Raw genomic sequence first — 57,671 nt, forward strand, 5'->3', positions numbered from 1 at the left:
GCAGTCCGGTATCGGCCGCGAGACCCACCTGATGATGCTCGAGCACTACCAGCAGACCAAGAACCTGCTGGTCGGCTACGCGCAGAACGCCAAGGGCTTCTTCTGATCCTGACGGCAGGCACGTCGACGCCGCCACGCAACCTTTTTCAGGTTGTGTGGCGGCGTTCGTCGTGTGCAACGCGCCTGCAACAGAACAGCGACTACTCTGTGGTTCAGATCACAGTGAGAGGTAAACGATGAGCAGTACAGAATCAACCCCGTCGACGTCGGCCTCAGCGGCCGCGGACGGAGCGGTGCCTGATCGTGTGATCGCCACAGACGCCGCCGTGCAGCTCCTGACCAAGTTGTCGGAGCTGCACGGCGGGCTCATGATTCACCAGTCCGGCGGATGCTGCGACGGTTCGGCGCCGATGTGTTACCCCGTCGGTGACTATCGGGTCGGCCAGCGCGACGTCCTCGTCGGAACCATCGAACTGCCCGAGCCCCTGCCCGACGTGCGGGTCTGGATCAACGGCGACCAGTTCGAGTTGTGGAAGCACACCCAGTTGATCCTCGACGTCGTGAAGGGTCGCGGCGCCGGATTCAGTCTCGAGGCGCCGGAAGGGGTTCGATTCCTCTCTCGTGCAAGGGCTTTCAGTGATGAGGAAAATGCCGTTCTCGCGGCGAACCCACCGCTGACCGGCGCCGCGGTCGGCGTCTGACAGCGGTCTGTTCTTCGGCGAGGGCAGCTGTCCGAGTCGCCCGAAGGGTCCGAACTGCGAGGTCACTGTGAGTGTTGGTCATTTGATCTGCTAGCTTTCTCACGTCGTCATCGGCGATGTGGTCGGGGACACAAAGCTAGAACAGAGGATTTACAAGAATGAACCGCAAGATCAGTTGTGCAGTTGCCATCGCGGCCGCGGCCGGAGCCGTCTCGTTCGCACTGCCGGGTACGGCATCGGCCGCACCGGCGTTCAACTGCGCCAAGGTCGCCACCCCGTCGAACTCGAACGGTTGGGGCAACACCGTGCCCGACGAAAGAGGTCAGGCAGGCAAGATCACCGCTGGAGTGGCCTCCGACAACGACGGCTCGCTGGAGTTCGCGACCTCGGCATCGACCAAGCGCCAGGCGTCGTACCACTCGGCGGGCCAACTGCCGCTCGCCGATCTCAACGGCAGCGCGCTCACCTTCCAGAAGTCGAACGGCAATGCCAACTGGCAGATCCGCATCACGGGCGCGAACACCGGCACGTCGAGCGGATTCGCCACGCTCGTGTGGGGAGCTCCTGTCGGAGCGGGCAAGGCCGACGCGACGTCGTCGGACCAGTGGTGGGCGACCCGCAAGCTGGGCAACATCCCGGCCGCGCAGAACGCATCGCTGTCCGCCCTCATCGCCGCCGCGAACTCGGACGGCAAGAAGGCTGTCGTCGACCTGTACGGAATCTCCAGCCAGCCCGGTGGCACGGCTGATGCGAAGGTCAACGTCGACGAGGTGACGTTCAAGGGCTGCACGACCAACTTCAAGGTCTCCGGCGGAAACGGCTCGATCGAGTTCCCGAGCTTCGGTTCGTAACCACGCCGTTTCGCAACGTCAGTGATTCCTCGACCGGGGTGGCCGCAAGCAGGCCGCCCCGGTCGAGTTGTCAGAGCTGCGACATGTCGCCGGTGGCCGGCACGCCGTCGGCGAGTTCGTAGCGCAGGAACACCGTGCCACTCGGACTCGCGACGGGAGGGTCGACGAGTCTGAGATTCGCGGGCACCGTCCCGGTATCGAAGATGCGTTTGCCGCTGCCCAGGAGAATCGGGTGGACCCAGAGGTCGAGGCGGTCGAAGAGTCGCTCGGACAAGAGGGTTTGGACCAGATCGAGGCTGCCGACGACGGTGACGTGCTGGTGTCGGTCACGGATCTCGCCGATCGCCGACGGAAGGTCGGGGCCGAGTTGTGTTGAGCCATCCCATGTCAGAGCGGCCGAACCGCGCGAGGCAACGTACTTCGGAATCCTGTTGAACAAGGCGCCGAACTCGTCGTCCTGATGTGGCCAGTAGTCGGCGAAGATGTCGTAGGTCCGTCGGCCCAGAAGCAGAGCGTCGGTGTCGGCGTACGCGGCGACGACCTGAGCGCCCGACGTTTCGTTGAGCAGCGGCACCTGCCAGCCGCCGAAGTCGAATCCGTCGGGATCCTCGTCGGGACCGCCGGGAGACTGTCCGACGAGGTCGAGTGTGGTGAACAGTTCGATCTGAATGATCCCCATGGCGTGCTCCTGATGTTGGCGGGTCGACGGAGGGCAGACCCGACGTCGTCCGGAAAGTCATCGGAGGGGCATGACTTTCGGCGAGCTCCGGTCTCCGCATCCGCCGATCGGTGGATGCGCTCATCACCCGGCCAATCGGCCTTGCGGTGGATGTGAGCCCGCGGGAATCAGGCCGAAACTCATTGGTGTCGAAAGAAAAACACCAGATCGGCCGCGAGACCGGGAAATCGAGAAGTAGCCATGTTCACCACAACACAGGACCCCAGCATCGGCGCCACCGGCAGTGCAGCCACTGCCTCTGCTCCCAAGCGCAAGAACGTGATCGTCGGCGTGATCGCCGGACTCGCACTGATCATCGCGGCCATCGGAATCGGCCTCGGGGTGACGGCAATGGGCCACAGCGGCACCTCGCATGCCGCGACGTCGCCCTACAGCAACTCGTCGACGAGTGGCGGTGGCTCGCAGTCGGACGGCGCCGGCACGGTGTCTCCCGCTGTGCCATCGCAGCCGGGTAACGACGTTTCGCCCGCTGTCCCGTCGCAGCCGGGTAACAACGTGTCACCTGCCGTGCCGTCGCAGCCGGGCAACAACGTCTCACCTGCTGTGCCGTCGACTCCGACCAACAATGTCTCGCCTGCTGTGCCGTCGCAGCCGGGTAACAATGTGTCGCCCGCCCAACCGTCGACGCCGGGCAACAACGTGACCCCTGCTCAGCCGTCGACGCCCACGGGCAGCATCTCGCCTGCTCAGCCGTCGACCCCGACCGGAAGCGGCATCATCACACCAGCGAGCCACGCGGCTGCGTGACCTGCTCCCACACGACCTACTCAAGCACGACGAGGTCCGCGACCACACCGGTCGCGGGCCTCGTCGTCGTTGCTGATCCGGCCGTCTTCCCGACTGCTCGCCGGTAGGCTCACTCCATCGACACGGTGTGCGCCCGGCCGAGGGCACTGAGATGACCTGGTTCCACAGATCGATCGTGGAGACCGGTCGTCTTCCCCTGTTCTTGTTCTTGATCGCATTCATAGCGACGTTCATCTTCATCCGGATCAGCGTTCGCCTGATTCGTGCGGAAGTGCGCTGGTGGCCAGGCAATGTCGCGCCGGGCGGACTCCACCTTCACCACGAGTTCTTCGGCGTGATCGTCATGGTGTTGTCGGGATTCGGGCTGGTCGCGGTCTCTCGCTTCGACACTCCTATCGCAGACTGCGTGCTCGCGGCCCTGTTCGGAATCGGCTGTGCCCTCGTGCTCGATGAATTCGCGCTCATCCTGCATCTGCGAGACGTGTACTGGGAGAAGGAGGGTCGGGCGTCGGTCGACGCGGTGTTCGTCGCCATCGCGATCGGCGCGTTGTTCCTGATGGGCTTTCGGCCACTCGACCTGACGTCTGCGGCCGACGAGTTCCGCGATGATCCGAACGTGACGGCGCGGATCGTTGTCGTGCTCGGCATCGTGGTGAATGTCGTGTTGGCGGCGATCACTCTCGCCAAGGGAAAGCTGTGGACCGGACTGGTCGGTATGTTCTTTCCGGTTCTCCTTGTTGTCGGCGCCATTCGCATCGCGCGACCGGCGTCACCGTGGGCGCGTTGGTTCTACCGCAGCCGAGAAGGCAAGTACGACAAAGCGGTCCGACGTGAACAGCGGCTTCGGGAGCCGCTCATTCGGTGGAAGATCGTGGTGCAGGAAGCACTCGCGGGCCGATTCGGTGTCCCAGACCTGCCGCCCGACCCGGTGCCCGAGGTTGTTGCGGCGGTTCCGGGTGGCCTCGCACTTCCGAGTAGAGCCGCGACAGCCGTGCGTTGGCGTCGGGTGCGACATCGGCTTCGTGTGGTCCCCACCTGGCGACTGCCGGTGATCCTCGTGTTGCTCGCGATCGTCGCGGCGCTGCTGTGCATCACGATCGACGAGAACCTCGGTCTCGACGTCGACTCCGGGACCTTGGCGACCGTGCTCGGCGTGATCGCCGGGGCCACAGCCACTTTGACGGGCCTCGTTTTCACCGCGGTGACGCTCGCGATGCAGTTCGGGGCGTCACAGATCTCGGTCCGCGTCATCCCCATGCTGCAGCGCGAGCCGGTGATGCGCTGGTCTGTCGGCTTCTTCCTTGCCACATTCGTGTTCAGCGTGATGGTGGCGATGGATCTCGCATTGACCGGCCCCGATGACGGGACTCCGGGTGCCTCGACGGCAATCGCGGCCTTCCTGACGGTGGTGTCGGCGATCCTGTTCGTCGCGCTGGTCAGCAAGGTCGGCGCGGTACTCAACGTTGCGCAGTTGATGCGATGGATCGCTGCGGACGGTCGTGCGTCGATCCGTCGGCTGTACCCGGAGGAGTCGGTCGAGACCCAGGTGCCGAACGTGGCGCCCACGCCCGACGCCGCACTCGACGAAGAGCCACGTCACGTGATCATGTTGCGCGAGATAGGTTCTCGGGGTCGAGTGTTGCTCGCGGTCAACGTGCCGATGTTGGAACGCTATGCGGCGGCATGGGGTGTGCGTTTCGATCTGCTGGTGATGGTCGGCGACAACGTGCCGCACAACGTCGGCGTGATCGCAGTGGTCGGCGCGCCGCGAGGCGGACCGGTGCCCGAGCACAAAGTGTTGCGGTGCTTGCTCTTCGGCGATATGCACCAGCCGTCGGTGAGTCCTGTCGCTGCGCTGCAAGCTATTTCAGACATTGCACTCAAGGCGATCTCGACCGCGGGCAATGACCCGAGCACCGTGGTGTTGGCGCTCGACCACATCGAGGACATGCTGCTGATGCTTGCGCCTCGTGTTCACGCGGACGCGGTTCGACGCTCGCCTGCGGTGCGCGGCTATCGACGTACATGGGCGGACTATGTCGCGATCGGCACCGACGAGATCCGCAGGCACAGCCACGGCCAGGCGCAGGTGCATCGACGACTACGTGCGCTCTACGAGACCGTCGCGGCACAGTGCAGCGCGGATCAACAGCCGCCGATCGTCGAACGTCTTGCGGCACTGGACGAACAGGTCGCGCTCGATTGGCCGATAGGCCTCGACCGTCGGCTCGCGGAGCGTCCGGACCGGCAGGGCTACGGCTCCGAGCGCGGGTCGACGTTCGACTGAGCACGCGCTCCGGCGTCGGCCACCGGGACCTCGGCGATCGCGGCCGTCCCACCGCCGGGACGTCGGGTGACGGTCAATGAGCCGCCCTGCTGCTCGAGGCGTACCCGACGTGAGACAAGTCCGATGTGTCCCTCGGCGACGCGACGATCGAGGGCCGACTCGTCGACGCCGCGCCCGTCGTCGACAACAACCACACGGGCTGTGCCGTCGTCGAATTCGACTGACAGTTCGACAGCGTGGGCGTCGGCATGCTTGACCACGTTGGTCAGCAGCTCGCGTGCGGTTGCGAACAGCATGGGATCGGACGTGGTGCGCAGATCGCTCGGCCAGCCGACGGTGTCGACCGAGATCGTCAGCGGGGAGCGCTGTTCGACCGAGGCCGCGAGGTCGGTGACCGCAGCGGCGAGTCCTCCCTGTTCGAGTACGGCGGGATGGAGTTCACCCAGCGTCGAGCGCAGTAGCCTCGAAGCCTCCCGAAGCGCTGTGTCGACCCGTCCGAGAGCGTCGGGATCTGTGCCGTCGCGCGCCGCATCGAGTTCCTGCCGCGCGCCGAGCACGTACTGCAACGCGCCGTCGTGGAGGTGCTCGGCGAGGTCGCGACGTTCGCGTTCCTCGATGCGGACGGTCTCGTCGAGAAGCCGAGCACGTTGTGCCGCAAGAGATCCGATCGTCGACACCCGTGAACGCTGAACGGTCGAGAGCATCACACTGCCCAATGCGAGGATCGCGACGACAAGCGTGCGCATGGCGATCAACGACCACGGTTCGCCGTTGGGGACACGGGCCAGAGCGCTCGCGAGGAAGTAGACGACGACGGTCGGGATCACCACGAGCGCACAAACTCTGGGCCGCAGTTGCGTCGCGGCGATCATCGGAATGGCGACGAATCCGTTGACGAGTACATCCGAGGTCCAACTGACCTGATCGGAACGGCTCGCCACGACGATCAGCACGACGAGGACCGCGAGGTCGACAAACAAAGCGAGCCAAGCAAATCGGATCATGCCCACCCGTATTCGGGAGGCCGCCAGCACACCCGCGAGACACCAGACGGCGTAGAGCACCGCGACCACGATGCAGAACGCGGCGCCGTCGGCCGGCGGATCGAGGAGCACTGTCGCCAGCACGAAGATCGCGAGCAGCATGCGCAGCACGACCTGCACTCGGACGCCGAGAAGTGCGTGATCGATCAGGATCTCGGAGATGCGCGGCTCGTCGATCAGCTCAGTCAGGCCGAGCTGCGGTGCCTGGCCATCCGGGTTGCCCGAGCGCCCATAGCCCAGACGCCCATAGCCCAGCCGCCGCGGCCATGAGGGTCGAGTCATTCGAGGAGTCCGCGACGCATCGCCTCGGCGACGGCGGCAGCGCGGTCGGACACGCCGAGCTTCTCGTACAAGTGCTGTGCATGTGTTTTGACGGTCGACGCCCCGATGAAGAGCTCGCCTGCGACCTGCGGGATCGACAGGCCGCGGGCGAAGCCTTCGAGCACCTGGCGTTCACGCTCACTGAGCGCTGGGCCGTCGTTGCGCGCATGCGACCTGATCTCACCGACGAGCCCTGCGGCCAACTCCGCGGGGACCACCGTCTCGCCCTTGGCAACCCGCGTGACGGCTCCGACGATCTCGTCGCGGCTCGATTCCTTGCTCAGGTACCCCGCCGCACCCTTCTCCAGCGCAGCGAAGACGATGGGCGCGTCGGTGACAGCGGAGAGAATAAGGACCCGCGTCCGCAGTCCGTCCCTGGTCACCGCGTGCGCGACGTCGACTCCGGTCAGTCCCGGCATCTGATAGTCGACGACGGCCACGTCCGGCAGGTCAGCACGAATGAGTTCGAGGCCCGAGGTGCCGTCGCCTGCCTCGCCCACCACACGGACGCGGCCACTCTGGGTGAGTCCGCGAGAGATGCCATCCCGGAAGAACGGATGGTCGTCGATCACCACAGCAGTCACCAGCGATTCCACCGACTCAGGATAGGCGTTCGACGTCCCGTTTGTTGCACGTAACCTGCGCAATCAGCGGCGATGTGGTAGCCGGATTTCAATACTGGGTACTCCCCGTGAGAAAATATTCGACAATGCTCATGAAGCAGTGGGGTGTCAGCGCGATCTCAGGGTCGGCGCACCCCCGCCAGCAACGGCGCTGGCACGAGGCAGCCACCGAGTGATCACAGGATCAGCCCAGGTCAGCCCACGATGAGGGTGGATTCTGTTGGCTCGGAAGGACTGCTGTCAACGACGAAACGGGTGACAGCTCTGCGCAACGTCGCGCACCTAGTGAGGCGAATACATGAAGCACGCTCCAGGCCCCATTGGGCTCTATGACCCGGCCAACGAACACGACGCGTGCGGTGTTGCGTTTGTAGTCGATATGCATGGTCGTCGCAGCCGCGACATCGTGGACAAGGCGATCACCGCGCTGATCAACCTGGAGCACCGTGGTGCTGCGGGCGCAGAGCCGAACACCGGCGACGGTGCCGGAATCATGATCCAGGTCCCCGACCGCTTCCTGCGTGAAGTTGTCGACTTCGAACTGCCCGCCGAGGGCAGCTACGCGACCGGTATCGCCTTCCTGCCGCAGGGCTCGAACGACGCCGCGACCGCCGCCGAGGGCGTCGAGAAGATCATCGAGTCCGAGGGTCTGACCGTGCTCGGCTGGCGCGAGGTACCCACCAACGAGAACGGACTCGGTGCCCTCGCGCGCGACGCGATGCCGACCTTCCGTCAGGTGTTCCTCGCCGGTGCGTCGGGCATGGAGCTCGAGCGCAAGGCATTCGTCGTGCGCAAGCGTGTTCAGCACGAACTCGGCAACAAGGGTGCCGGTGCCGACGGCCCGGGCCGCGAGACCGTGTACTTCCCGAGTCTGTCGGGCACGACCTTCGTCTACAAGGGCATGCTCACCACCCCGCAGCTGCGGGAGTTCTACCTCGACCTGCAGGACTCGGCGGTGGAGAGCGCGCTCGGCCTCGTGCACTCGCGCTTCTCGACCAACACCTTCCCGTCGTGGCCGCTCGCGCATCCGTTCCGCCGGGTCGCGCACAACGGTGAGATCAACACCGTCACCGGCAACGAGAACTGGATGCGTGCCCGTGAGGCGCTGATCGACACGTCGCTGTTCGGCGACGGCGCAGCGCAGAAGATCTTCCCGGTGTGTACTCCCGGAGCGTCGGACACCGCGCGCTTCGACGAGGTGCTCGAGATGCTGCACCTCGGTGGGCGCAGCCTGCCGCACGCGGTCCTGATGATGATCCCCGAGGCGTGGGAACGCCAAGAGGCGATGAAGCCGGAGCACCGCGCGTTCTACGAGTACCACGCGTCACTCATGGAGCCGTGGGACGGACCGGCATCGGTCTGCTTCACCGACGGCACCGTCGTCGGCGCCGTGCTCGACCGAAATGGCCTGCGCCCCAGCCGAATCTGGGTTACCAAGGACGGCCTCGTCGTGATGGCCTCCGAGGTCGGCGTGCTCGATATCGACCAGGCCGACGTCGTGCAGAAGCTTCGCCTGCAGCCGGGCCGCATGTTCCTCGTCGACACCGAGGCGGGCCGCATCGTCGACGACGAGGAGATCAAGGACGAGCTCGCCGCCGAGCATCCGTACGCGGAGTGGCTCGAAAAGGGTCTCGTCCACATCGACCACGTCAAAGCATTGCCGCACGAGCACATGTCCCATCACCGGGTCACGTTGCGGCAGTTGGTGTTCGGTTACACCACCGAGGAGCTCAACCTGCTGGTCGCGCCGATGGCGAAGACCGGAGCCGAGGCAATCGGCTCGATGGGTACCGATACCCCGATCGCGGTGTTGTCGGCGCGTCCGCGGATGCTGTTCGACTACTTCCAGCAGCTCTTCGCGCAGGTGACCAACCCGCCGCTCGACGCGATCCGCGAGGAGATCGTCACCAGCATCGGCGGAACCATCGGGTCCGAAGCCGATCTGCTGCATCCGGGTCCGGAGTCGTGCCGCCAGATCTCGCTTCCCTCACCGGTGATCGACAACGACACCCTCGCCAAGTTGGTCCGGATCAACGAGGACGACGCGCTTCCCGACTTCCGCAGCATCCAGATCCACGGGCTCTACCCGGTGTCCGAGGGTGGTGCCGGGCTGCGCAAGGCGCTCGACGAGATCCGCGCCAAGGTCAGTGCTGCCATCGACGACGGCGTGAGCCTCGTCGTGCTCAGCGACAGGGAATCCGACGAGACGCTCGCACCGATTCCGTCGTTGCTGCTGACAGCCGCGGTTCACCACCACCTGGTCCGCGAGCGCAAGCGCACCCGTGTCGGCCTGATCGTCGAATCGGGTGATTGCCGCGAGGTCCACCACGTCGCCACGTTGGTGGGATTCGGTGCGGCAGCGGTCAATCCGTACATGGCCTTCGAATCGATCGAGGACATGGTCGAGCGCGGAGTGCTCGGCGACATCGAATTCGAGACCGCCCGCAACAACTACATCAAGGCCGCGGGCAAGGGCGTGCTCAAGGTGATGAGCAAGATGGGCATCTCCACGGTCGCCTCGTACACCGGCGCCCAGCTCTTCCAGGTGATCGGTCTCGACCAGGACACCGTCGACGAGTTCTTCAGTGGAATGAACAGCCAGCTCGGAGGTGTCGGACTCGACGAGATCGCCGCCGACGTCGCAACGCGACATGCTTTGGCATTCAACGACCGTCCGTCCGAGCGCGCACACCGCGAGCTCCCGGTCGGCGGCGAGTACCAGTGGCGGCGCGAGGGTGAATACCACCTGTTCAACCCGGACACCGTGTTCAAGCTTCAGCACGCCACGCGCACCGGTCAGTACAAGGTGTTCAAGGAATACACCAAGATGGTCGACGATCAGTCGGCCCGAATGGCAACTCTTCGTGGACTGTTCGACTTCAACTTCGGCGATCGTGATCCGATCCCGATCGACAAGGTCGAACCCGCGAGTGAGATCGTCAAGCGTTTCTCGACCGGCGCGATGAGCTTCGGTTCGATCTCGGCCGAGGCGCACGAGACCTTGGCCATCGCCATGAACCGACTCGGCGGACGGTCGAATTCCGGTGAGGGCGGCGAGGATCCGCGTCGTTTCCATCACGACGAGAACGGTGACTGGCGTCGCAGTGCGATCAAGCAGGTCGCGTCGGGACGCTTCGGTGTCACCTCGCACTACCTGAGCAACTGCACCGACATCCAGATCAAGATGGCGCAGGGCGCGAAACCCGGTGAGGGCGGCCAGCTTCCGCCGCACAAGGTGTATCCGTGGGTCGCCGAGGTTCGTGGTTCGACGCCGGGCGTCGGCCTCATCTCGCCGCCACCGCATCACGACATCTACTCGATCGAGGATCTCGCCCAGCTGATCCACGATCTGAAGAATGCCAATCCGCAAGCGCGCGTACACGTCAAGCTCGTCAGTGAGCTCGGCGTCGGAACGGTCGCCGCGGGTGTGTCGAAGGCACACGCCGACGTCGTGCTGATCTCCGGCCACGACGGCGGTACCGGTGCATCGCCGCTGACATCCTTGAAGCATGCGGGTGCCCCCTGGGAGATCGGTCTCGCCGAGACGCAGCAGACCTTGCTGCTCAACGGACTTCGCGACCGCATCTCGGTGCAGGTCGACGGCCAGCTCAAGACCGGACGCGACGTGGTCATCGGTGCACTGCTCGGAGCCGAGGAATTCGGCTTCGCGACGGCGCCTCTCGTCGTCTCGGGTTGCGTCATGATGCGCGTCTGCCATCTCGACACCTGCCCCGTCGGCGTCGCCACCCAGAATCCGCTGCTGCGTGAGCGTTTCACCGGCAAGCCGGAGTTCGTCGAGAACTTCTTCATGTTCATCGCCGAAGAGGTACGCGAACTGCTCGCTCGCCTCGGGTTCCGCACCCTGCAGGAGGCTGTGGGCCACGTCGAGGCGCTCGACACGACAAAGGCGCTCGCACACTGGAAGTCGTCGAAGGCGGGCAAGCTCGACCTGTCGCCGATCTTGTCGACGCCCGAATCGCCGTTCATGAACCAGGACCTGTACTGCTCCGGCGTGCAGGACCACGGGTTGGAGAAGGCGCTCGACCAGCAACTCATCGCGCAGAGTCGTGAGGCGATCGATCACGGCACCAGGGTGTCGTTCACGTCGAAGATCACCAACGTGAACCGCACCGTCGGAACGATGCTCGGCCATGAGGTCACCAAGACGCATGGCGCACAGGGTCTTCCCGAGGGCACGATCATCATCGACTTCGAGGGTTCTGCAGGCAACAGCTTCGGTGCCTTCGTGCCGAAGGGCATCACGCTTCGACTCGAGGGCGACGCCAACGACTTCGTGGGCAAGGGTCTCTCGGGTGGACGCATCGTGGTGCGCCCGCCGGCGGGTACGCCGGAAGGCTTTGTCGCAGAAGACAACATCATCGCCGGAAACGTGATCGGCTTCGGCGCCACCAAGGGAAAGATCTTCCTGCGGGGCGTCGTCGGAGAGCGTTTCTGCGTGCGCAACTCGGGTGCCACCGCGGTGGTCGAGGGCGTCGGCGATCACGGCTGCGAGTACATGACCGGCGGACGCGTGGTGGTGCTCGGCGACACCGGGCGCAACTTCGCGGCCGGTATGTCGGGCGGCATCGCCTACGTGTACGACCCGGAGAACAAGCTGGGCACCAACCTGAACCCCGAACTCGTCGACCTCGAACCACTCGACGACGAAGACATCGAGTTCTTGTCCGGCATCATCGGTGAGCATCGTGGCGAGACGGCGTCGCCGGTCGCCGCAGCGATTCTCGCCGATTGGGAGAACACCCAGCAGGCGTTCGCCAAGGTCATGCCGCGCGATTTCAAGCGTGTGCTTGCCGCGATCGACGCCGCAGAGAAGTCCGGACGAGACGTGAACGAAGCGATCATGGAGGCCGCACGTGGCTGACCCCAGAGGATTCCTCAAGCACACCGAGCGTGAACTGCCCGAGCGGCGTCCGGTCGACCTGCGGTTGATGGACTGGAAAGAGGTCTACAACGACTTCGACAAGTCGGAGCTGCAGACCCAGGCCAGCCGCTGCATGGACTGCGGTATCCCGTTCTGCCACAACGGTTGTCCGCTGGGCAATCTGATCCCGGAGTGGAACGACCTCGTCTACCGGGATCAGTGGAAAGAAGGCATCGAGCGCCTGCATGCGACCAACAACTTCCCGGAGTTCACGGGTCGTCTGTGCCCGGCGCCGTGCGAGGCGTCGTGCGTGCTCGGTATCAACCAGCCCGCGGTGACCATCAAGCAGGTCGAGGTGGAGTTGATCGACAACGCCTTCGACAGCGGCTGGGTGCAGCCTGTGCTGCCGACTGAGCGCACGGGCAAATCGGTTGCGGTCGTCGGTTCGGGTCCCGCGGGACTCGCTGCGGCGCAACAGCTCACGCGCGCGGGCCACACGGTCTACGTGTACGAGCGCGCCGACCGCATCGGCGGACTGCTGCGCTACGGCATCCCCGAGTTCAAGATGGAGAAGCGCCACATCGACCGTCGTCTCGAGCAGATGCGGGCCGAGGGCACCGTCTTCCGTGCCGGCGTCAACGTGGGCGTCGACATCACCGTCGCACAGCTTCGCGAGGACTTCGACGCCGTCGTGCTCGCGATGGGTTCGACGATCGGTCGCGATCTGCCGATCCCCGGACGTGAGCTCGACGGTATCCACCAGGCAATGGAGTTCCTGCCGCAGGCCAACCGGATTCAGCTCGGCGACACCGTCGACGGGCAGATCAGCGCCAAGGGCAAGAAGGTCGTCATCATCGGCGGTGGCGACACCGGCGCCGACTGCCTCGGCACGTCGCTGCGTCAGGGTGCCGAGGTTGTGCACCAGTTCGAGATCATGCCCAAGCCGCCGACCGAGCGCGCCGAGCAGACCCCGTGGCCGACGTACCCGCTGATGTACCGCGTGTCCTCTGCCCACGAAGAGGGCGGCGAGCGCGTGTTCTCGGTCAACACCGAGCAGTTCACCGGCGAGAACGGCAAGGTCACCGCGCTCAAGGCCCACGAGGTTGCGATGCGTGACGGTCGATTCGAGAAGGTCGAGGGCTCAGACTTCGAGCTCGAATGCGATCTCGTGCTGCTGGCCATGGGCTTCGTCGGCCCCGAGCGTGCCGACCTGCTCGACAAGCTGGGCGTCGAATACGACCAGCGCGGCAACATCAAGCGCGACAACGACTTCGCTGCCATCGGGCAGGAGGGCGTGTACGTCGCGGGCGATGCCGGGCGCGGACAGTCGCTGATCGTGTGGGCCATCGCGGAGGGTCGCTCGGCGGCCGCCGCAGCGGACCGATACCTCGCGGGGGCGTCGGATCTTCCCGCACCGATCGTGCCGACACAGGTCGCGCAGCGCTGACCCGCTGCCGCTGGGGTGGTCTCGACAAGCTCGACCAGCGGGGGCAGCTCGACCAGCGGGGACAGTTCGACCGGCGGGGACAGTTCGGCCGGCGGGGTGGTCTCGACAGGCTCGACCAGCGAGAGGGTGCTCGACCGGCGGGTGGGGCGCTCGGCCGGCGGGTGGTCTCGACAGGCTCGACCAGCGACGGAGGGCGCTCGACCGGCGGGGTGGTCTCGACAAGCTCGACCGGCGGGTGGGGCGGTCAGAGCTTCTCGAGCACGCTCGTCATCTGGGTGGGCACCGAGTCGGCGAGGCGGCCGAAGATGAAGCCGAAGAGCGGTTCGCCGATCAGCTTGAAGCGGTGGAAGTCGACGAGCGCTCGGTAGGTGACGCTCGTCGTTCCGTCGCCGAGATCGGTGAACGAGAGGTCGTCAGACGTCGTCGCGGTCTTGTTCGAGCCGGAGAACACGACGTGGTCCGGGTCGTCGCGGGTCAGCTCGTAGGTCAGCTCCGTCGAGATCCCGTACAGCTTCGACTTGTTGTGCCAACGGGTGCCGAGTGCGATCGGGGCGTCGTCTTCCTGCGTGCATTCGACGGTCCCCGGGTCCCACTGCTCCGCGTGGGAGAAGTCGCGCAGATAGGCGACGATAACCTCCCGTGGCTGTCGGACAGTGAAAGTGCGCGAGACGTCGACCACCGTGGCCTCCTTCATGTGGCGGGTAGCTCTGTTCCGTAGACAAAGGTTCTATGAGAGTTCGGTGAGACGACGCTGCCGGATGGGTGGATCCCTGCCTACACTCTCTTGGTCGGGCCGCGGCTGATTCGCCGTGGACACGTGGTTGCGGAGGTACAGGTCGGTGCGCAGGCTTCTCGGGATGGCAGTGGCGGTGGTGTTGGCGGCGTGTGGCGTCGTTGTCGCAACGGCGGGTTCGGCGTCGGCGGCGCCGGGACCGTGCCCCAAGGTGTATGTGCTGGCGATCCCCGGCACGTGGTCTGACGGCCCGGGTCTGCTCGGTGCGGTCACGTCGAATCTCGGGTCCGACACCAAGGTCTCCTATGTCGGCTACGACGCCACGGCGTTTCCATGGGAGAGCGCCATCTACGGAAAGTCGAAGGCGCAGGCCGTAGCCAATACCAAGGGGCTCGCCCTGGACATGCTCAAGCGGTGTCCCGGCACCAAGATCGCGCTCACCGGGTACAGCCAGGGAGCCGACGCCGCGGGCGATGTCGCGTCGGAGATCGGTACCGGCCGCGAGAAGATCCGTCCGCAGCAGGTCGCAGGCGTTGTCCTGATCGCAGACCCCCGCCGCTCGTCGAAGGACAATCTGGTCGGTCCGCCCCTCACCGGACAGGGGAGCGGAGGGCCGCGCCTCCACGGCATGGGCTACGTACTGCCGCGCGCCTTCACCATCTGCGCGCCCAAAGACCTCTACTGCAACGTGCCACGTGATTACTACGTGACGCGCGTGATCGGCTACCTCGCAGAGACCAGTGATCCAACGCCGAGCCAGGTCGGTCAGTACCAGGCAGAGGCGGGCGCGATCGTCAACGAGTTGCTCACCAGGGGCGGGCCGGGGAACGTCGTCAACGAGCTCAGCAACGCTCGCGCACGGCAGCAGATCATCGAGTTCAACCGATTCCTGCAGTCCGGTTCACACGGCGACTACGGGAGTTTCCAGGTCAAGCCGGGCGTGACTGCCGTGGCTTGGGCGCATCAGTTCCTCGCCGGATTGGGCTGAACGGCGCGTCGGTCTCTGGCTGGTAACGAATCCTGTGTGACGATCGATACGTAAGGGTGAGTTGCGCCGACGAAGTCGGCAATACAAGATAGTAAAGATCGTATCCATTCTGACGCAGGAAACGTATCGTCATGAAGCTGGCAGCAACGTTCCAAACACCCCGTCGACACTCGATGCTGAGTGCCATCTCCGGCGGCCGACTCGGCCGCAGTCGGGAACCTCAGCGATTCCCCGCGGAGGCCGAGCGCCTCGTCACCCCGGCGGAACTCAAGCGACTGACTGCGTGAGCAGGCCGCTGGTCACTCAACCGTGACCCGCGCCGATGCATCACCCAGAGAGATCACGTCGCCGACGGCCAACTGCCTACCTCGTCGTGTTTCCACATCTCCGTTGACGGTGACGAGACCGTCGGAGATGACCTCCTTGGCCTCGGCCCCGGACTCGATGAGATTGGCCAGTTTCAGGAACTGACCGAGCCGGATTCCGTCTTCCCGGACTGGCACATCGAACGCGTCGTCGTCCATGTCTGAGATACTGCCTGACCGGCGAACAGTACGCACCGTTGAACCGCCGGTGAACTACCTTTGATCCATGGCGGTCGAGTCCCCATCTCACGTACACCCGGGTGCCCCCACAGATCCCGACGTCGCGGTGCAGCGGTCGGAACGCGCAGAGGCGGATCGCCGGTCGGCCGATCTACTCGAGCGCATCCGCCACCCTCGCGGATTCGGAAGCCACGCGCCACAGATCGCAGGGCTCGTCGTCGGGATCATGGCGACCATCGCGTTGCTGTCGAGCATCTTCCCGTTCTTCCGGCACTGGATTCACGTACCGCGCGACTACGTGGACGACTTCATCATCTCGATGCCCGACACGAGCTTCGCGTGGTCGTTCGTGTTGGCGCTCGTCGCCATCGCACTGACAGCCCGCAAACGCATCGCGTGGTGGATCTGCGTCATCTACCTGCTGCTGTTCATGGCAGGAAACGCGCTGCTCCTGTGGCAGCCGGTCGCCGACGACTTCGACGTCGACGACACCGAACGGATGAACATCGTGATCGGCCTCGGTATCGATCTCGCTGCGCTGGTCTTCCTGCTTGTCACGTATCGGCAGTTCTATACGCGGGTTCGACGTGGCGCCCTGCTGCGCGCGCTCGTGGTGCTCGTGGTCGGACTTGCGGTGGCAACCGGTATCGGGTTCGCGTTGGTGTGGCTGTTCCCGGGCAGCCTCGAACGCTCCGAACGTCTGCCCTACGCATTCAACCGGGTCGTCGCGTTCGCCGCGATCGACCAGCGGACCTTCGACGGCCACCACACCTATCCGCCGGTCAATGGTGCTCTGGGACTATTCGGCGCACTCGCGCTGATCGTCGCGGCGTCGGTGCTGTTCCGATCGCAGCGGCTCAAGTCGCTGATGACCGCGACCGACGAACGGCTGATCCGGGCGCTGATTACGAGATTCAACGACGACGACTCGCTGGCCTACTTCTCGACGCGACGCGACAAAGCGGTCGTCTTCTCGCGCGACGGCCGCGCGGCGATCACCTACCGCGTCGAGCTGGGTGTCGGGATTGCCGGTGGTGATCCGATCGGCGACCCCGAGTCCTGGCCCGACGCGATCGCAGAGTTCCTGGTGCTGTGCGAGCGCTACGGGTGGCACCCCGCGGCGATGGGTTCCAGCGAACGGGGCGCGGCGGCATTCGAGGCCGCGGGATTCACGTCGCTGAACATCGGCGACGAGGCGATCCTGCACACACGGCAGTACACGATCAGCGGCCCGACGATGAAGGGCGTGCGCCAGGCGGTCACACGAACCCGACGTGCAGGCGTCACCACCCGCATCCGCAGGCATCGCGACATTCCGCCGACCGAGATGGTCGACGTGGTCGCGCGAGCCGACGCCTGGCGCGACACCGAGGAGGAGCGCGGCTTCGCGATGGCGCTCTCCCGCATCGGCGATCCCGCAGACGGCGACTGCCTGCTGGTGGAGGCGGTCCTGAATGAGGGTGAGCCCGACGAGAAGGTCGTCGGGATGCTGTCATTTGTTCCGTGGGGTCGGCGCGGGGTCTCGCTCGACCTGATGCGCCGCGACCGCAGCGGCATCAACGGTGTCGTCGAGACAATGGTCAGCGACCTGTGCCGCGACTCGGAGAACTTCGGGATCACCGACATCTCCCTGAACTTCGCGACGTTCCGCGCAGTGTTCGAGAAGGGCCAGGAGATCGGCGCGGGCCCCGTCATGCGCGGGAGCTATGCCGTGCTGATGTTCGGCTCCAAGTTCTTCCAGATGGAGTCGCTCTACCGGTCAAACGCGAAATACCTTCCCGACTGGCAGCCGCGATTCCTGTGCTTCGAGGACACCCGCATCCTCGCGCGAGCCGGTCTGGCGGCCGTCGTCACCGAGGGCTTCGTCAGGCTCCCCAGGTTCGGTCGCAAGCAGCAGTACACCGCGGGACAGTCGTCGATTCCCACAGGCATCGATGTCGACGCGTTGATCGCTGAACTCGACGCCGAGGCGGAGGCGCAGAACGCGGTCGCGGCGCATCGTCCGGAACAGGTCAGGGTGCGGCTTGCCAAGCTGGACAGGATGATCGACGACGGCGTCGACCCGTATCCGCCGGCCGATCCGCCGTCGCACTCGATCGCGGAGGCCGTCGCCGCGCCTGCGGGTACGCCGGTGTCGATTGCCGGCCGCATCACGCGGCTGCGTGACTTCGGCAAGGTGGTCTTCGCCGACGTCCATGACTGGTCGGGGCAGGTGCAGATCCTGGTCGAGGCATCGCGACTCGATTCCGGCTCAAGGGATTTCGCGTCCGACGTCGACCTCGGTGATCTGGTCGAGGTGCACGGTGAGATGGGCACGAGCCGCAAGGGCGAGGTGTCGGTGCTCGTGGACCGCTGGGCGATGATAGGAAAGTCGCTGCGTCCGCTGCCCGACAAGTGGGCGGGCCTGACAGATCCGGAAGCCCGTGTGCGGCAACGATACGTCGACCTCGCGATCAATCCGCGTTCGCGGCAGTTGCTCGCCACGCGGAGCGTCGTGGTCAAGGCGCTGCGCGACTTCCTCTCTGCCCGTGGCTATCTCGAAGTCGAAACCCCGATTCTGCAGCAGATCCACGGTGGCGCGAACGCGACGCCGTTCACGACTCACATCAACGCCTACAACCTCGACCTCTACCTGCGGATCGCGCCGGAGTTGTATCTCAAGCGGTTGTGCGTCGGCGGCGTGGAGAAGGTGTTCGAGATCGGCAGGAACTTCCGCAACGAGGGCGTCGACTTCAGTCACAATCCGGAGTTCACGAGCCTCGAAGCCTATGAGGCGCACAGTGATTACCTGAAGATGCTCGATCTCACGCGCGAGATGATCCAGTTCGCGGCCATCGCCGCCTACGGTGAGCCGGTGATCGTGCGCTTCGACGACGAGGGCAACGAGCAGCGAATCGACATCTCCGGACAGTGGCCGGTGAAGACCGTCTACGGGGTGGTGTCCGACGGTGCCGGCGAGGAGATCACGCCGGAGACGTCGGTGGAGCATCTGCGGGAGGTCTGCAAGCGCCTCGACATCGCGTTCCGTCCGGACTGGGACGCGGGCGCGATCGTGCAGGAACTCTACGAGCATCTCGGCGAAGACCGCACCACCTTCCCGACGTTCTACACCGATTTCCCGACGTCGGTCTCGCCGCTCACGCGGGCGCATCGCAGCGAGCCGGGGGTCGCCGAGCGGTGGGATCTGGTGGCGTGGGGCGTCGAACTCGGTACCGCGTACACGGAGCTGACCGATCCCGTGGAACAGCGCAAAAGGCTTACCGCGCAATCGGTTCTGGCTGCCGACGGTGATCCGGAGGCAATGGAGCTCGACGAGGACTTCCTGCAGGCACTCGAATACGCGATGCCGCCGACCGGTGGTCTCGGCGTCGGCGTCGACCGTGTGGTCATGTTGATCACGGGTCAGTCGATACGCGAATCGTTGGCATTCCCGCTGGCCAAACCACAGGAGAACTGAGCAGTGGACGACGGTCGGCGCGAGGTCGATCGGCCGCCGCCGGGGCAGATCGTCGACGTCGACGGCCAACGCATCCACGTCGTCGACGAAGGGTCGGGTCGGCCGCTGTTGCTCATGGCTGCGATGGGAAGCAACTGGTTCGATCTCGACCATCTCGCCGCACGACTCGTCGAGCGTGGTTGGCGGGTGGTCCGGTTCGACCGCCCGGGATATGGGCTGTCCGAACAGCTTCCGCGTGGCCGCGTGCTGACCCTGTCGCTCGAAGTCTCGTGGATGGCGGGCGTCCTGGATGCGCTGCGGATAGCGGAGCCCGTGACCGTCGTCGGACACTCGGTTGCCTCGCTGTATGTCGAGGCGTTTGCGCGGGTACACCCGACGCGCACTGCGGGAGTTGTGATGCTCGACGGTTCTTACGTGCTACTGCCGTGGCGGGTGGTGCCGCTCGGTGTGCGAATCGACAACGCGCACAGGATGATCGACACGGGTAGGAGGGTGACGCAGCGGTTTCGGCTTCCGCGGCGTGGATTCTCACGGGTGCGGACCGTCGTGCTGCCGAGGCCACCGGAGGGCTTCTACGATCACGAGCACTACTGGGCTGCGAAGGTTTTCGGCAACTGGCCGATGCTGCTCGCCACGATGGTGGAGAACGCTGCCTTCCCCGCGATCAACGCGTCGCTGCGTCGCATGCGCAAGAATCATCCGATGCCACCGGTTCCGGTGATCGTGGTGGCCGCGCTTTCTGGTCCGAAGCCGTGGCAGCGTTTCTGGCTGTGGAAGCAGGCCCGCTATGCGCGGATGCTCGGTGGTCGGCTCATCCCGGTCGCCGCGCGCCATTTCGTCGTGCTGGAGATTCCCGACGACGTCGCGGACGCGATCGATCAGGTGCGCTGATGGGCAGCGCGTTTCTTACCGCCCGGTAACCTGAGGTACCCATGACCGCGCGTCACACCTATGCTGTACGTCATGGCAGAGCTGACTTTCACCCCCACGGCCGACCTCGTCGACGAGATCGGTGCCGATGTCCGTAGCTGTGATCTCCAGTTCACCCAGTACGGCGGGGTCCGTGAGTTCGTCGGAACGGTGACAACGGTCCGCTGCTTCCAGGACAACGCGCTGCTCAAGTCGATCCTCGGCGAGTCGAATCCCGGTGGAGTGCTGGTGATCGACGGTGATGCCTCGGTGCACACGGCGCTGGTCGGCGACATCATCGCGGAGCTGGGCCGGTCTAACGGCTGGGTCGGGATCATCGCGAACGGTGCGATCCGCGACGCCAAGACCATCGGCGGGATGGAGATCGGCGTGAAGGCGCTCGGCACCAACCCCCGTAAATCCACCAAGACCGGAGAAGGTGAGCGCGACGTACCGCTGACGCTCGGTGGAGTCACCTTCACGCCCGGCGACACCGTGTACTCCGACGACGACGGCATCGTCCTCGTCGCGCCCTGACCTTTCTCGGCCTATCGACACTCTCTCGATCACTTTCACGCAGCAGGAGGCTCCGATGCCCAAGCCAACACCCGACTACTTCGAACGACTCGGCGCATTGGTCGCGATCGACAACGCTGCCGCGCGCCCGACCCGATCGATTCTCGAAGCGTTCAGCGGCGTCGAAATGGCGACCATCCCTGTCGGCACCGCCGAGGATCTCGAGACCGCGGTGTCGCGGGCGCGTGCCGCTCAGCAGGGGTGGGCCAAGCAGTCACCCGCGGAGCGCGCGAAGGTGCTCAAGAAGTTCTCCGAGCTGGTGTTTGCCAACGCGGCGTCGTTGATGGATATAGCGCAGGCCGAGACGGGCAAGGCTCGCTCGTACGCACAGGAAGAGGTTGTCGACGTCGCGCTGACTGCGCGGTACTACGCGACGCACGGCCCGAAGATGCTCGCCGAGCGCAAGGTGCAGGGCATGCTGCCCGGTGCCACCAAGGTGCGGGTGCGGTATCAGCCCAAGGGCGTCGTCGGAGTGATCAGCCCGTGGAATTACCCACTGACACTTGCTGTTTCGGATGCGGTCGCGGCCCTGCTCGCCGGCAACGGCGTGGTGATCAAGCCCGACAGCCAGACCCCCTACTGCGCGCTGGCGCTGGCCGAGCTGCTCTACGAGGCAGGTCTGCCGCCCGCGCTGTTCGCGGTGGTCCCGGGCCCGGGAAGCGTTGTGGGACAGGCCATCATGGCGACCTGTGACTACGTGATGTTCACCGGATCGTCGGAGACCGGAGCCTCGCTCGCCGAGCAGGCGGGGCGTCGACTCATCGGTTTCTCCGCAGAACTCGGTGGCAAGAACCCGATGATCGTGACGGCCAACGCCAAGATCGACCACGCCGTCGAAGGTGCTGCGCGAGCGTGCTATTCGAACTCCGGTCAGTTGTGCATCTCGATCGAGCGGCTGTACGTCGACAAGGCGATCGCCGACGAGTTCACCGAGAAGTTCGGCACCTTCGTCCGCAACATGAAGCTCGGAGCCAACTACGACTTCAACGTCGACATGGGGTCGCTGGCTTCGGCTGCGCAGGTCGAGACCGCAGAAGCGCACGTCGACGATGCGGTGTCGAAGGGGGCAACGGTGGTCGCGGGCGGCAAGCGCCGCGCCGACCTCGGCCCCTTCTTCTTCGAGCCGACGGTCCTGTCAGGCGTGACCGACGAGATGACCTGCTTCCGCAACGAGACATTCGGCCCGGTGGTGTCGGTGTATCCGGTCGACTCAACGGACGAAGCGATCAAGCTCGCCAACGACACCGACTACGGTCTCAACGCGAGTGTCTTCGCGGGCAGCAGCGACGAGGCGCAGGCGATCGCGGAGCAGTTGCGTGCCGGCACCGTCAACATCAACGAGGGCTACGCGGCAGCGTGGGCGTCGACCGCGGCTCCGATGGGCGGCATGGGAATCTCGGGCGTCGGCCGCAGGCACGGCGAAGAGGGGCTGCTCAAGTACACCGAGCCGCAGACGATCGCGGAGCAGCGCTTCATCGGCATCGACAAGGCTCCCGGAGTTCCGAAGAGTGTCTACCGCGCCGTCACCCCGCTCGCTGTGCGATCGCTGAAGTTCCTGCCGGGCCGGTAAAGGTCGGGATCTCCCGCTAAGGGCGATTCGTCGGGTTCTCGACCCCGGACGCATGTGAGCCGTTACGGTTGGCGACATGTCGCCGCAGCGCAGCGTACTCAAAACCGGTGTGATCTCGTGTGTGGTCGCGGCTGGTGTCGCAGGAACCGTGGCGGGTGCCCCGTCAGCCGAGGCCGCGCCGCGCCTTGCGGTCAGTTCGATCGCGACCGGGCTGAGTCACCCCTGGGATATCGTCACCGCGCCGGACGGCACGGCCCTCGTCACCGAGCGTGCCGGCCGTTTCGTGGCCATCAGGCCAGGGCAGGCGCCGAAGACCGTCCGGGCCGACCTGAGCGCGCTCTGGGTGCACCGCGAAGCCGGACTCATGGGTCTCGCGGTTGATCCGGGATTCGCGCAGAATCGTCGAATCTATTCGTGTCAGGCCGAGAAGGCCGGCACCGGATCGTCGGTCGCGCAGGGCGCCAAGATTCCTCAGGGTGTCGGAAGCGTGCCGCTGCCGTGGCCGAACACCGGGCAGCAGGTCACGGTGGCATCGTGGCGGGTGTCGCAGGACTGGTCGAGTATGCAGCGCGAACGGACGGTGCTGGCGGGTATCCCGTTGAACGCGGGCGGCAGGCATGCGGGATGCGGATTGGCGGCGGCGTCGGACGGGACACTGTGGATCGGCACCGGCGACAATGCGACGGCTGGGAATCCGCAGAGCCGAAAGTCGTTGGGCGGAAAGGTCTTACACGTCAATGCCGCAACCGGTCGGCCCGCTGCCGGTAACCCCGACCCCGCAAGTCCGATAGCGACGCTCGGCCACCGCAACGTGCAGGGCATCGCGCTGCAACCGGGTAGCGGACGGGTCTACTCGATCGAGCAGGGCACGAGCGCCGACGACGAGCTCAACCTCATCCGACCGGGCGCCAACTATGGCTACCGGCCCGACCGCGCGCCGGTGATCTACGACGAATCGGTGCCGATGACCGACCCCACGCGGGTACCGGGTGCGGTCGGTCCGATCTGGAAATCGGGCGCGCCGACGATTGCGACGCCCGCACTCCAGTTCTTGCCGACCACCGGCTGGGGCGAGTGGAACGGGGCGGTCGTCATCGCTGCCCAGAAGGCCAAGAAGTTGGTCGTGGTGAAGCTCGACGACAGCGGGACGCGGGTCGTCGACGTCGAAGAGGCGCTGTCGGATCGGTACGGGCGACTGCGCGCACTGGCCGTCGACAGAGACGGCTCGCTGCTCGTCGGCACAGACACCGGTAAGGATCAGATCCTACGAATCCGTCCGGGAGCCTAGGTGTTGTGTGCGCCGTCGGTGACGGCACTTATGTGTGACGGCCAGCGTGTGTGACGACGACGTGGTGCGGCACGCGCACGAGGAAGCCAGACGGGTCAGTCGTCGAACCGCGTTGCGGATGACCGCAGCGGCCGGTGTTGCGGCCGCCGGGGTCGGTGCTGCTTCGCGACCCGCGCGCGCGTCCGCGCAACCCGGCGCGACCCGGGTCGTGGATCTGACCCACCGACTCGGACCGGGTTTTCCGATGTGGCCCGGCAACCCGCCGGTCGTCAGCGTCCAGACGTCCCGAGTAGGGCCCGGCAACTCGGGCTTCGCCACCAGGTGGATGTCGTTCGCAGAGCACTCGGGAACCCACGTCGACGCCCCTGCGCACAAGATCGCAGGTGGACGAACCATCGACGCAATACCGGCGCGCGATCTCGTGGTGCCGCTGGTGGTGATCAGCATCGCGTCCACTGCGCGCGGTAATCGGCGGGCGGTTCTGACCGAACGCGACGTCGAGGAGTACGAACGAGTTCACGGCCGCATTCCGGCACGTGCGTTGGTGGCACTGCACTCGGGGTGGCAACCCGCGACGGGCGGAGCCGATGCGCCCGGCTTCGATCCCACTGCGGCGCAGATGCTGGTGACCGAACGGGGAGTGTCGGCGCTCGGGACCGACACCTTGAGCGTCGACATCAAGGGAGCAGTCGGTGCGCACACAGCGATTCTCGGTGCCGGGCGGTACGCCGTCGAGGCGCTGGCCAACCTGACGGACGTCCCGCCCGCAGGCGCGCGCGTCGTCGTGGGTGCGCCTCGGTTCGCGGGCGGAACGGGTGGTCCGGCGAGGGTGCTCGCACTCGTCGACTGACGGACGCCCGCGTTCACAGACTTCTCCCAGCGAGGGTCCAGGGTCGCGGTAGCGGGGTCTCGGAATCTGGTAGACGAACCCAACCGAGACTTCTGCCTCACACCAAGATTCTGGAGGAATGATGACCGCAGTTCTGGAGCGGCGCGACGTTTCGCCGCCCGCCGACGATTCACCACCGACGCCCAGGCGTCGCCGATTGGCCGGGCGTCCGGTGTGGTGGAGTCCGTTTGCGCTTGCAGGACTCCTCGTGGCGACCGCGGTGCTCTACCTGTGGAATCTGTCGGCCAGCGGATACGGCAACACCTTCTACGCGGCTGCCGCGTGGGCGGGCTCGCAGAGCTGGAAGGCGTGGTTCTTCGGAGCACTCGACCCGTCGAACTTCATCACCGTGGACAAGCCCCCGGCGTCGCTCTGGGTGACGGGACTTTCGGTGCGCGTCTTCGGGATGAACAGTTGGGCCGTGCTGGTGCCGCAGGCGCTGATGGGCGTCGCGGCGGTGGCGCTGATGTACGCGACGATGCGTCGAGTGATCACCGATCCGCGGCAGGGGACCGCTGCGGGACTGATCGCGGGCGCGGTGCTCGCATTCACCCCTGCAGCCGCGTTGATGTTCCGCTTCAACAACCCCGACGCACTGCTGGTGCTCTTGATGGTTGCCGCGGGGTACTGCCTGGCACGGGCGATCGCGACGAACTCCGGCCGATGGCTGGCACTGGTGGGTGTCGCGCTCGGCTTCGCCTTCCTGACGAAGATGCTGCAGGGGCTGCTGGTGCTGCCCGCGTTCGGTCTCGCCTACCTGCTGTTCGCAAACAACGGTTGGCTCAAGCGAATTGGGCAACTCGTCGGCGCGGCTATCGCTCTCATGGTGTCGGCCGGATGGTTCGTGGTGGCGACGATCCTGACGCCTGCCAGCTCACGTCCCTACATCGGCGGCTCGACGAACAACACGTTCATGGATCTCGTCTGGGGCTACAACGGCGTCGGACGCATCAGCGGCGGTTCGGGGGGAGGCCCTGGCGGCGGTGGCGGCGGCGCAGGAGGTTCGTTCGGCGGATCGACGGGCCTGAGTCGACTCTTCAGCTCGGAGATGGGCAATGAGATCTCGTGGCTGCTTCCCGTCGCGCTCTTCGCCATTGCCTTCTGCGTGTACCTGATGATCCGCAGCTTCCCGATCTTCAACTATCGCAACGGGATTCACCGCACCGAGGCTGGCGCGGTTGTCGCCTGGGGTGGCTGGTTGCTGATCACCGCGATGATCTTCAGCTACATGAGCGGCATCATCCATCCCTACTACACGGTGGCGCTGGCGCCTGCTGTCGCCGCGATGGTTGCGCTCGGTGGCGTATTCGCGTGGCGACGTCGCGCCAACTGGGACGGACGAATCGCGTTGAGCGCCATGATCGGTCTAGCAGCATGGTGGTCGATCGTCCTGCTCAACCGCAACGAATGGGGTCCGGTCTGGTGCCGGTGGATCATCGGCGCTGTGGCCGTGCTCGCAGTGATCGGTGTGTTCGTGGGAGGTGCGCTCGGACTCAAGAAGGTGTTCGTGGCTTCGGTGATCGCGGGAGCGATCGCGGGATTCGCAGGGACAGCTGCATTCTCGATCGCCACGGCCGCGACGGCACACCACGGGTCGATCCCGACAGCAGTACAGACGAGCGGCGTTCAGGGTGGCATGGGCGGACCGGGCGGAGGTGGTCCGAGCGGCTCGCGAGGCGGTAGCGCACAGAACGGCGGCGCACAGAACGGCGGCGCGCAGAATGGCACAGCGCAGAACAGCACCGCGCAGTCGGGTTCGGGACAGCCGGGAATGGGTCAGCCTCCCAACGGAACTCGGTCGACCAGCGGAACGCAGTCCGACGGCGGAACCCAGAGCACGCGCTCGTTCGGTGGCGGCATGGGTACGGGCGGTCCGGGCGGCGAGTCGTCGACCAATGCCGAACTGGTGAAGCTGCTCCAAAACACCAACAGCACCTGGGCGGCGGCGACCAACGGCTCGCAGTCGGCGGCGAACATCGAGATCGCGACGGGTAAGTCCGTCATGGCGATCGGCGGGTGGAGCGGCGATCCCGCACCGACGCTCGACGAGTTCAAGCAATACGTGAAGGAAGGCAAGATCGCTTACTACATCGGCGGTGGTCAGGGTGGCCCCGGAGGCAACTCCGCGATCTCCACCTGGGTGACCCAGAACTTCACTGCCACAACGGTCGGAGGCACCACGGTGTACAAGCTGACGTGACGCACCACGAGTTGACGTAGGGTCAAAGCACCATCGGCGGCCCACCTTTCGCGCCGAGCGCGGGGTGGGCCGCCGATGTCGTCAGGCGGTGCGCACGCGCACCGGGCAGTATCCGACCGCACAGTATCCGACCGAGCATTTGGAGAGCCATGGCCGAGAAGATCACCGAGTTCAGCCGAGACGGATGGACCTTCGACGTCGTCGATTCCGGTCCGATACCCGGTGCGGCGTCGGACATTCCGGTGATACTGCTGCACGGCTTTCCGGAACGGGCGTCGTGTTGGGAGGACGTGACACCGCTGCTCAATGAGCGCGGATTGCGTACCGTCGCACCCGATCAGCGTGGCTATTCGCCTGGCGCGCGGCCACAGTCGGTGCGCGACTACAGAATTGACGAACTCGTCGACGACGTCATCGCGTTGGCGGATGCGCTCGACGCGCCACGTTTCCACCTTGTCGGGCACGACTGGGGCGCGGCGGTCTCGTATGCGGTCGCAACCCGTCATCCTGATCGGGTGGCCACGTTGACGACGTTGGCCGTTCCACACACCGGTGCCTTCTTGCGCGCAATGCCCCGCGGCCAGGCGTTGAAATCGTGGTACATGGGGTTCTTCCAACTGCCCAAGGTGCCCGAGAAGTTGATTGCGTACGGCGCGAAGCACGGCGGCGGCGCGGGTGGGCGACTGGAGATGTATCCCGGCTTCTCCGAACGACTCTCACGCGAGATCGTCGACTACGGTGCCCTCACCGGAGGGATCAACTGGTATCGCGCGATGCGGTTCTCGTCGATCGACTCGTTGGCAGGAGGCAAGGTGCGGGTGCCCACCACCTACCTCTACGGCGACAAGGATCGCTTCCTGAGTAGAGCGGGGGCGCGCGGGTGCTCTGAATTCATCGACGCCCCATACGAATTCGTGGTCTTGCCAGGCGTCGACCATTGGATGCCGCAGCGTGCTCCCGAGGCGATCGCCGACGCCATTACCGCGCGGGCGGAGTCCCTGCAGGACTGAGACTTTGCTGACGGACTGAGAAGCTACTGACGGTGCCGTCGCCAGCGCAGCACGATCAGTAGTGCGATCGCGAGCGCCGCGAGCGCTCCGCTGATCGCCCCGAACGCGATCGGCATCGCCGGGTTCGTCGCGGGAACCTCTGTCCGCCCCGAGCTGATGCGCGCGAAACCCGCTCTCGCGGCGTCGGATTCGGCAACGGGATCGGTTGTTGTCGGTGCCGCGGGCGCAGTCGGTGTCGCAGGCGCTGTTGATGCCGCAGGCGCTGGGGCCGGCGCAGACTCCTGGACACCCGTCGGCTCGGAAGCCGGAGTCGATTGCGCATCCGCCTCGAACAAGGTCGGTTCGTCCGCCGCAGCAGCCGCGGGAGGAGTTGTCTTCGGGGGAGCCTTCTTCTCCGCGGCCTTGGTCGGCGGTGCCTTCTTTGCTGCGTTCTTTGCCGCAGACGGAGTCGCGGCGCCCTTCGCCGGGGCGCTCTTCTTTGCCGCGGTGGTCTTCTTCGCTGTGGTCGCCTTTTTGACCGGCGCGCTCTTCTTGGCTGCAGGCGCCTTCTTCGCAGGAGTGCTCTTCTTGGCGGGCGCTGCCTTCTTCGCCGCGGGAGAGGTCGGAGAGGACTCATCAGCAGGGGACTTCTCGGCAGGAGACGTATCCGCAGTCGACTTCTCGGCGGGCGACGCTTGCGCGGGCGCGGCCTTCTTGGCGGCGTCGTTCGTCTCGTCGGCGGCGGGTGTGCGCGACGCGTCGTCGGACGGTGTTTCGCCGGAAGTCGGGTCTGTCATGTCGGGACGCCCCCTGGGATCGGTCTGGATGGTCCTCATCGTAAGCGCGGCGTCGAAGCAGGTGGAGATGTTCGAGCCGTTGGTGATGTTCGACGCCGCGCGAGGGTTGCGTGCGGTGTTGCTACGTGCGGACGCCGAGTCGGGCCATGATGTCGGCGTCGATGGCGCTCAACTCGTTCTCGACCGCCCTGTGCGCGGTCTTGCGCTGCTGCGCCGGCATCGGCTCGGCAGCGTCGACGGCGATGGCGAGATTGTCGAGGCGAGCGGTCATGGCGTCGACGAACTGCTTGGTGTCCGACGACGTGTCCTGCGCGGATACCTTCTGCAGTGACGTGCGGAGGGCCTCGATGCGGGCCAGTAGGGGCGCGCCGCTGCCCGAGTACTTGACCAACTGTGCCGGCGACACGCCGATGCGCTTGGCCTGGAGTTCGGTGATCTTGCCGCGGCCGGCGACGGCGAGGCGGTAGATCACGGGCACTGCGATGGGCGCTACGAGGCGTGTAACGGTGAGGAACCGCTTGACGCTCGCGGGGCTGAACGGCTTGGCGTCGGCAGTGGCTTTCGCTTTCGCGGCAACGGTTTTCGCCTCGGCCTTGGCCACCTTCTGGGCCGCCTTTGCCTCGGCCTTCAAGGTCTTGCGCTGTGCCTTGAGTTCCTTCTCGACAATCTTCTTGCGTGACTTGCGCAGTTCCCTGGACGCCCTGCGCCTGTCCTTCGCGGCCAGCTTCGCGTCGAGCTTCGCCTTGGCCTTGAGTGCCTTGGTTTCTGCGCGTCGTTGAGCACGAGTCTTACCGTCGGACGAGAACAATCCCATGCGGGCACCTTTCCCTGCGCCAGTTTGCTACAAGCATTGCATAGGCTCGATACAGACCGATCACATCCGTCGCACCGGCGGTGTGATCGACAGCCCAGATGTCTGATGAGCCGGTGAGAATCGAGGTGGGGTGTGGCCGCGGCCGTGTTGCATCCGCGCGACCTGGCGGGATGCGAGCATCGGGTCGCCCTGGACTTCAGCCATCCCGACCTCGTCCGCGACCGGGCGGACACCCCCGAGGCCGCCCGTCGCAAGGAGTCCGCGCAGCTACGCCGCGAGCGTATCCGCGACTTTCTCCTCGGACTCCACAGCGGCGAACCGTCGAACACGTTTGTCGTCGTCGGCGACGGCCCGCACTCAGAGCGTGTTGCTGCCACCCGAGAGGCCTGCTCGTCGGGTGCGCGGTGGATCTGGAATGCGACGCTGCCGACAGACCGCGAACACGGCAGACGAGGGCATTCAGAGCTCCTGCTGCGCGTCGGCGAGCCCGACGACGCGGCGTCGGGCTACATCCCGATCATCGTGGTGAACCATCGCGTGACGTATCCGGCGAAGAACCCGCGTCTGCACACCGCCGAGGTACCCACCCTTGTCACCAGTCCGCTGTGGGGGTGGATTCCGGCACCTGACCCGTTCCGATCACCCCGAAGCAACCGCCGCGACCAGCTACGACTGGCACATCTGACGCAGATGCTCCTCGACGAGGGGCTCTCGCCCGACGTCGAAGAAGACGAGTTGCGCGCGGGGGTCATCGGACTCGACGCCGACTGCATCGTCGTGCACAGGGTCGGGACGTCGCTGCCCGACTATCGCGAGGTATTCGACCGTAGGCAGCGCGTCGCGGCGGGGGAGATCGCGACGACGCCGCGTCGGATCGGTGAGTGTCGCGGGTGCCCGTGGTGGGGTCGGTGTGGCCCTGAGCTGGAGGAACGTCGGGATGTCAGCCTCGTCGCCAACGGGAACCAGGGCGACGCGTTGCGCGCAGTCGGGATCACGACCATCGATCAACTCGCCCGCTTCGACGGCGACCCGCCGGCCGACTGGCCCGCCAACCAGAGCTTCGACGACGCGGTGATCTGCGCGATTGCGTGGCTCGCCGACATTCCACTTGTCCGTCGCGTCGAGGAGCCGACTGTCGCGCGGGCCGACGTCGAGGTCGACGTCGACATGGAGAGCTTCGGCGAGGACGGCGCGTATCTGTGGGGCACACTGCTGACCGACAACACCGACCCTGGTCGGGACGTCGTCTATCGCGGATTCGCCACCTGGACACCGCTGCCGACGGCCGACGAGGGCCGGGCGTTCGCCGAGTTCTGGACGTGGTTGATGGCCGAGCGCGCCGACGCCCACGCGGCAGGCAAGACCTTCGCCGCGTACTGCTACTCGCAGCAGGCCGAGAACAGGTGGCTGCGCGCGTCTGCCGAGAGGTTCGGTGATCAGCCGGGTGTGCCGACGCCGAACGAGGTCGAACAGTTCATCGCGTCCGACGAGTGGGTCGACATCTTCGAGGCGGTGGGACGAAACTTTGTCGCACCGAACGGCAAGGGGCTCAAACGTGTTGCGCCCGTTGCCGGTTTCGGGTGGCGCGATGCTGAGGCCGGGGGCGAGGCGTCGATGGACTGGTACCGACGGGCGGTCGGGATCGGTGGCGTCGACGTCGACCCGAGTCAGCGTGACCGCCTGCTCGAATACAACGAGGACGACGTGCTCGCCACGAAGGTCCTACGCGAGTGGATGGACGGTTCGGCCGTCGACGAGCTCCCGTTCGCCGACGACCTTCTCGCTTTCCGACGCTCAGGCGCGAGTCGAGCGGAGGGCGTCGAGGAACGAACCGCTTCCGAGTAGCGCGACAGCGCCGAGAAGTAGCAGCGCGCCCGGCGCGATATCGGCGATGAAGCCCGTGAAGCTGCTCAGGCTGACGCCACCCGACGTCGCCGGCGCGGCGGCCGGTGGTGCCTGCGCGGCGGCCGGAGCGGAGCCGCTGCCGTTGGTCGACGCCGAACCACCACCCTGTGTGCTCGAGGTGCTGCCCGGCTGCGAGCTGTTCGCCGACGATCCGCCGCCGGTCGAGGGACTCTGGGGCTGCGCGGGCGCTGCGGGCGCAGCGGCCATCGGGACTGCGAACGCGGCTGCGGGAGGTTGCGCGGCCGGTCCGGGTGCGCTGCGGCCGGGACCGGGATTCGACGGTCCGGAACCTCCGGGTGGGCTGGGCGGTGGGTTGCCGCCCGGGCCCGCACCCGAGCCGGCGTGGGTTGTCGCGGTGGTCGGCGAGGTCTTGGTGCTCGTCGTGGTGCCGGGATTGGTTGGGGCGCCGGGGTCGGTCGTGGTGCTCTGGTCGGTTGTGGTGCTCGGGTCCGTGGTGGTGCCGGGGATGGACGGCGTTGTCGACGAGCCGTCGGTCGTCGACGGATTCGCGGTAGTCGAGTTCTCGCCGGTCGTGGGGTCGACCGTGGCCGTTGGTTTCGGCGTGTGGGTGTGATGGTGGCCCGGGCCGTGGCCGCCGCCTTGATTACCGCCGCCGTGATTACCGCCGCCGTGCGAGCTGGAGTGGTCGGAGCCGCCGTGTCGGGAACCCGAGTCGGCGTCGGGTCCGTCGGCCCAGCCGATGCCGCTGCCGATGGCCAAGAGAAGTACTGCAGACAGTGCGAGAATCAACGCAGGGGTGCGCGGCCGCCTCGGGCGGCGGTTGCTGCTGACGCGATGCGTCATACTGCGCTCCTGTCGGTTTCACGTCGTGATCGGCCGAGTAAACGGTACCGTGGTCCACATAACGGTGGATCCTGTGATCAGATCGAGATGAAATGTTCACCCGCGGGGAGGTGTTCGTGATCAAACTGTGAATAATGCCACAGGGCCTTAAGGTAATGGTGTTGTGGCTGGTTGCCAGCTCGCACACGGGGGGACGTTGTGCGTCTAGCATGCCCATCGTTGCATTGGGGATGCGTGTCGGGCTTTAATGTTTGCAAGTTCAAATGTCGGCTTTCGGAGAGTTGAATGACTTCACAAGGGACGGATAACCCCATGGGTGACGCCGGTAGGGGTGGGTCCGACGAACGCTCCACGTCCGTCGATCCGGGTTTATTTGCTCGACGGCTCGAAGAGCTGTTTCGTACGGTGCCAGGACCCAACGGACGCGCGTACAGCGCCAAGGCGATCGCAGCCAGGAGTACAGAGCGCGGATTCAGGCTGGGCGAGTCGTACCTCAGCCAGCTTCGTTCGGGTAAGGCCAAGTCGCCGTCGTTCAGGACGGTCGAGGGAATCGCCGCAGCTTTCGGGGTGGATGTCCACTACTTCCTGGAAGATCGCGCAGCACAACGTACTCGCGACGAGATCGATTTGATGCGGCTTCAGGCCGACACCGACGTCCAGCTCGCGGCGTTCCGACTGGCCGGACTGTCGAGTGATTCGGTGACCGTGGTCAACGAGCTGATCAAGGTTCTGCGCGAGCAGCAGGGGCTGCCGAAGGATCCGCCAGACGTCGTCGCTGCCGGTCTGACCGACGACGAGGTAGACGCCATCGAGGCGCGCCTGCGCGTCGTCGGCTTGTCCAACGACGACTAGTACTGACGTCCCCGCGGCATCGTGACGTCGAACAAGTCGATCGATGAGGGTTCCCGCCGCAGTCAGCGGGCGCTGTGGGCGCTGGTTCGTCGGTCGCTCGACGGCCTCGACCTCGACCTTCCGCTCGACGTCGGCCAGCTCTGCGAGCGATACGGCGAGCGGCGGGGACGTCCGATCCGGCCACTCCCGTACGCGCTACCCGCGGGGATGCCAAACGGTGTCTGGTTGGCGGCCAAAGACGCCGACTACTTCTTCTATCAGGAGAACACGTCCTCGTTGCACCGAGATCAGATCATCGTGCACGAGTTCGGTCATCTCATCGCAGGTCACCAGATGCTCGGCGAGGCGTCACTGACCGGGCCATTGGCGGCTTCCGGCGACGAATCCGACGCCGCGCTGCGTCGAACGTGCTATTCCGACGACCGCGAGTGGGAAGCCGAGACGTTGGCTTCTATGATTCTGACGTGGGCACAGTCGGCGGGTAACAGCGTCGGGACGACGGCCGACAACAAGGAAGTGCGGGGCCTACAGCGGCTCCTCGGGGGTCATAAAGGCTGGCTGTGAGGTGACTTCAGATGACCGACGTGATCAATCTCGTCGCGCTCGTCGCCTTCGTGCTTGCGCTGTGTTGGCGTCTGGACAAGATCAGGCGGGGTAGCGGCGGCCTGCAGGCCATCGCGATGACGGTGGCGATCGCTGCGCTGACGCTGGCGTTCGTGGTCAGCACCAGGACGAGCGCACACTTCCTCGACGAGCACGTCTATGCGGGTAGTTCGCGCTGGTTGTACTACGCGCTGCTCGCACTCGGCGTGGCGGCGTTGGTCATCGTGTTCTTCTTTCCCACCGCTCGCGCCAGTCGCGAGCGGCGTGCCGGTCACGAAGCCTTCCCACTTGTCGTCGCACTGATCGGCCTGCAGGTTGCGTTGGTGTTCACCCCGGACTCGTTGCGCACGTCGTCGGTCAACGAGTGGAGCTTCAAGAACTGGGGATTTGCGCTCTTCTACATCATTGCCAGCGCGTATCTCGCGTACGGATTCGGTGCGTGCGTGCGCAATGTGTTCAAGTTCTATCGGGTGTCGCAGGGGTACCTCCGGTTCTCGCTCGCGCTGCTCCTCACGGGTTTCGGTTTGCTCGCTTTTGCGTCCGTCCTGCAGGTACTCGCGGTCGTCGGAAGTGCGAGCGGCCTGGTCGGAGCGGTCAATTCGCTGATCGCGGTGCGGACGCTCGACATCGTCGGGATCGTCGCATTCCTGCTGGGAATCAGCTTTCCGATGCTGCATTCGCGGTGGACCGAGTTGGCCGCACGGCGTCGTCATCGGCGTGCCGTCGCAGCTCTTGAACCGTTGTGGAGCCTTGTGACGAGTGCGATCCCCGAGGTCGTGCTCCCGGAGGCAGGCAAATCGCCGACGCGACGCCTGCACCGTCAGGTCATCGAGATTCGGGACTCGCTCACGCAGTTGAGTCCGCTGGTTCCCGAGGAATTCGACGACGTCGACGACGAGGTGAAGGTCGCGATGCTGCGTGACGCCGTCGAGGCCTACCGCGACGAAGGCGGAGCGTCGGGGCCGGTGCGCCCTATGGTGCCCGCTGACGGAACCGGACTCGACGCCGAGGCCGCACCCCTCATCCGACTGTCACGGTTCGTCGTCGAGGATTCCGCGCGCGACGATCCCGCCGATGACGATCCTGCCGACTACTTCGAAGGGTCCGGCGATCCTGGCCATGGGCCGCGGCCGACAGCCGTGCGCGGGGTCGAGGCTCGCGACTGACCCCGCACAGGGCGGCCGGTGCAGCTCAGCGAGGCGCCATCCGGAGTGCGCCGTCCATTCGGATGGTCTCGCCGTTGAGGTAGTTGTGCTCGACGATGAACTCCGCGAGCTGGGCGTACTCTGCCGGCTCGCCGAGGCGGTGCGGGAACGGAATGGCCTCGGCCAGCGTCTTCTGGAACTCCGGGGTGATGCCCGCGAGCATCGGCGTGCTGATCGTTCCCGGTGCGATGGTGCAGACGCGAATGCCGACGCGTGCGAGGTCTCGCGCGGCCGAGATCGTCATTGCGTGAACGCCGCCCTTCGACGCCGCGTATGCGATCTGACCGATCTGGCCCTCGAATGCCGCCACCGATGCCGTGTTGACGATGACACCGCGTGCACCGTCGTCATCCACGGTCGATTCGTCCTTCATCTGGTTGGCAGCGAGCCGCATGACGTTGAACGTGCCGACGAGGTTGATATCGATGATCTTGCGAAACAGGTCCAGATCGTGCGGACCGTCCTTGGTCAGGATGCGCGACGCCCAGCCGACCCCCGCGCAGTTGACCGCAACACGAAGTGGAGCACCGGCCGCGGCGATGGTGTCGATGGCCGACTGCACCTGCGCCTCGTCGGTGACGTCGGTGGGGATCAGGGTGATGCCATCGGTCGGCTCGGCCTTGTCGATCGACGGCTGCAGATCAAGGCCGAAGACCTGTGCGCCCGCGGCGGCGAACCGTGCGGCCGTCGCGGCTCCGAGTCCGGATGCGGCGCCGGTGACGAGTACAGAAGAGCCGGAGATATCCATCGGGGTTTCCCTTCGTTCGGTAGCTGATCTGCCTCACCATAAATGGTGGACTTAGCGCAGAAAGTAGGAACCCCTACTAAAACCGACCGATCGCTCGGGAAACTACTAACTTTGCGGTATCACTCCTGGTCAGACGCATGCCCGCTATGTGCGGGTTCTGCTGCGGGCGCCGTTGCGGCCAGCGCCGCCGCGCGGTGGACCCGGTGGATGTAGTACGAACCGATTCCAACGATGGCAACCACAGCCGACAGCGTCGCGATGACCGTGACAGACGACGAATCGCGCAGACCCTCGAAGAGAAGCCATGCGGCAAACCCGAAGAAGAGCACGGACGCGCCGATCGCAATGGTCCGCTCGGGCAGGTGCTTGCCGAGGAGTGCGCCAACAGCGATGGCCAGCGCGTCGGCGGCGACCATGCCGATCGTCGAACCGATCCACACGCCGAGCCAGTCGCTGTGCGCGGAGAGTGTGATGGTGGCGAGCATCGTCTTGTCGCCGAGTTCGGCGAGGAAGAACGACGACATCACCGCGAAGAACACCGACTTGCCGACGCGGTCGGCTTTTCCTTGCTCGGAGTCGTCGAGGCTGTCGCCGCGAAGCGTCCAGAGGCCGAAGATCAACATTGCGATACCCGCGACGATCGACATGACGTTCGTCGGGATCGAGAGGCCGAGGAAATGGCCGAAGAACACGGAGACCGCGTGGACGGCGGTCGTGGCAACGGTGATCGCGAGCAGGACAATCCACCACTTGTAACGCAGGGCGTACGTCATGGCCATCAGCTGCGACTTGTCGCCCAGCTCGGCGACAAAGATCACGCCGAAGCTCAACAGGAGGGCAGCAATCATGAAGTCGAGGTTAGCCAGACCTCAGCTGCGATTGCAACAGATCGCAAACCCGCATTTGTGCAGGTAGGGGGCACAAAATCCGAAGTTCGGGTACCCGTCAAACGGCCGTTCGGACTCTCTCAGGCGACGAGCAGCATCGCCAGGACGGCGGTGTCGGGGTCGGCGTTGGGGTCGATCCCGACCTTGTTGCGCAGGTTGACCACTGTGCCGTCGGCTTCGGCTTCGGCCCACCCGGCACGGTGTTCGAGTCCGAGTTCCGGCAGTCCGGGAAGCAACACACAACCCGACGCGACGTCGGCGCATTCGGGAAGCGACGGGCGGGTGCGCGACGGCGGATGAAGCATCACCAATGCGGGTGGATTGCTGTCGAACCGGCCTGCTTCGACAAAGCTGTCGTCGACGACGTTTCCGATCGCGACCATCATGCCGACGGCGGGTTCGTCGAGGTCGTCGGGGTGTTCTTCGACGACTCGGAAGATCGTCGTGGTGGGTAGGAAGCCGGGGCGGCACGCGATCCGCACCGAGGCGACGAGCGTCTGCGTCCACTCGAGGGTCGACTCCGGCCAGCGTCCGGAGATGAGGATTCCGTTGAGATGCCCGTGTTGTTGAACCGGTGTGAGTCCGATCGGGACAGAGGACTGCATGTTCTGACCTCCCTGTTCGTGAGATGAGAATCCACCCACTGCGCGGCGTCGTCCAGTCGAAGCGCCGTGTTGTGACGCTTCGTTTACACGAAGTAACGGCAGACGCGGCCCAGGCGTGGTCGGGGTCACCAGGCACTATGGATACGTGCACTCACCGTCCGAAATGCCCGACGCAAAGACTCGCGGCGCGTTGCGTCCGCTCGAGATCGCCTGGATCGCGATCTTCGGTGGCCTTGCTGTCGCGGCGGTCGTCATCGGATCGGTCATCCCGCTGGCCAGCGCTGTTCGTGTGCTCGCGCCTGTTCCGCTCGCGTTGATCGGGGCCCGCACTCGGCCCCGCGCGATGGTCGCGGCGACCGTATCCACCGCGGCCGTGAGTTTCGCGATGGCCGGAACCAGGGCCGCGACGGCACTGCTCGCCGCCGCAGTCGTCGGAGGCATCGTCGGCGAGATCAAACGACGCGGACACGGTTGGCCGACACTCCTGGGGGTATCGGCGATAGCGGCTCCTCTGATCGGCGGTGTGTCGGTCGTGGTCTTGCTGGTGCTGGTGCCGCTGCGCGAGTTGGTGATCAAAGCGACGACGAACACCATCGGCGGACTCGCCAAGTGGGTCGAGAAGGTGCCGTCGGCGCAGCCGTTGGCCGACGGCATCAACGGGCTACGCCACAGCATCGAGCAGTACTGGTGGGTCTGGATCTGGGTGATGGGCGGCGTGGGAACCTTCATCACGATGGTGGTGGCCTGGTGGATTCTGGGTGCGGTGATCGATCGGCTCGCCGACATCCCCAGCGAAGACACCCTCGACGACGCCGTTGACGACGATCGGCCGGTGGCACCCCTGCCACTCGAGCTCGACCGCGTCGGGTTCTCCTACCAGCCGGGTGGACCCGAAGTCCTCGCCGACATCGACCTCCGGATCGAACCGGGCGAGTTCATCGCAGTCGTGGGAGCAAACGGGTCGGGCAAGTCGACGCTCTCGAAGATCCTGGCGGGTCGGCGCCCGACGAGCGGAGCGGTGCACCGACCCGGCGCCGCGGGGCTCGGTATGCACCGCGGAACGGCGATGGTGCTGCAGCGTCCCGAGACGCAGATGCTCGGCGCGCGCGTTGCCGACGACGTCGTATGGGGACTGCCGGAGGGAACCGAGGTCGACGTCGACGGTCTGCTGGCCGAGGTGGGACTGGCGGGGCTCGGCGACCGCGAGACGTCCGACCTCTCCGGCGGTCAGCAGCAGCGGCTGTCCATCGCGGCTGCTCTCGCTCGCGATCCCGCGCTGCTCATCGCCGACGAGGTGACGTCAATGGTCGACCCTGCCGGTCGCGCCGAACTCCTCGAGGTACTCAGCGATCTTCCGCGCACTCGCGGTATCGCCGTCGTCATGATCACCCACAGGGCGATCGAGGCGGTCGCCGCCGACCGGGTCGTGCATCTCGTGGCGGGTCGCATCGTGCCGTATCGCCCGAATTGGTTGTCGGAGTTGCACGAGGTCGAGGCGGGAGCCGCCAAGAGGTTCGAACTCGACGCGTCGTGGCACGAGGCGTCGAGCGGGGACGTGGTCTCGGGGCCGGAGCCGACGAGCGAACCTGTGCTGTCGTTGAGCGGCGTCGGACACACGTATCTGCGCGGATCGCCGTGGGAAGTGAACGCACTCCACGATGTGAACCTCACGGTGCATCGGGGCGAGGGACTGTTGATTGTCGGCGGAAACGGTTCCGGCAAAACAACTCTCGCGTGGATCATGGCAGGACTCATCGAGCCGACCGAGGGCAGTTGCCTGCTCTACCTCCCGGAACGACCTGGGCAGGGTGAGCCGGTGAGCAAGCACGTCGGCGAGGTCGGGCTGGCGTTCCAACACGCGCGGCTGCAGTTGCAGAAGCAGAACGTCGGCGACGACATCATGGCGGTGGGCGGTCTCAAGATCGGCACGACCGAGGTGGCGCACACGCTCGAATCCGTCGGCCTCCCACGGACCATGGCGATCCGTCGGGTCGACGCGCTCAGCGGCGGGCAGATGCGACGTGTCGTGCTCGCCGGACTGATCGCGCGAGCGCCCCAGGTGATGATCCTCGACGAACCGCTCGCAGGTCTCGACCCCGTGGCGCGCGACGACGTCGTGGCACTGCTGGCGAGACTTCGCGCCGGCGGGATGACCATTGTGATCATCTCGCACGACTTCGCCTCACTGGGCCAACTGTGTACCCGACGCGTGCGCCTGGCCGACGGAACACTGGTGCCCGACCCGGCGCCCGGATACGACCCGGCGGGCCCAGATCACTACACAGGGCCAGAGAACCCGGCAGGCCCAGGAAGCCCCGCTGGCGCAGATAGCCCGACGCAATGGAGGATGCCATGAGCATGCGGACCATCCCGCTGCGGCAGGTGCCCGGCGACTCTCCGATTCACCGACTTTGGGCGGGCACCAAGCTGATCGGCGTGTTCGTGCTGGGGCTGATGACCGTGGTGCTGCCGACCTGGCCGTCGTTGGGGCTCGTCGCCGGGGTCATGCTGGTCACCGCCATCATCGCCGGAATCCCCGTCGGTGCGCTTCCCCGACCGCCCTGGTGGTTCTGGGGACTGATCGCCGTCGGCGCCGGGGTCAATGCGTCGTTCGGTCTCGAGGCGATCATCCTCTTCCTCCGTGCCACCGCATTGGGGCTGGTGCTGGTCGCGAGTTCGATCCTGGTCATCTGGACGACCCCGATGGCCGAGGTCGCCCCTGCTCTCTCACGGCTGATGTGGCCGCTGCGAAAGCTGAAGATGCCGGTCGACGAATGGGCCGTGTGCATTGCCCTCTGTCTACGTGGCCTGCCGCTGCTGATCGATGAGATCCGACTACTCGTCGCGGTCCACCGCCTTCGCCCGACATCGGGGCGGTCGGATCACCCGTCGGCCGAGATGGGGATCATGGACATGGTGACCGCGGCGATGTCGTCGGCGCTGCGTCGGAGTTCGGAGATGTCGGAGGCGATCACCGCCCGCGGCGGCACCGGCCGACTCACCGCGACGACGGCCGGCCCGCACCGGCGCGACGTGATCGCGCTCGTGCTGCTGGCGCTCGTCTGCGCCGTGGCGATCACGCTCTCCGTCGTGCTGTAGGTGGCCTCGACTGTCGAGATCACTCCCGCTGGTTGAGCGGACGGGAACTCGACCAGCCCCACGCCCGATCCGTATGACATTGGGCCGCGGTTTTCGGGCTGCGCGTCATACTGATCGGCGGCGTCGACCCGGGTTCAGCGGCCTGGCCTGTCGAGGTCACTTCCGCGGGGTGGGCCCTGTTTCCGCTGGTTGAGCGGGCGCGAGCGCAGCGAGCACCCGAGTCGAAACCACCTTCGCGGGCACAGTCGACTGCGGGGCGGTGGTCTCGACAAGCTCGACCAGCGGGGACGTGCTCGACGAGTGGGTGGTCTCGACAAGCTCGACCAGCGGTGGGAGCTCGACCAGCGGTGGGAGCTCGACGAGTGGGTGGTCTCGACAAGCTCGACCGGCGGAGCCGCTTGACCAGCGAGAGATCAGCTCGGCCGCCAAACGCCCGCAACGCAACGCGGCGGCCACCCGAAGGTGGCCGCCGCGTGTGGTTCGCGTGTGTTTACCTGCTAAATCAGGCCGGGACGACCAGGCCGGGGCCCTGCTTCGTCGCGGTGGCGAAACGCTCAGCGGCGTCGGCCCAGTTCACGACGTTCCACCATGCCTTGACGTAGTCGGGCTTGACGTTCTGGTAGTCGAGGTAGAAGGCGTGCTCCCACATGTCGAGCAGAACGATCGGGATGATCGCGGCGGGGATGTTGCCGCTCTGATCGGTGAGCTGCAGGATCACCAGGTTGCCTGCGATGGTGTCGTAGCCCAGGATCGCCCAGCCCGAACCCTGCAGCGTGGTGGCAGCGGCGGTGAAGTGCGCCTGGAACTTGTCGAAGCTGCCGAACTGCTGATCGATCGCGGCGGCGAGGTCGCCTTCCGGCTTGTCGCCACCGTTGGGCGACAGGTTCTTCCAGAAGATGGAGTGGTTGGTGTGACCGCCGAGGTGGAAGGCGAGGGTCGCCGAGAGTCCGTAGACCTTTCCGGCGATGCTGCCGTCCTCACGAGCCTCGGCCAGCTTGGCGAGGGTGTCGTTGGCGCCCTTCACATAGGTCGCGTGGTGCTTGTCGTGGTGGAGCTCCATGATCCTGCCGGAGATGTGCGGCTCGAGTGCCGCGTAGTCGTATGGAAGATCCGGCAAGGTGTATTCAGCCACGGGTTTCCTCTCTCTGCTCAAACCTTCGAGTCTGTGCTCAACCTGCGAGCGTTCATACCGTCGGGCACTGCTTCGGCTACTGCTCTTGGGCTCGCGCGGGGCCTTCACTGAGTGTTGTGGACGCTCGCGCGGGTAGTTCCAGCCTTCCGCAGACAGTGGGGGAATGCAACAAACACGACCCAACTAACTTCAAGTCGGGTTGAAGTATCAGAAGGCCTATGTGAGCCGGACGCCAACGAGAAGGGCTGCGCCCCAATGGGATTGATGTCAGTAGAGAATCAGCGCGAAGAGGAGCACCAGTAACGCGACGACGCTGAGTCCAATGGTGATGCACGACTGTCGGACGTTGTAGGCCGCGCTCGGAACACCGCGACGCGATCGCGTCACCCGTGATTGTCCCGAAGCGTTAACGGCCATGGAGAACCTCGTCCCGAGTTGTCGATCGTGTGCGGCTGCGCGTTGCCGGTGCGACGCCAGAACCAAGAATAGTGACTGGCATCACAGCGATGTGCGATTAGCCAGAATAGTAGACACACTTCACGCTATGACTCAAATCACGCCGAGGCAGGCCAACCGGACCCTGCTCTCGCGGCAGCATCTGTTGACCAGAGTCGACGACGACGCTATTGAGGTCATCGACCGCATCGTCGGTATCCAGTCGCAGGATCCGTCGAGCGCTTTCTATGCGCTCGCGTCGCGGATCGACGATTTTCGGCCCGACGAGCTCGACGCTCTGCTCACCGACCGCGAAGTGGTCAGGATCGCGCTACTGCGAAGCACCGTCTTCTTGCTCGACGGTCTCGACGCACGATGGATTCGTGCGCTGGCACAAGACACGATCGACGCCGGAGTGCGCTCCAACCGAAGCCACGCGCTCGTCTCGTCGACGCCCGAGGCGGTTCACGCCGACGCCGCGGAGCTACTCCGCGGTCGAGCACTCGGCGGTGCCGAGTTGAAAAGCCTATTGGCGCAACGGCATCCGGACGAAGATCCGGCTGCGCTCTCCGCCCATGCGCGGTGTGGACTGCCGCTCGTCCAAGTGCCTCCGCGGGGATTGTGGAAGGGCAGCGGCGCGCCCACCTATCAACTCCTCGACGACTGGATCGGTCCCGGTGAGCCGGCCCTCGTCGGCGACGACGCTCGAAAAGAGTTGATACGCCTGTATCTTCGCGGCTTCGGTCCTGCCTCGGCCAAGGCGATCGCGACGTGGTCGGGGCTCACGCGCCTGCGCCCACTGCTCGACGAGATGGCCGCCGATTGGGAACTCGTGGAACTGGAGGGACCCGCGGGTGAGGTCCTCTTCGACCTCGACGGCCTCGCACTCGCCGACCCGGACGAACCGGCGCCGGTGCGGTTGATCGCACCCTTCGACCACATCCTCGTCGCACAGGCCGACCGCTACCGGATCGCCGACGACGCCGCCTACCGACGCACCGTCACACCCAACGGCCGCTCGCCGGGGTTCGTGCTTGTCGACGGCCGGCTCGCCGGGACGTGGCGCCCGGGCGACGGACCCGACGTCGACGTAGAGCTGTTCTCCGAACTGACCCGGGCGCAGCGCGCAGAACTCGACGCCGAGGTCGAGCGCCTGCGTGAGTTCAGAGCGAGCCGCTGACACCGCTCGGCCGGCTCGAGTCGTGCTAGTCGCCGGTACGCGGATTGCGGGACGTGATGCAGTACGGCCGCCCGACTGGATCGGCCATGACCGTCCAATTGTCGAAACGTTCGACGACCCGCGCACCCCAGTCCTCGTGGCGAGCCACCTCCTGCTGCACCGAGTTCGTTGCAAGATCGACGTGCCCGGTGGCCGACATCTGGCCGTCGGGGTTGACTCGCTGAAGCAGGATTCCGACGGCCAGGTGCGGATCGCGTTGTAGCCGAACGAATTCGGGCCGTGAGACGGGCTGCGTCGGCCTGCCGGTGAGCCGCGCCCAGAAGGTGAGTTCACGGTCGAACAGACTCGCGGGCACGTCGATGCACACCTGGTCGATGATGCTGATCGTGTCGTCGGGCCATCGGATGGGTCGTGACCTCGACGACTCGCCGGCCCAGTCGACGAGGCAGAAGATGAACCCCGCGGGCGATTCGAGCACGAGGAGCTCGCCGAGGTCGTCGCGAATGTGAGCGCCGAGTTCGACGGCCTCGAGCGCAGATGTCCTCGGGTCGTCGACATGGAGGTCGAGGTGCACGCCGCCCGGGCCGGACCCGACCCGCTGCACACGCAGGTGCGGGTCACCGTTGAACGGTTCGAGGGTTGCGAATTCGCGGTGGTCGCCGCGTGGCGGTGACACCGTACTGCCGGCGATCGCACGCCAGAACGTGACCTCGTCGCCGAACTGGTCGGCAGGAAAATCCAGAAACGCCGTGAGCCACCGGATGTCCACGGCTCCAGAGTCTACGGTCGGCTCGAGCGTCGCGTCGGGGGGTGTCGGACTCGCGCACTAGACTCGATCCAATGAATGGGCCACTCGGCGAGATCGTCAAGAAGTTCCAGAAGTCCCGCGCAGACAAGGTTGCGGTGGTGCGCCTCGATGGCGTCATCGGACATGTCGGGGCGGGTCGCGGGATGACCATCGACTCGGTCGAGCCGATGTTCAAACGCGCCTTCGAGACCGAGCGCGTCAAGGCCGTCGTGATCGTCATCAACTCGCCGGGGGGTTCGCCCGCGCAGTCGGAGTACATCGCCGAGCGAATCCGACAGCTCTCATCCGAGAAGGGCGTGCCGGTTCTGGCGTTCTGTGAAGACATCGCGGCGTCCGGTGGCTACTGGATCGCGTGCGCGGCCGATGAGATCTTCGCCGCGCACACCTCACTCGTCGGGTCGATCGGCGTTGTCTCGTCCGGCTTCGGCTTCAACGAGGTGATCGACCGGCTCGGGGTGCAGCGTCGGCTCTACACCGCGGGCGACAACAAGGCCAGGCTCGATGCCTTCTCTCCCGAGAACGCCGACGACGTCGAATGGCTCAAGGGAATGCAGTCCGAGCTGCACCAAGCGTTCATCGCGTGGGTCAAGCAGCGGCGTGGAAAGAAGCTCGCCGGTACCGACGAGGAGTTGTTCAACGGCGACATCTGGATCGGCGCGAAGGCCCGCGACGTCGGGCTCGTCGACGGCATCGGAGTGATGCGGTCGGTGGTGGCAGAACGCTACCCCGACGTCGAGATCACGGTGATTTCCGCCCCGAAGCCGATCCTCGCTCGGCTGCTCAGCGGCCCGTCGGGTGCAGCTGCGCTGACCGATGCTGTCGTCTCGGGAGTTCTATCCGCTGTGGAGAAAACTCAGCGGATCGAGTTTCGCTGAGCAAACCATCCACAGTTGTCCCCACGTTATCCACAGGGCTTGTGATCTTGACCAGATCGTTTACGACGGCGCCGACAATTTCACTGATGTGAAGAGAATATGCTGGCTGACCTGCTGATTAGTGACCGGCATCACACGTTGTGGACACCCGAGCTCGAGTTGTCCACAAATCCACAGCCTCATTCACAGGTTGACACTCGTCCGAGTTGTCTAAAGCGACGCTTGTCAAACCGGCATGTGGATAGCATTATGCAGACATACATAGCGGGATGTGGATGGCGTTCGCGCGTCCGCACGCTGTCAAATTGCGCGTCCCGCGCACGACGGACACGCTCGAAGCATCAGCGAGCCTCGACGAGACCGTGACCGTCGGGTTCAGGCGAGGTGGCAGTTCCGCCCCTGCGCGATGTGCCAACATGGAAACGTGAGCATGGGCGACATTCCACAGGTACCGGTGACCGAGTTGCCGGACGACTTCACCGACGAGCCCGGCCGCGTTCTCCTCGACGTGCGCGAGGACGACGAATGGAACGCGGGGCACGTCCGAGGCGCAGTGCATATACCCCTCGGCGAGATTCCCGGCCGACTGGACGAGATCGACCTGGACTCAGAACTCCTCGTCATTTGCCATTCCAGCGGACGCTCGATGCGTGTCCTGCAGTACCTCGAGCAGGCGGGAATCGACGGTTCGTGTGTGCGCGGCGGCATGATCGCGTGGATCGAGAACAACAAGCCGGTGCAGACGGGACCGGGAGACACGGGTTCCGGCAACTCTCCGGACGCGAACTAGCGGCGGCACGATGTACGACATGTGTCCGCGGTGCCGCATCCAGGCACCGCACCGGGACGGGCGCGAGCACTGTCCGCGCTGCGGCGGCAACCTCGTGGTGGTCGAGTCCGCTCAGGCGGCCGCGCGGGTCCCGCGCCAGTCGGGGCCGCCCACCGCCGGGCCTCCCACACGTCCCGCCGGGCCCCCCGCACCTCCCGCCGGGCCGCCGGTCAACCGCCGCGCCGCGCCGCGGCCCGCGCCCCAGCAGCGTCCACAACAGACCCAAGCGCCTCGCATGTACCGCAGCCGCAACGTGCGCTGGGTGGCCAGGCGACCACCCGAATCGTTTCCGCAGCGTCGACCCCAGGTGTATCGCGGTCCACGACTGATCCCTCGCTACACCTACCTGCCGCGCTGGGGACTGCGCGACGATCCCATCGACGAACATCGGCTCGACGCTCCCGCTGAGCGCGCGTCCGAGACGCTGCGAAGCGCGCTCGTGATCAGCGCAGGAGCCCTCGCCGCGTCGGCCGTGGTGCATCTCCTCCGCTACATCCTGCTGGTGATCAATCGGGGCACCCCGCTGCCGGCGTGGCTGATCGTCGTGAGCGGCGCCCTGGTCATCCTCGCTGGACTCGTCGCCCTGGTCGCCGTCATCAGTACCCTCGTCGCCACTGTGCGCTGGTTGATCGCGGTGCGCGAACACGCTTATCGACACCGCGGACGCCGCGATCCGCGCCCGCGGTGGCAGATCATCGTCCTGGCCGGTATCCCGGTGGTCAACGTGATCGGGGCTCCGCTGCTGCTGCATGAGGCAGCCAACGCGGCGGCCGACGACTGGCGCGAACGAGGCGTCGACGGCATGACGCGCGCGGCACTCGACCGACTCTGGGTCGCGTGGGCGCTCGTCAACGCACTGGCCATCTGGGCGGCAATCACCTGGGCGGTCTCGCTGGCCTCGGGCTCGATCCAGACCGGCGCCGACGCCCTCGCCTTGATCACCATCAGCGCAGCGGTGTCCGCAGCGTTCGCATTCTGGGCGTCGCGCCACCTGCCGAACGTCCTCGTCGCCGATGACCCCGTCGTCAAGAAGCGGTGGGTGGCGGTCGCGTGAGCACCGTCGAGAAGGTGTCGCGGTCGGGAAAACCCGCCGTCGTGGCGCATCGGGGCGCGTCGTCGCAGGCGCCGGAACACACCCTCGCCGCATACGAACTTGCGCTCGACCAGGGTGCCGACGGCCTCGAATGCGACGTCAGGCTCACCGCCGACCACGAACTCGTCTGCATCCACGATCGAACCGTCGACCGCACGTCGAATGGCTCCGGTGTGGTCAGCGAGATGACTCTCGCGGAGCTTCGTGAGCTCGACTTCGGCAGTTGGCATGACGCAGACGCGCCCGCTTCGGTGCTCACGCTGCGCGAGTTGCTCACGTTGACTCTTGACTGGCGACGCCCCGTGCGGCTGTTCATCGAGACCAAGCACCCCGTCCGTTTCGGCAGCCTCGTCGAGCAGAAACTCCTCGAGGCGCTGCACGAATTCGGCGTTGCCACACCGCCGTCAGCCGATCACAGCCGCGCCGTGGTCATCTCGTTCTCGTCGGCGGGTGTGTGGCGGATTCGACGTCACGCGCCGATGTTGCCGACGATCCTGCTCGGCGACACGGCCCGGGTTCTTGGCGGTTCGGCGGCGACCGCGGTCGGTGCGACCGGAATCGGACCGTCGGTCGAGACGCTCCGCATGCACCCCGAGATCGTCGACAAGGCCGCGGCCGCCGGACGCGTCACGTACTGCTGGACGGTCGACGAGCAGGCCGACGTCCAACTCTGCGCAGACCTCGGTGTGCGTTGGGTCGCCACCAATCGACCGGCCAAGGTCCGTGACTGGCTGGTGACCGTCGACTGATCCCCAACGTGAGAGGGTGGACCCATGGCCAAGAAGAGCAAACGAGGATCCGGTCCGCGTCCCGGGAGTAACCGAGCAGAGCGCGTTGCCGCGCGAAAGGCCCGCGCTGCAGCGACACTCGAGCCCTCACCCCGTCCGTTCGCGGGCCTTGCGGCCGAGTGCGACCTGGTGGCACTGCGCTCGTTCGTCAGTTCTGCGACAGCGGTACTCGACCTCATCGAGCCGGGGCCGACATGGCCCGAACCCACGTCGGTGATGCCCGACAACGCGCCCCGTCCCGCCCCCAAACCGGGCGAGCGCAACGAGGTGCTGCTGGCAACCATCCTGCCCGGTGCCGTCCCCGCCGTCGTGCGTGAATTCCGTACCGCGCCACAGGGCGTCGCGGCGACGCAAACCGATCCCGATCCGGATGACGTCAACTCTGCTCTCGCCCAGTCGATTTCATGGGCGGCGCACGCGAAGATCGGCGACGAGTACGCGGGTCCGGCGTCGGAGTACGACGGTACGCTCGCCGACGTTCTGAAAGCCGATGCGCCGCTGGACATCATCGTCCACGACGACTTCTCGTGGTGGTTCCCCGACGGCGCCGAGGTGCCCGCCGAGATCGCTCCGATGGTCGAGCGCGCAAGCGACACCGTGCTGCCGACAGCGAGGCTGCACCCCAAGAGCGGCGTCGGCGCTCCGTGGTGGGTCGACGCAGGCGATCGCGCACACCTCCGGTGGGTACGCCCAGAAGCCGAGGACGTACTGATGAACGCGCTCGCGCGCTTACACGCGGCCGGACACCTCACGCTCGGTGAGGGCTCGCGGTTCGCCGGTTCGTTCCGCACGCATGGTCTCTTGGTGCCCGTCTTCGATCTCGACAACGAGATGCACCACGAAGAGTGGTATCCCGGCCTCGATCAATTCGACGCCTGGCTCGCCGAAGCGCTCACCGCCACAAGCGATCTGACCATCGACGAGCGCAGCTCACGAGATGGGCTGCGTACCCGCCAGGTGACGATTCGCTGACCGCTCAGTTTGCCTTCTGGTCGGCTTTGGTGAAGATGACGTACTGGGCAGAGGTCTGCTGGTACACGTCCTTGGGGTCGGTGCCGACCAGCTCGGCCACGTACCGGCCATAGCTGACCTCGCACCAATAGCCCGTGACGTTCTGGGTGACCTCGGAGAGACAGCGCGCCGCAGGAAGATTGGGAGGTGCGGGCACGGGCTTCATTCCGCGCGCACGGTTGGAATTCTCGAAGGTGTCCATGATCTTCTTCGCGCCCTCGGGGGTCTTCGCCCGGTAGACGGTTGCCCTGTCCATCGCGTTGGCGGTCGATCCGACCTCGTTCAGCAGGCGGAAGTCTGCCGGCGGATCCGACGAGAAGAACGACATCGATCGCGGCCCGTATACGGCTCGGACGTTGCCCGGATTGGGCGTCTTGACCTTCGCGTCCTTGATCTCCTGGTCGGTGTAGGGCAACGCATAGATCAGGATGTGGTTCTGGTCCATGATCAGCTGCTTCTTGGGCTGATTGCGTGCCTCCCGTTCGGCCTTGGTCGGCGTGGCCGGGAACTGATCGATCAGTGCGGTCTGCAGGTCGACGGCCTTCTTGATGGCAGGCTGTAGCTGGTCTTTCTGCGCGTCTGTCGTCTGGTAGTAGGTGAAGAGCACGTAGGTGTTGTGCGCGGTGATGGAGACGAGGGCGGTGGTTCCGTTGGTATTGCCAGGGACCGAGATCACCCGGCTCCCCGACATCCCGTCGACCCGAACCGTGGTGGCCTTGGGGCGCTTGAGATAGGCGTCGGCCATCTGATTCGCCGCGGCGGTGGCGTCGGCAGGGGTGATGTAGCGGGTCACGAAGTTGTTCAGTTCCCGCTTGGTGCCCGCCCGAATCGTCTCGTCAGGCGTAGAGGCCGAAACGACGTAGCCGTAGAGGATCGCGTCGTTGGCCTTCACATTTGCGACGTCGTCTCCGACGACCGCTCGGACATTGGTCGTGCTGTAGAGAACCTGCATCGGCAAACCCATGTTGGTCAGGTCGGCGTCGATCTCGAACGGCGCGACGATGTACTGCGCCATCCGCTGCGCGTCGTAGGTGACGACCTCGTCTCCGGTGGCCTCGCCGAATGGTTTCCGAGGTTCGGTCGGGTACTTGCCGGTGTCGAGGGACTTGACGTCGACGACCGCGTTCGCTGCCGGGTCGGAGTCGTTGACAGCGTTGCCGTCGACGGTGCACCCCGCGAGTGCGGCGGCAACGGCGAACAGTGAAACTGTCTGCGCGACAACGTGTTTACGACGCATCGGTGCTCTCTTCATGTTGTTAGTTCGCATTCTGATCGGCCTTGGTGAGAATCACGTACTGAGCGGAGGCCTGCTGCTGTACGTCCTTGAGGTCTTCGCCGAAGACCTCGCCGACGTAGCGGCCTACCCGAACCTCGCACCAGTATTGGGTGAGGTTGCGCGCGATCTCTTGAGCGCATCGCGCGCCGGGGAGGTTGGGTGGTGCCGGCTGCGACTTGCGCCCGCGGGTTTTGTTGCCTGTGGCGAGGGTGTCCATGATCTTCTTGGCGCCATCGGCGGTCTTGGCCCGGTACACGGTCGACCGCTCGACCGCGTTGGCCGTCGAGCCGGTTTCGTTCAAGAGCGCGAAGGTGCCGGGCGGATCGTCACTTCTGAACGACATCGCCCGAGGGCCGTAAACGGCTCGCACGTTGCCCATATTGGTGTCGGCGATATCGCCTTCTTCGAGTTCCTTGTCGCTGTAGGGCAGCGCATAGATCAGAACGCGGCTCTGGTCCATGAGGAGCTTCTGGGAGGGCCGCGTGTGTGCGGCCGCTTCTTCCTTGGTCGGCGCCGCCGGGAACTGATCGATCAGTGCGCTCTGCAGATTGACCGCTTTGCTGATCGCGGGCTCGAGCATGTCCTTCTGAGCGTCGTCGACCGTGTATGAGGTGACGAGCACGTAGGTGTTGTGGGCGGTGAACGACGCCATCGAGGTGTTGCCCGGCTCGCCGCCGGGGGATGTCAGGACACGGCTTCCCGACAATCCGGCCGGGCGAACCGGCGTGGTCTTCGGTCGCTTGCCGTACACATCTGCCATCTGGTTCGCGGCCGCGGTGGCGTCGGCCGCGGTCAGGTATCGCGCCACCATATTGTTCAGTGAGCGCTTGGTCCCGGTGCGCAACATGCTGTCAGGAGTCGACGCCGAGGCGACATAGCCGTAGAAGACGTTCTCGTTGGCGGGAACTCCGCCGACGTCCTCGCCGACAACAGCCTTGACGTTGCTCGACCGACTGAAGAGCATCTGTGTCGGCAAGCCCATCTGAGTGAGATCCCGGTCGATTTCGAAGGGCGCGACGATGAACTGCGCCATCCGCTGCCCCTCGTATTGGAGGACATTCTCGACGGTCGGCTTGCCGAACGGCTTGCGTGGCTCGGTGGGGTACTTACCGGTGTCGAGCGACTTGACGTCGATTGCTGCGCTCGCGGCAGGGTCGGAGTCGTTCACGGCATGCCCGTCGACAGAACAGGCGCTGAGCAAGATCAGCGCAGCAAGTGCGCTGGTCATCGCCGCACGCGTTCCAGGGCGCATGCCAGCCATCACGTTGTTCGCCCCCTCCGGTGCTGCGCAATCGGTCGGTTCCGGCCACTGACCGAATTGTTCACTTCGCTCAGCAGGCTAGTACACGACGCCCCGATGACCGCTGCCCGTGTCATTCACGTCATCTAGATGGCACAGTGCCAACGGCAGGACGTTAGACTCACGCCCTGTCGGGCCGCGGATGGGGTTTCGGTCGGAAGCGGTGTACCGGCAACGCGGCGCCGCGGCGAATCCGTCGGGGCATGAATGACGTCCGGGCATCAGCGACGTCGAGGCATAAACGATCGGGTACGGGGCGAGAGAATGGCTGCACAGGCGCAGGGTGCGACGGAGCGGAAATCCGCTGCCGGCGACGCGTCGGCCATTGTCGATGCCGCTTCGACGGTGCTCCGCGCCTACAAGATGGACACCCTTGCCGACGTTGCCGCCGCCAAACTCGCCCGCGACCGGCAAGCCCGCACGGTTGTGGTCGTCGGAGAGGTGCAGCGGGGTAAGAGTTCGCTGGTCAATGCCCTCATCGGGCAACGGGATCTGTGTCCCGTCGGTGTCGAGGTGACCTCGTCGACCGCGGTGTCGGTCACCGTCGACTCCGCCCTCGACGTCGACGAGACGGCCGAGCTGTTCTTTCCGTCCGGGACGTCGCGGACCACGCCCGTCGACGAACTCGCGCAGTGGGTGACCACCGACGGTGCACATGTCCGCGATCCACAGGCCGAGGAGCTTCCGACGTCGGCCGCGGTCGCGGTGCGGACGGCACGGGTCTCCGACATGACGATGGTCGACACCCCGGGGGTTGGCGGGCTCGACGTCGGGTTGGCCAAACTGGCTACGCAGTCGGCCCAGCAGGCGTGTGTGCTGGTTCTGGTGTGCGACGCGTCGTCGCCGTTGACTGCCCCGGAGATGGAGTTCGTTCGCGAGGCGTCGTCGACAGTCGACTCGGTGATCGTGGTGGTGACGAAAACCGACAAGAATCTTCGACGCTGGCGAGAGATCGTCGGTGAGAACGAGCGCCTGCTGACCCGCGAGATCGGGCGTCCGTTCCCGGTTTTCGGGGTGTCGAGCCTTCTCGCATCGCTCTCGACCGAACTCGCCGACCCCGCAGAGCAGGAGCGGCTGGAGCACGAGAGCGGCATCGCTACGTTGCGTTCCGAACTCACCCGACGACTCGACGCCGCAGCAGAGCTCCCGGAGGCCGACGCGGTGCGCACCTGCCTCGAAGGTCTGAAGGTGTTGCGCTCCAAGATCTCTCGTGAACTCGACGCCGTGCAGGCCGGCGCGAAGGCGCTGCCCGACCTCACCGCTGAGCGGGACAGGCTCACCGAATTGCAGGAGCAGGCACGCGAATGGGAGCAGTACCTCGCCCGTGACCTCACGTTGCTGCGGCAGCAGGCGGTCGATGGTCTCGAACGACGCCTCGACGACGTGCGCGACAAGTGGACCCTGTACGTCAACAAGCACGGCATGCAGGTGCTGCGCCGCAGCGAACAGAAGTTCACCGCCGACATGCACGCCGACCTCCAGTTGGCGATGGCGCAGACTCTCGCCGAGTTCCTGCAGCGACTCCACGACACCGTGGTCGCGCCGCGATTCACCGACGACCCCACCGTGTGGGAAGAGTTGCGCTCGCAGATCGTCGAATCCATGCAGGACAAGCGAATCGAGACGCATCAGGTCGCGAGCAAGCGGCACGGTCTGCTCGATCCGACGCTGCTGACGATGGGTGTCGTCGGATCATCGACGCTCGGCGGAATACTCGGACTGAGCGCTCTGATGGGTGTCGGCGTCGTGGTCGGCACGGTGTGGGTCGGCGTGAATCTGGGTTTCCGCGCGATCCGAGCAGGCAAAGCGAACCTGCTGACCTGGCTGAGGGAGACCATCGGAGCGACGAAGGCAGCAACCGGTCGCCTCCTCGAGAGTGCCGTCGCGCAGGCGCGGCCCGAGATCGTCATCCGCTATCGAAACTATCTGCGCGAGAACATCGAGACCCTGCAGAACACGATCAACGAGGTTCAGAAGGCGGCGCAGTCCGACTCCGCGTCGCGCGACAAGACCGTCACCCGTCTGACGTCGAACCTCGAGGTTGTCGACAAGCGGATCGCCTCGGCCGAGAAGTACCTGGCTCAGGTGAAACGATGACCACGTCCTCCGGCAACGATCCGGTGCACGCCGCTCTCGATCGCGGTCTGCGACAACTCGCCGGTCTCGGTGGCGACCTCGTCGAGCACGCCAACTCGATCGGCACCATCCTGTGGTCGCCGCCCCGCGTGGTCATCGTCGGACGCTTGAAGGCAGGCAAGTCGACGCTGGTCAACGCGCTCATCGGAGCGCCGGTCGCCGAAACCGCTGCGCTCGAGGCCACCAACGTCGTCACCGTCTACTCCGATGGCAGCCCGTCGCGTGCCGAGATCGTCGGAATCGACGGCCGACGCCATCGCGTCACCGTCGCGGCTCATCAGCCCGTCGACCTACCGCTGCCGTCGTCGGAGATCCAGTTTGTCGAGCGGTGGATGCCGTCGGCGTCGTTGCGCCAGCTCACTCTGATCGACACGCCCGGATTGTCGACGCTGACAACCGAAAACGACTCGGCGACGAGGCGCGCCGTGATCGACGGGTTCGAGCAGACGCGCACGGCGTCCATCGACGCCGACGCCGCGGTCTTTCTGTTCGACGCCGCGCCGCGCACCGACGAGATCGAGTTCCTCTCCCAGCTCCCATTCACTCCGCTCAACATGCTCGGAGTGTTGTCGCGAGCCGATTCGTTCGGCGAGGGCGCACTCGGACGACGCGACCCGATTCCGTACGCCGCCGACCACGCGCGCGTTCTGGCCAAGCAGTTGTCGGAGACGGTCAGCGACGTCGTGGCGATTTCCGGACTCATGGCCCAAACCAGCCACACCGGCATGCTGACCGAGGATCTCGCATCGGCGTTGGCGCGGCTCGCGCCGTTGTCCAGGCTCGACGTGGTGCGCACATTCGACAACGACGACGTCCGCAGTGAACTGTCGCCGCAGGTACGCGCGCGTTTGCTCGGCCTACTCGGGGAATACGGCGTGCTCAACGGTCGCCAGATCGCGGCGCGCGGAGCGTCGGAGCTCAATGCCTGGTTGATGTCGCTGTCGGGTATCGGTCAGTTGCGCGGCGAATTGACCACGTCGATAGCCCGGTATGCCGTTCTGCATCGGGCACACCGTATTCTTGCCCGACTCGATCAGTTGGCTTTCACCCATCCGGCGCGCGATCACATTCGGACGCTCACGATGGAACTTCGCAACAAGCCGGAGTTGCATCTGGTCACCGTCCTCGAGGACTACCAGCGCATGCTCCGTACCGACCCCAACGCGGCGGTCACCGAGGAACTGCACACCATCCTCCGTGCAACTTCAGCGGCCGGGCGCGTCGGGCTACCCCCGTCCGCACCGTCGCATGCCGTCGCCGCAGAGGCACAGCGTCGTCTGGCGATGGCGCACCAGCGTTCACTCGCCACGAGCTCAGCGGCAGAGGATGCCGCCATCGTCACCCTGATCCGCAGCTACACCCCGTTGACCACACCGACCGCCACCAGATGAGCAACCGCTCACCGAGCAACACACAGGACACCCACACGCATATGTCACCGACCTGGATTCTCGCCATCGACTTCGGTACGTCGAATTCCGCTGCCGCGCATTCGGGTGCGACAAGCGGAAGTATCGAGACGCTGTCGCTCTCGCATACGAGCAATCTGATGCCGTCGAGCGTGTATGTCGCGTCCCCCGAACGGATTTCCGTCGGTGAGCCCGCGCGCAACCTCGCGCAGCAGAATCCGGTCGGTTTCGTCGCCTCTCCCAAGCGACTGATCACGGGTGCCCCCACGACGGTGATCGCCGGCTACACGATGCCGTCGGCGCTGCCGGTGGCCGCGGTGATGTCGGCGATCATCTCCCGTGGCAAAGCCGCGCACGCGGGGCAATTGCCGGCGCAGGTCGTCCTGACCCATCCCGAGGCGTGGGCGCCACAGCAGGTCGGCGTACTCGCCGAGGCGGCGATGCGTGCGGGCATCGACGGCTCGCGCATCACGACCATTTCCGAACCACGCGCCGCCGCAGCACATTACAGCCGATCACACGCCATGCAGCCCGGAGCACGGATCGCCGTCTTCGACTTCGGCGGCGGCACCCTCGACATCGCGGTACTCACAGTGACCGGGCCGAATGCGTTCCAGGTGATCGCCGCACGCGGTGACAACGGCCTTGGTGGCAAGAACATCGATGCGCTGATCCAGCGATGGGTGGAGCAACGGCTCGCCGACCGCGACCCTGAACTGGTCGAGTGGCTGCGTCGACGTGCGCCGGTCGACGTCATGCAGAGCCTGCAGGAGTCCATCCGCAGCGCCAAAGAGCTGCTGTCCGAAGCGCCCTCGGCGACCATCACGATCAACAACACACCGCAGGGTCGGCAAACCCTACAGATCACCCGCGACGAATTCGACGAACTGATCGCGCCCGCGGCCGAGCAGGCGTTGCGTCTGACCAGGGCAACGCTGCTCGACGCCGGGATCACGCATCCGGAACAGTTGACCGCCCTGTACCTGACGGGCGGGTCGTCGAGGATTCCGCTCATTCAGCAGCGGCTCGGTGAAGTCGGTCCCGTCGCCACGCTCGACGACCCGAAAACCGTTGTCGCACAAGGTGCTTTGGTGACAGCGGTCGGCGATCGTGCAGCCGATACCCGTGAGCGTCCGGCCGCCCCGGCCGCAGCCGACCTGATGGCGCCGACCGCGCAGCAGGCTGCAGACGGCCGATATCCCGCCGGTGCATCGCAGGCGCCCGCCGGACAGCGCGCTGCGGCGACGCCGTCGCCGGCACCGGCGTCGTCGGGCGGACGAAAGTGGGGTCGGGTCGCGCTCGTCGGTGTCGCGGTCGTCGCGGTGGCCGGGATCGTGGTCGGTGGTATTGCGCTCGCGAATCGTGGTGGCGGAGATGACAATCCGAACCAAGCGGCGCAAAGCTCGACGGCCGCCGCCACGCAGACGGCGGCGAATGGTAGTGCGATCGTCACAGATGAGAAGCAGCTCTACAGCCTCCTGCCCTCGGCGTTGCAGGACGGCGTCGAAGATTGCCGCAAGAGCGACTTCACCACCAATGGCGCGCTCTCCATGATGTGCAACATCAAGGAGGACGGACCGTTGGGGTCGTTCTTCGAGAAGAAGTCCTACGGGGGAATCGACGGGTTCGTCAGCTTTTCGTCTGACTCCACGGGAGCGCAGAGCTCGATCACCTCGCTCCGCAACGGAACACAGAGCGACGGGAAGGGCACGCTGGTCGAGGATTCCGCCCGCGTGTCTGCCGCGGAGATCAAGCCGGACGGCGGCACCAACTCGTACATCGCGACCTACGCGAACACGTCGACCAACCTCCAGGTGACCACGTTCGGACTCGAATCGGTCGCCGACGGCAAGACGTATCTGAGTCGCGCCGGATTGATTTCCTGATCCGCGGAACATTCCACGCATCCGGTCGCATCCAATCCCTGAAAGCGTCCAAACCCTGCACGCATCAGTAAGCCCGCTCGAGATGGCGGGCTCGAGAGAAAGAAGTCGGACATGAGCGAGACCCGAGATCCCGGCAACATCGCCGACAACATCGAGGTCGAAGGCAACTTGACCGTCGTCTCCGTCGAAGACGCCGACAAGGACGGGACTCCCGAGAAGGTCGAGATGCAAGACGACGCCGGAAACAAGATCGTCGCAACCTTCGAGGAGAACGGCGACATCAGCTACACGCGGAACGGCGAGCCCGCGGGAACGCTATCCGCCAACGGGGAGTACTCGAGCGCTGACAATTCGAGCACTGAGGCCCCGAGCGAGGATTCGAGCACGGAGGCTCCGACCGAGGATTCGAGCACCGAGGATTCCAGCACTGAGCCCACTGAGCCCACTGAGGCCTCCGCCTCGACGTCCGAGCAGGACGCAAAGCCGAGTATCAGTCCGGACGAGCCCTACGACGAGAAGTCCGCCCCGGACGCCCAGGCGAGCCCTGCCGACGCCCAATCCGAGAACTCGTCGCCGTCGGACCCGGCACCGGCCGAGGACGCGGAGGCACCTGCTGAGGATGCCGCGCCGACCGAGGATGCTGCACCGGCCGAGCCTGCTGCACCGGCCGAGGATGCTGCACCGGCCGAGGACGCTGCACCGGCTGAGGACGCTGCACCGGCTGAGGACGCTGCTGCACCGACCGACGCTGCTGCGCCGGCTGAGGCTCCCGCCCCGTCCGAGGCTGAGGCACCGACTGACGCTGCTGCGCCGGCTGACGACGCTGCTGCACCGACCGACGCTGAGGCACCGGCCGAGGATGCCGCACCGACTGACGCTGCCGCGCCGACCGAAGCCGAGGCGCCGACGAAGGATGCTGCACCGCAGGAGTCCGAGAAGTCTGCGGTGGAGTCGCAGACCGGGCTGCACGCTGATTCCACCGTTGACGTCGATGGCGACGGCAACGTCGACGTCGTGCACCTCAGCGACGACGACGGCAACCAGGTGAACGCCTACCTCGACAGCGAGGGCAACGTCACTCTCCTCGAGGGAGATACGGATGGCGACGGCAAGATGGACACGGTTGCGTACGCGGGAGAGAACGGCACGACCGTCTTCGAATCGGATACCGATGGCGACGGGGTCGCGGACCTTCGCACGATCACCGACGAGCACGGCCAGGTCCGCGAGGTCGATACGTTCGACGAGCAGGGCAAAGTCGACAGCGCGACCATTGACGTCGACGGCGATGGCACCGCCGATGTGAAGCTCATCGACAGCGATCACGACGGCAAGTTCGACACCACCGTCCTCGACGTCGACAACGACGGCGTTGCCGACACCGTGCTCACCGACGCCGATGGTGACGG

Annotated in this window: 49 protein-coding genes (2 of these 49 running past the window's edge); 33 read left to right on the forward strand and 16 right to left on the reverse strand. The window is 65.7% G+C overall.

Translation table 11 applies throughout. The annotated features are described in order from the left end of the window. From exaC to RND64_RS00975, 3 genes are all read left to right on the forward strand, one after another. On the forward strand, window positions 1–106 hold the final stretch of the coding sequence (gene exaC / locus RND64_RS00965) for an acetaldehyde dehydrogenase ExaC (RefSeq protein WP_049700262.1). 1,418 nt of this gene lie to the left of the window's left edge; the window shows 106 of its 1,524 coding nt (coding positions 1,419–1,524); its start codon lies beyond the left edge, outside the window; it ends in the stop codon at window positions 104–106. 130 nt (window positions 107–236) lie between these two features. After that, window positions 237–701 carry a DUF779 domain-containing protein gene (locus RND64_RS00970; protein ID WP_049700261.1) on the forward strand — a complete coding sequence of 155 codons (465 nt, stop codon included), beginning with the start codon at window positions 237–239 and terminating at the stop codon, window positions 699–701. Window positions 702–859: 158 nt separating this feature from the next. Next, entirely contained in the window at window positions 860–1,552 is a 693-nt protein-coding gene (locus RND64_RS00975) for a hypothetical protein (protein WP_331436365.1), read from the forward strand. Window positions 1,553–1,622: 70 nt separating this feature from the next. On the opposite strand, the gene RND64_RS00980 is transcribed toward RND64_RS00975, so the two are convergent. Then, window positions 1,623–2,231, reverse strand: coding sequence for a dihydrofolate reductase family protein (locus tag RND64_RS00980; RefSeq protein WP_331436366.1), 609 nt, complete (start codon window positions 2,229–2,231; stop codon window positions 1,623–1,625). A gap of 240 nt (window positions 2,232–2,471) precedes the next feature. On the opposite strand from RND64_RS00980, the gene RND64_RS00985 reads away from it, so the two are divergent. After that, window positions 2,472–3,038: a hypothetical protein gene (locus RND64_RS00985; protein WP_270485122.1), complete on the forward strand. Its 567-nt coding sequence runs from the start codon at window positions 2,472–2,474 to the stop codon at window positions 3,036–3,038. Window positions 3,039–3,189: 151 nt separating this feature from the next. Beyond that, on the forward strand, window positions 3,190–5,325 hold the full coding sequence (locus tag RND64_RS00990; protein WP_331436367.1) for a DUF2254 family protein: 2,136 nt from the start codon (window positions 3,190–3,192) through the stop codon (window positions 5,323–5,325). On the opposite strand, the gene RND64_RS00995 is transcribed toward RND64_RS00990, so the two are convergent. After that, window positions 5,292–6,650 (reverse strand): sensor histidine kinase, encoded by a 1,359-nt coding sequence (locus RND64_RS00995; protein ID WP_331436368.1) that lies wholly within the window; start codon window positions 6,648–6,650, stop codon window positions 5,292–5,294. The genes RND64_RS00990 and RND64_RS00995 overlap by 34 nt on opposite strands. Next, window positions 6,647–7,285, reverse strand: a complete 639-nt coding sequence (locus tag RND64_RS01000) for a response regulator transcription factor (protein ID WP_331436369.1) — start codon at window positions 7,283–7,285, stop codon at window positions 6,647–6,649. The genes RND64_RS00995 and RND64_RS01000 overlap by 4 nt, the downstream gene beginning before the upstream one ends. Window positions 7,286–7,610: 325 nt before the next feature. Here RND64_RS01000 and gltB point away from each other — a divergent pair, with 325 nt between their 5' ends. Both gltB and RND64_RS01010 read left to right on the forward strand, forming a co-directional pair. After that, window positions 7,611–12,194 (forward strand): glutamate synthase large subunit, encoded by a 4,584-nt coding sequence (gene gltB / locus RND64_RS01005; protein ID WP_331436370.1) that lies wholly within the window; start codon window positions 7,611–7,613, stop codon window positions 12,192–12,194. Then, window positions 12,187–13,641 carry a glutamate synthase subunit beta gene (locus RND64_RS01010; RefSeq protein ID WP_270485109.1) on the forward strand — a complete coding sequence of 485 codons (1,455 nt, stop codon included), beginning with the start codon at window positions 12,187–12,189 and terminating at the stop codon, window positions 13,639–13,641. Before gltB ends, RND64_RS01010 begins: the two co-directional genes overlap by 8 nt. A gap of 244 nt (window positions 13,642–13,885) precedes the next feature. On the opposite strand, the gene RND64_RS01015 is transcribed toward RND64_RS01010, so the two are convergent. Next, entirely contained in the window at window positions 13,886–14,320 is a 435-nt protein-coding gene (locus RND64_RS01015; RefSeq protein ID WP_331436642.1) for an SRPBCC family protein, read from the reverse strand. A 178-nt stretch (window positions 14,321–14,498) separates the two neighbouring features. On the opposite strand from RND64_RS01015, the gene RND64_RS01020 reads away from it, so the two are divergent. Continuing rightward, window positions 14,499–15,362, forward strand: coding sequence for a cutinase family protein (locus tag RND64_RS01020; protein WP_270485103.1), 864 nt, complete (start codon window positions 14,499–14,501; stop codon window positions 15,360–15,362). A gap of 131 nt (window positions 15,363–15,493) precedes the next feature. Further along, entirely contained in the window at window positions 15,494–15,649 is a 156-nt protein-coding gene (locus RND64_RS01025; RefSeq protein WP_331436371.1) for a hypothetical protein, read from the forward strand. Between the two features lie 12 nt (window positions 15,650–15,661). Here RND64_RS01025 and RND64_RS01030 read toward each other — a convergent pair whose 3' ends face one another. Continuing rightward, window positions 15,662–15,886: an RNA-binding S4 domain-containing protein gene (locus RND64_RS01030; RefSeq protein ID WP_331436372.1), complete on the reverse strand. Its 225-nt coding sequence runs from the start codon at window positions 15,884–15,886 to the stop codon at window positions 15,662–15,664. A gap of 67 nt (window positions 15,887–15,953) precedes the next feature. Between RND64_RS01030 and lysX the strand changes: the two genes are divergently transcribed. From lysX to RND64_RS01070, 8 genes are all read left to right on the forward strand, one after another. After that, window positions 15,954–19,364, forward strand: coding sequence for a bifunctional lysylphosphatidylglycerol synthetase/lysine--tRNA ligase LysX (gene lysX / locus RND64_RS01035; protein ID WP_331436373.1), 3,411 nt, complete (start codon window positions 15,954–15,956; stop codon window positions 19,362–19,364). 3 nt (window positions 19,365–19,367) lie between these two features. Next, complete coding sequence (locus RND64_RS01040; RefSeq protein WP_331436374.1) at window positions 19,368–20,255, forward strand: alpha/beta fold hydrolase; 888 nt, start codon at window positions 19,368–19,370, stop codon at window positions 20,253–20,255. A gap of 60 nt (window positions 20,256–20,315) precedes the next feature. After that, window positions 20,316–20,810 carry a ribonuclease E activity regulator RraA gene (gene rraA, locus RND64_RS01045; protein WP_331436375.1) on the forward strand — a complete coding sequence of 165 codons (495 nt, stop codon included), beginning with the start codon at window positions 20,316–20,318 and terminating at the stop codon, window positions 20,808–20,810. A gap of 28 nt (window positions 20,811–20,838) precedes the next feature. Further along, window positions 20,839–22,419 (forward strand): succinic semialdehyde dehydrogenase, encoded by a 1,581-nt coding sequence (locus RND64_RS01050; RefSeq protein ID WP_268760681.1) that lies wholly within the window; start codon window positions 20,839–20,841, stop codon window positions 22,417–22,419. A 76-nt stretch (window positions 22,420–22,495) separates the two neighbouring features. After that, the gene (locus RND64_RS01055; RefSeq protein WP_331436376.1) at window positions 22,496–23,707 is read left to right on the forward strand and encodes a PQQ-dependent sugar dehydrogenase; all 1,212 of its coding nucleotides are present in this window, start codon (window positions 22,496–22,498) and stop codon (window positions 23,705–23,707) included. A 46-nt stretch (window positions 23,708–23,753) separates the two neighbouring features. Next, window positions 23,754–24,557, forward strand: coding sequence for a cyclase family protein (locus RND64_RS01060; protein WP_331436377.1), 804 nt, complete (start codon window positions 23,754–23,756; stop codon window positions 24,555–24,557). A gap of 121 nt (window positions 24,558–24,678) precedes the next feature. After that, entirely contained in the window at window positions 24,679–26,796 is a 2,118-nt protein-coding gene (locus RND64_RS01065) for an ArnT family glycosyltransferase (protein WP_331436643.1), read from the forward strand. A 149-nt stretch (window positions 26,797–26,945) separates the two neighbouring features. Continuing rightward, window positions 26,946–27,806 (forward strand): alpha/beta fold hydrolase, encoded by an 861-nt coding sequence (locus tag RND64_RS01070; protein WP_331436378.1) that lies wholly within the window; start codon window positions 26,946–26,948, stop codon window positions 27,804–27,806. Between the two features lie 23 nt (window positions 27,807–27,829). On the opposite strand, the gene RND64_RS01075 is transcribed toward RND64_RS01070, so the two are convergent. After that, on the reverse strand, window positions 27,830–28,582 hold the full coding sequence (locus RND64_RS01075) for a hypothetical protein (RefSeq protein ID WP_331436379.1): 753 nt from the start codon (window positions 28,580–28,582) through the stop codon (window positions 27,830–27,832). Window positions 28,583–28,703: 121 nt separating this feature from the next. Further along, on the reverse strand, window positions 28,704–29,396 hold the full coding sequence (locus RND64_RS01080; protein WP_331436380.1) for a DUF6474 family protein: 693 nt from the start codon (window positions 29,394–29,396) through the stop codon (window positions 28,704–28,706). Between the two features lie 132 nt (window positions 29,397–29,528). Here RND64_RS01080 and RND64_RS01085 point away from each other — a divergent pair, with 132 nt between their 5' ends. Next, window positions 29,529–31,241 (forward strand): TM0106 family RecB-like putative nuclease, encoded by a 1,713-nt coding sequence (locus RND64_RS01085; RefSeq protein WP_331436381.1) that lies wholly within the window; start codon window positions 29,529–29,531, stop codon window positions 31,239–31,241. On the opposite strand, the gene RND64_RS01090 is transcribed toward RND64_RS01085, so the two are convergent. Further along, window positions 31,191–32,105: a hypothetical protein gene (locus RND64_RS01090; RefSeq protein WP_331436382.1), complete on the reverse strand. Its 915-nt coding sequence runs from the start codon at window positions 32,103–32,105 to the stop codon at window positions 31,191–31,193. The genes RND64_RS01085 and RND64_RS01090 overlap by 51 nt on opposite strands. A 312-nt stretch (window positions 32,106–32,417) precedes the next feature. Here RND64_RS01090 and RND64_RS01095 point away from each other — a divergent pair, with 312 nt between their 5' ends. Genes RND64_RS01095 through RND64_RS01105 form a run of 3 tightly spaced genes read left to right on the forward strand, consistent with a single transcriptional unit; the run spans window position 32,418 to window position 34,726 of the window. Further along, the gene (locus tag RND64_RS01095; protein WP_414651994.1) at window positions 32,418–32,957 is read left to right on the forward strand and encodes an XRE family transcriptional regulator; all 540 of its coding nucleotides are present in this window, start codon (window positions 32,418–32,420) and stop codon (window positions 32,955–32,957) included. 21 nt (window positions 32,958–32,978) lie between these two features. After that, on the forward strand, window positions 32,979–33,521 hold the full coding sequence (locus RND64_RS01100) for a hypothetical protein (RefSeq protein ID WP_331436383.1): 543 nt from the start codon (window positions 32,979–32,981) through the stop codon (window positions 33,519–33,521). A gap of 11 nt (window positions 33,522–33,532) precedes the next feature. Then, window positions 33,533–34,726, forward strand: a complete 1,194-nt coding sequence (locus tag RND64_RS01105; protein WP_331436384.1) for an MAB_1171c family putative transporter — start codon at window positions 33,533–33,535, stop codon at window positions 34,724–34,726. A gap of 25 nt (window positions 34,727–34,751) precedes the next feature. Here RND64_RS01105 and RND64_RS01110 read toward each other — a convergent pair whose 3' ends face one another. The 3 genes from RND64_RS01110 to RND64_RS01120 all read right to left on the reverse strand — a co-directional run bounded on the left by RND64_RS01110 (window position 34,752) and on the right by RND64_RS01120 (window position 37,005). Next, window positions 34,752–35,513: an SDR family NAD(P)-dependent oxidoreductase gene (locus RND64_RS01110; RefSeq protein ID WP_049700241.1), complete on the reverse strand. Its 762-nt coding sequence runs from the start codon at window positions 35,511–35,513 to the stop codon at window positions 34,752–34,754. A 119-nt stretch (window positions 35,514–35,632) separates the two neighbouring features. After that, the gene (locus tag RND64_RS01115) at window positions 35,633–36,361 is read right to left on the reverse strand and encodes a TMEM165/GDT1 family protein (protein ID WP_049700240.1); all 729 of its coding nucleotides are present in this window, start codon (window positions 36,359–36,361) and stop codon (window positions 35,633–35,635) included. 119 nt (window positions 36,362–36,480) lie between these two features. After that, window positions 36,481–37,005: a peptidase gene (locus tag RND64_RS01120; protein WP_251721540.1), complete on the reverse strand. Its 525-nt coding sequence runs from the start codon at window positions 37,003–37,005 to the stop codon at window positions 36,481–36,483. Between the two features lie 163 nt (window positions 37,006–37,168). Between RND64_RS01120 and RND64_RS01125 the strand changes: the two genes are divergently transcribed. Both RND64_RS01125 and RND64_RS01130 read left to right on the forward strand, forming a co-directional pair. Further along, window positions 37,169–39,361 carry an ABC transporter ATP-binding protein gene (locus RND64_RS01125; RefSeq protein WP_331436644.1) on the forward strand — a complete coding sequence of 731 codons (2,193 nt, stop codon included), beginning with the start codon at window positions 37,169–37,171 and terminating at the stop codon, window positions 39,359–39,361. After that, on the forward strand, window positions 39,358–40,104 hold the full coding sequence (locus tag RND64_RS01130) for an energy-coupling factor transporter transmembrane component T family protein (protein ID WP_049700316.1): 747 nt from the start codon (window positions 39,358–39,360) through the stop codon (window positions 40,102–40,104). Before RND64_RS01125 ends, RND64_RS01130 begins: the two co-directional genes overlap by 4 nt. A gap of 502 nt (window positions 40,105–40,606) precedes the next feature. On the opposite strand, the gene RND64_RS01135 is transcribed toward RND64_RS01130, so the two are convergent. Further along, window positions 40,607–41,236, reverse strand: a complete 630-nt coding sequence (locus RND64_RS01135; RefSeq protein ID WP_005206140.1) for a superoxide dismutase — start codon at window positions 41,234–41,236, stop codon at window positions 40,607–40,609. Between the two features lie 267 nt (window positions 41,237–41,503). After that, window positions 41,504–41,653 (reverse strand): hypothetical protein, encoded by a 150-nt coding sequence (locus tag RND64_RS01140; protein WP_197494605.1) that lies wholly within the window; start codon window positions 41,651–41,653, stop codon window positions 41,504–41,506. A gap of 127 nt (window positions 41,654–41,780) precedes the next feature. Between RND64_RS01140 and RND64_RS01145 the strand changes: the two genes are divergently transcribed. Beyond that, on the forward strand, window positions 41,781–42,851 hold the full coding sequence (locus tag RND64_RS01145; protein ID WP_331436385.1) for a winged helix DNA-binding domain-containing protein: 1,071 nt from the start codon (window positions 41,781–41,783) through the stop codon (window positions 42,849–42,851). Between the two features lie 25 nt (window positions 42,852–42,876). On the opposite strand, the gene RND64_RS01150 is transcribed toward RND64_RS01145, so the two are convergent. Next, window positions 42,877–43,620, reverse strand: coding sequence for a VOC family protein (locus RND64_RS01150; protein WP_049700237.1), 744 nt, complete (start codon window positions 43,618–43,620; stop codon window positions 42,877–42,879). A gap of 71 nt (window positions 43,621–43,691) precedes the next feature. On the opposite strand from RND64_RS01150, the gene RND64_RS01155 reads away from it, so the two are divergent. The 5 genes from RND64_RS01155 (at window position 43,692) to RND64_RS01175 (ending at window position 48,216) form a co-directional block, all read left to right on the forward strand. After that, window positions 43,692–44,534, forward strand: coding sequence for a S49 family peptidase (locus RND64_RS01155; protein WP_049700236.1), 843 nt, complete (start codon window positions 43,692–43,694; stop codon window positions 44,532–44,534). 430 nt (window positions 44,535–44,964) lie between these two features. Then, a complete protein-coding gene (locus tag RND64_RS01160; protein WP_049700235.1) occupies window positions 44,965–45,324 on the forward strand; it encodes a rhodanese-like domain-containing protein in 360 nt (119 codons plus the stop codon). Between the two features lie 301 nt (window positions 45,325–45,625). Beyond that, window positions 45,626–46,417, forward strand: a complete 792-nt coding sequence (locus RND64_RS01165; RefSeq protein ID WP_231894316.1) for a DUF4328 domain-containing protein — start codon at window positions 45,626–45,628, stop codon at window positions 46,415–46,417. Then, entirely contained in the window at window positions 46,414–47,205 is a 792-nt protein-coding gene (locus tag RND64_RS01170) for a glycerophosphodiester phosphodiesterase (RefSeq protein WP_270485058.1), read from the forward strand. The genes RND64_RS01165 and RND64_RS01170 overlap by 4 nt, the downstream gene beginning before the upstream one ends. Before the next feature lie 24 nt (window positions 47,206–47,229). Then, window positions 47,230–48,216, forward strand: coding sequence for a DUF5926 family protein (locus RND64_RS01175; RefSeq protein WP_331436386.1), 987 nt, complete (start codon window positions 47,230–47,232; stop codon window positions 48,214–48,216). Between the two features lie 4 nt (window positions 48,217–48,220). On the opposite strand, the gene RND64_RS01180 is transcribed toward RND64_RS01175, so the two are convergent. Then, the gene (locus RND64_RS01180) at window positions 48,221–49,492 is read right to left on the reverse strand and encodes a DUF7373 family lipoprotein (protein ID WP_049700232.1); all 1,272 of its coding nucleotides are present in this window, start codon (window positions 49,490–49,492) and stop codon (window positions 48,221–48,223) included. A gap of 19 nt (window positions 49,493–49,511) precedes the next feature. After that, complete coding sequence (locus RND64_RS01185; RefSeq protein WP_231895426.1) at window positions 49,512–50,759, reverse strand: DUF7373 family lipoprotein; 1,248 nt, start codon at window positions 50,757–50,759, stop codon at window positions 49,512–49,514. Window positions 50,760–51,095: 336 nt separating this feature from the next. Between RND64_RS01185 and RND64_RS01190 the strand changes: the two genes are divergently transcribed. The 4 genes from RND64_RS01190 to RND64_RS01205 form a co-directional block, all read left to right on the forward strand. Next, a complete protein-coding gene (locus tag RND64_RS01190) occupies window positions 51,096–52,928 on the forward strand; it encodes a dynamin family protein (protein ID WP_331436387.1) in 1,833 nt (610 codons plus the stop codon). Beyond that, a complete protein-coding gene (locus RND64_RS01195; RefSeq protein ID WP_331436388.1) occupies window positions 52,925–54,358 on the forward strand; it encodes a GTPase in 1,434 nt (477 codons plus the stop codon). Before RND64_RS01190 ends, RND64_RS01195 begins: the two co-directional genes overlap by 4 nt. Beyond that, the gene (locus tag RND64_RS01200; RefSeq protein WP_331436389.1) at window positions 54,355–56,262 is read left to right on the forward strand and encodes an Hsp70 family protein; all 1,908 of its coding nucleotides are present in this window, start codon (window positions 54,355–54,357) and stop codon (window positions 56,260–56,262) included. The genes RND64_RS01195 and RND64_RS01200 overlap by 4 nt, the downstream gene beginning before the upstream one ends. A 111-nt stretch (window positions 56,263–56,373) precedes the next feature. Then, on the forward strand, window positions 56,374–57,671 hold the 5' portion of the coding sequence (locus RND64_RS01205; protein ID WP_270485047.1) for a hypothetical protein. 154 nt of this gene lie beyond the right edge of the window; only the first 1,298 of its 1,452 coding nucleotides appear in the window; the start codon lies at window positions 56,374–56,376; its stop codon lies beyond the right edge, outside the window.

This window comes from Gordonia sp. w5E2, assembly GCF_036540975.1.
GTDB lineage: Bacteria > Actinomycetota > Actinomycetes > Mycobacteriales > Mycobacteriaceae > Gordonia > Gordonia jacobaea.

What these genes read in the sequence shown, in the direction of transcription:
- RND64_RS01110 (WP_049700241.1), bottom strand. Translation starts at nt 35,513, where the DNA reads ATGGATATCTCCGGCTCTTCTGTACTCGTCACCGGCGCCGCATCCGGA.
- RND64_RS01095 (WP_414651994.1), top strand. Translation starts at nt 32,418, where the DNA reads ATGGGTGACGCCGGTAGGGGTGGGTCCGACGAACGCTCCACGTCCGTC.
- RND64_RS01115 (WP_049700240.1), bottom strand. Translation starts at nt 36,361, where the DNA reads ATGATTGCTGCCCTCCTGTTGAGCTTCGGCGTGATCTTTGTCGCCGAG.
- RND64_RS01020 (WP_270485103.1), top strand. Translation starts at nt 14,499, where the DNA reads ATGGCAGTGGCGGTGGTGTTGGCGGCGTGTGGCGTCGTTGTCGCAACG.
- RND64_RS01160 (WP_049700235.1), top strand. Translation starts at nt 44,965, where the DNA reads ATGGGCGACATTCCACAGGTACCGGTGACCGAGTTGCCGGACGACTTC.
- RND64_RS01080 (WP_331436380.1), bottom strand. Translation starts at nt 29,396, where the DNA reads ATGGGATTGTTCTCGTCCGACGGTAAGACTCGTGCTCAACGACGCGCA.
- RND64_RS01200 (WP_331436389.1), top strand. Translation starts at nt 54,355, where the DNA reads ATGAGCAACCGCTCACCGAGCAACACACAGGACACCCACACGCATATG.
- RND64_RS00980 (WP_331436366.1), bottom strand. Translation starts at nt 2,231, where the DNA reads ATGGGGATCATTCAGATCGAACTGTTCACCACACTCGACCTCGTCGGA.
- RND64_RS01130 (WP_049700316.1), top strand. Translation starts at nt 39,358, where the DNA reads ATGAGCATGCGGACCATCCCGCTGCGGCAGGTGCCCGGCGACTCTCCG.
- RND64_RS01055 (WP_331436376.1), top strand. Translation starts at nt 22,496, where the DNA reads ATGTCGCCGCAGCGCAGCGTACTCAAAACCGGTGTGATCTCGTGTGTG.
- RND64_RS00990 (WP_331436367.1), top strand. Translation starts at nt 3,190, where the DNA reads ATGACCTGGTTCCACAGATCGATCGTGGAGACCGGTCGTCTTCCCCTG.
- RND64_RS00970 (WP_049700261.1), top strand. Translation starts at nt 237, where the DNA reads ATGAGCAGTACAGAATCAACCCCGTCGACGTCGGCCTCAGCGGCCGCG.
- RND64_RS01065 (WP_331436643.1), top strand. Translation starts at nt 24,679, where the DNA reads ATGACCGCAGTTCTGGAGCGGCGCGACGTTTCGCCGCCCGCCGACGAT.
- RND64_RS01075 (WP_331436379.1), bottom strand. Translation starts at nt 28,582, where the DNA reads ATGACAGACCCGACTTCCGGCGAAACACCGTCCGACGACGCGTCGCGC.
- RND64_RS01125 (WP_331436644.1), top strand. Translation starts at nt 37,169, where the DNA reads ATGCCCGACGCAAAGACTCGCGGCGCGTTGCGTCCGCTCGAGATCGCC.
- lysX (WP_331436373.1), top strand. Translation starts at nt 15,954, where the DNA reads ATGGCGGTCGAGTCCCCATCTCACGTACACCCGGGTGCCCCCACAGAT.
- RND64_RS01180 (WP_049700232.1), bottom strand. Translation starts at nt 49,492, where the DNA reads ATGCGTCGTAAACACGTTGTCGCGCAGACAGTTTCACTGTTCGCCGTT.
- RND64_RS01155 (WP_049700236.1), top strand. Translation starts at nt 43,692, where the DNA reads ATGAATGGGCCACTCGGCGAGATCGTCAAGAAGTTCCAGAAGTCCCGC.
- RND64_RS00975 (WP_331436365.1), top strand. Translation starts at nt 860, where the DNA reads ATGAACCGCAAGATCAGTTGTGCAGTTGCCATCGCGGCCGCGGCCGGA.
- RND64_RS01105 (WP_331436384.1), top strand. Translation starts at nt 33,533, where the DNA reads ATGACCGACGTGATCAATCTCGTCGCGCTCGTCGCCTTCGTGCTTGCG.
- RND64_RS01175 (WP_331436386.1), top strand. Translation starts at nt 47,230, where the DNA reads ATGGCCAAGAAGAGCAAACGAGGATCCGGTCCGCGTCCCGGGAGTAAC.
- RND64_RS01185 (WP_231895426.1), bottom strand. Translation starts at nt 50,759, where the DNA reads ATGACCAGCGCACTTGCTGCGCTGATCTTGCTCAGCGCCTGTTCTGTC.
- RND64_RS01090 (WP_331436382.1), bottom strand. Translation starts at nt 32,105, where the DNA reads ATGACGCATCGCGTCAGCAGCAACCGCCGCCCGAGGCGGCCGCGCACC.
- RND64_RS01195 (WP_331436388.1), top strand. Translation starts at nt 52,925, where the DNA reads ATGACCACGTCCTCCGGCAACGATCCGGTGCACGCCGCTCTCGATCGC.
- RND64_RS00995 (WP_331436368.1), bottom strand. Translation starts at nt 6,650, where the DNA reads ATGACTCGACCCTCATGGCCGCGGCGGCTGGGCTATGGGCGTCTGGGC.
- RND64_RS01190 (WP_331436387.1), top strand. Translation starts at nt 51,096, where the DNA reads ATGGCTGCACAGGCGCAGGGTGCGACGGAGCGGAAATCCGCTGCCGGC.
- RND64_RS01140 (WP_197494605.1), bottom strand. Translation starts at nt 41,653, where the DNA reads ATGGCCGTTAACGCTTCGGGACAATCACGGGTGACGCGATCGCGTCGC.
- RND64_RS01030 (WP_331436372.1), bottom strand. Translation starts at nt 15,886, where the DNA reads ATGGACGACGACGCGTTCGATGTGCCAGTCCGGGAAGACGGAATCCGG.
- RND64_RS01025 (WP_331436371.1), top strand. Translation starts at nt 15,494, where the DNA reads ATGAAGCTGGCAGCAACGTTCCAAACACCCCGTCGACACTCGATGCTG.
- RND64_RS01070 (WP_331436378.1), top strand. Translation starts at nt 26,946, where the DNA reads ATGGCCGAGAAGATCACCGAGTTCAGCCGAGACGGATGGACCTTCGAC.
- gltB (WP_331436370.1), top strand. Translation starts at nt 7,611, where the DNA reads ATGAAGCACGCTCCAGGCCCCATTGGGCTCTATGACCCGGCCAACGAA.
- RND64_RS01120 (WP_251721540.1), bottom strand. Translation starts at nt 37,005, where the DNA reads ATGCAGTCCTCTGTCCCGATCGGACTCACACCGGTTCAACAACACGGG.
- RND64_RS00985 (WP_270485122.1), top strand. Translation starts at nt 2,472, where the DNA reads ATGTTCACCACAACACAGGACCCCAGCATCGGCGCCACCGGCAGTGCA.
- rraA (WP_331436375.1), top strand. Translation starts at nt 20,316, where the DNA reads ATGCTGTACGTCATGGCAGAGCTGACTTTCACCCCCACGGCCGACCTC.
- RND64_RS01145 (WP_331436385.1), top strand. Translation starts at nt 41,781, where the DNA reads ATGACTCAAATCACGCCGAGGCAGGCCAACCGGACCCTGCTCTCGCGG.